Origin of the sequence: Archangium sp. (assembly GCF_036277355.1) — a bacterium.
Taxonomy (GTDB): domain Bacteria; phylum Myxococcota; class Myxococcia; order Myxococcales; family Myxococcaceae; genus Archangium.
Window position 1 is genome coordinate 1 of the sequence record NZ_DASUNC010000168.1, and the last position, 56677, is coordinate 56677.

The following is a 56677-nucleotide window of genomic DNA, read 5'->3' on the forward strand; positions in this document are numbered from 1 at the left end:
CAGGGTGAACTTCAGCGCCGACACGAGGGTGAGCGCCTCCATGGACTCCTTCAACAGCAGCGCCGCCTCGAGGACCTTCACCCCCTTGTTCATGGTCTCGAGGAGCTCGGCGAGCTCGCGCGTGAGGTGGCCCACCAGGGCGGGCATGTCCCGCGCCGCTGCCTCCACCTGCTCCGGCTCCAGGGACGCGAGCGCCGTCATGGCGGGCTCCAGCAACTTCTGCCAGCCGTCCATCCTCATGAAGAGCACCTCCACGCTATTGAGGCGCCGGGAGAGCGCCGCGTCGGTGAGGGTGAGGAAGTCGACCCATACGGCCAGCAGCATGGAGCCCATCATCGCGGCCTCCAGCCGTGGGCCCGCGAGGCGCAGCAGGGCGAGCTGCATGTCCGGCTCCTCCACCTGCGACGCCTCGGCGGCAAGCTCCGTGGCGGCGGCGAGCTCGGCATCAATCCACCGCAGCTGACGTTCCCCATATTCGACGTAGCGGACGAAGATGCCGTTGCCCACGCGGGCAATGCCCGAGTAGCTGGCCGCGAGTCTGGAGAGCTCGCTGGAGAGTCGGCGGGTGGAGCCGGACACATCGCCCACGCCCTTGCGGAAGGCCAGATGGGCAGCGAGGGCGCTGTGCCACAGTGTCTCGGGAGCAGGAGAGCGCGGCTGGGAGTCGAGTACACGCGGAGACTCCCCGCCCGCGCCGATGGCCCCTGTGGGCCCGGTAGCGCCGTACGGGGTGTAGCGCAGGCTCCGCCCCGAGCCAGGCGGTGGCATCAGCGACACACAGGCGTTGGACAGGAGAACCAGGACAAGCAGCGTGCATCGTCCAGGTCCTGGCCATGACAATGAAGGCGGGGAGCACGGCCACCAGCTCATCCGGAACCTCTTTCTCCTACACGAGCCGCCCAACGTCAGCCAGGAGCAGGCAGGCGTGCAAGGGTTACAGAAAGGGAAGTTCCTTTCCCAGTAGAAAGGCCAGTCCTGGGTAACTCCGGCGGTCACGTGGGGTAGCGGACTTCCCTCTCGTTCCAAGGGTTTGCACAAGGAGTTCCCGCCCCCTGGGGCAGGTGGGCCACGCTTTGCACAGGCAGCCGGGCGGAAGGAGTCCTCCGCGTGTCCGTCCGGTCCCGTTCCGCTGTGTTCCACGCCACCACCCGCGTGCGGGTGAGCACTCCCCGCGGCATGGCCCTCGTGATGGCGCTGCTCGTCGTGGTCCTCGTCACCCTGCTGGTGGCCGGCGCCATCTCCTTCACCGGCACCGAGCGCAATGCCTCCGTGCTCCAGACGCGCGACGACGCGCTCTCGGCCTGCACCCAGGCCGCGCGCAACCTCTTCCTCGCCCGCCTCCGGGTCCTCACCCCCGGCAGCACCGCCCAGGTGCACCTGGATGATGCGTACGGCCAGGGCATCATCCGCGCGGGCCACTTCACCGGCTCGACGCCCTCGCCCACGCTGACACACGTGGAGCGGCTGCCCGCCAACGCCGTGGGCGCCTCGCGCGACACGGCCCGCGACATCAGCAACACGCTCGGCGACGCCGCCGAGGGCGCCTATTGGTACTCCGTGACGGCGCTCTGCCAGGAGTACCCCGGCGGCCCCGAGCGCGAGGTCGAGTTCGTCATCCGTGTCGGCCTTCAGTAGCCCCTCCTCCGAGGAATCCATTCCATGAACGCCCGGAGCCACCTCCGCCGCCTGTCCGCCGCCGCGCTCCTGCTCGCCTCCACCCTGGCCGCCTCCGCCACGCCGGAGGACCCGGGAGCCAGGGCCGCCTGTTGCCAGCTCACCACCTCGCTCGCCGCCGAGGCCCTGCGCGGCCAGGACATCACCGGCGACGAGCGCTTCTTCATGAGCGAGGGCACGCCGCCCAACGTGCACTTCCTCATCGACACCTCGGCGTCCATGCGCGAGCTGCCCCAGGTGCAGGAGGGCAACCACGAGGCCTTATTCGCCGCCGGGGACGGCTGCTCCAACCCGGACCTGCTCGCGATGCAGGCGGCCAACGGGTGGAACCCGTCCACGGCCTACCCGGTGCCGGACGCGGACCACCCCGGCCTGTTCCGCGACGACAAGTTCTACGCGTACATGTTCTGGGAGGACCTCAACACGCCGGCCTCGCAGTGGAACACGAAGGAGGAGGTCTGCGCGTACCAGCACCCGGCGAGCGCGGACCCGACGCGAGCGCTCTACGACGCGTGCCTCGCCTGCATGGAGACGAAGGGCTTCTACAAGCGCCCCGGGGCCATGGGCTCGAGGCCGGGCACGGACCCGAGGCGCTACACGTATGCCTTCTCGGGCCGCTTCCTCAACTTCAACCCGCCCAAGTACGTGACGGCGAAGGCGGTGCTCAAGGCCATCCTCCGGGACATGCGCCAGGCGCGCGTGGGCATCAGCTACTTCGACGCGGACAACACGGTGCACGGCGCGCTCATGTCCATGCCGCAGGGCCCCACGTGCGAGCAGCTCAGCGCGGACCCGCGCGCCTTCGAGACGGTGCGCCCCAGCTACCTCGCGGCCGTGGACGCGCTGCGCTTCAAGGCCGCCACCCCGCTGGCCGAGTCGCTCCTCAACGTGGGGCAGTACTTCTCCTCCAGCAACGCCCTCTACACGGACGTCTTCGGCTTCGACTCGAGCTTCCTCAAGAGCGGCTTCCAGAACGCGCCCCTGTCCCGCCCGGAGCGCAGCTGGTGCTGGGGCTGCCAGGCCACGTCCATCGTCATCGTCACGGACGGCGAGCCGAGCGCCGACGAGCACGTCCCCGCCGGCACCCTCGAGGCCCTCAATGGCGGCGCGGTGGAGTGCCCCGCCTCGGAGCCGTGCCCCGAGGACGCGCTGCACAAGCTGGATGACGTGGCGAAGCTGCTCGCCACGAAGGACCTGCAGTCCGGCAGCCCCGCGGTGGTGGGGGACTTCGACACCGGCGGCCGGCAGAGCCTCACCCTCCACGCCATCGGCTTCGGCATCAACGCCAACATCCTCAAGAACGCGGCGCGCGTGGGCGGCGGCCTCTACTACCAGGCCAACGATGGCGCGGGGCTGAAGCAGGCCCTGGAGGACATCATCGCCAACGTGAACCGGCGCTCCACCTCCTTCTCCGCGGCGTCCACGTCCGGCGGACAGCTCGGCTCGGCGAGCGGCACGCTGGTGCCCCGCCTGCGTCCGGGCCGCGACCGGGACGAGCCGTGGCGCGGCTACCTCTACCGCTACAAGCTCGCCTCGGAGCTGCTGCTCGGCTGCAAGGCGGCGCTCGCCTCCTCGGGTGGAGATCCGTGGGACCTCAACCACGACAAGGACTGCGACGACGTCCACCTCATGGACATGGACGGGGACGCCGTGGTGGAGAACGAGGTGGGCGACTTCGTGAAGCTGAGGGACCGCCTGGTGCCCGCCAGGCCCTTCTGGGAGGCGGGCCAGAAGCTCAAGCCCTCGGCGGCGGCCTCGCAGCGGTGGAAGACGCGGGAGCTCTACACGCTCGTGGACAACGGCGGCGCCTCGGGTGGGCCGGACGGGCGGCTGGACTCGCACGACACGCCGGTGGCCTTCACCGAGGCCAATGCGCCGGTGCTGCGCGAGGCCCTCGGCATCGGCGCGAGCGGGTGCACCGTGGCGGGCGAGAAGCTGGGCCCGGACGACTGTGCCCGCGCCGTCATCCGCTACTACCGGGGCGCGGACGTGCTGAACCCGGACAAGACGCGGCGCGACTTCGACCGGCCCTTCCTGCTGCATGACATCTTCCACTCGGCGCCGCGGACGGTGGAGCCGCCCATGCCACGGGAGTTCTGTGGCTTCTCGACGCAGTGCCTGCAGACGCTCTACGCGGGCCGCACGGAGCAGAAGCACTACACGGAGGCGGGCTCGGGCCGCACGCGCGACGCCTATGACGAGTACGTGGCCCGCCACGAGCAGCGCGACCGGGTGGTCCTGGTGGGCTCCAACGGCGGCATGCTGCACGCCTTCCACAACGGCACCCGCACGGGGAAGGACGCGCTCACCGGCCTGCCGAAGCACGACGAGGGCACGGGCGAGGAGCTCTGGGCCTTCATCCCCCCGGACCTGTTGCCCAGGCTGTTGCCCAAGCTGGGCCAGCACGGCTGGTTCGTGGACGGCACGCCCATGGTGCGCGAGGTGTGGCTGGACGGGGTGGGCGCCTCCGGAGACGCGGAGGCGGACGGGAAGAAGCAGGCCAGCGAGTTCCGCACGGTGGCGGTGGTGGGCACGGGCACGGGCGGGGTGCACCGCTTCGCGCTGGACGTGACGGCGCTGATGAAGAGCCCGGGGGCAGCACAGCCGGGCCGCCCGCCCCACCAAAGGGGGGACTTCCTGTGGATGTGGCCGCAGCCGTGTGACGCGCTCGCGCTCCAGCTGGGCGAGAGCGATGGGCACTTCGCGCCGAGGCCTCCGCCGATCGGCCCGGTGGCGCTGGCGGATCCAGAGGGCCCGTGGCGCGTGGCGGGCAAGCCGGCCCGCGAGGACTGGGTCGTCTTCCTCAATGGCGGGTATGACCGCTCCCAGAACCGTGGCCGGGGCCTGGCCATGGTGGACATGAAGACGGGCGAGACGCTGTGGAGCTTCTTCCACGGCGACGGCAGCACGCGCTCCGAGCACCTGCGCCACCCCTTCGCGGCCAGCGTGGCGATGATGGACATTGGCGGCGAGCTCAGCTCCAAGCCGGACGGAGACCTGCTCTTCGACACGGCGACGGTGGCGGACTACGGGGGCCAGGTGTGGACGGTGCGCTTCTGGCAGCCCGGGGAGCGGCCGGCGGGGGGAGGCCAGGTGGCCAACTGGTTCGCCGCCCGGGCCTTCCAGGTGAAGCCCCCGGACACGGTGGAGAGCCCCGATGCCGACACGGTGCGGCCCGCCTTCAGCTACATGACCTCCAACACGGTGCAGCCGGACACGGGCTACCTGCGCACCTTCGTGGGGACGGGGGACCGCTACAACCTGGCGGAGAGCGGCGGGACGACGTGCCGGCTCTCCAACCCGCTGGGGTGCGCGCAGCTCGGCTGCCGCGCGAGCCAGAGCGTCACCGTGCAGCGCGGCGGCTCGACGCTCTGGAGCGCCAGCACCACCTACGAGGGCTACAAGTACACGCCGGAAACGCCCACCCCGGCGACGGAGGGGGGCACCTGCGGCTCGACGAAGGTATCGCTGGACTGGGACTACGACGCGGCCAACGGTTGCACGGCGAGCAGCGCGGGGCGGCTGGAGTACACCTGTGACGCCAGCGGCTGCCGGGTGACGAAGGACGACTGGGTGCCCGTGGCGGCGACGAAGCCGCTGCCGGCCACCAGCGTCAACCGCTTCTACGGCTTCTGGAGCTACGGGGTGAAGAAGGCGCGCACCTTCGACACGGCGGCGGCGGCCACGGCGTACGAGGCCGGCATGCTGACGGAGGACTCCCTGGTGGACGTGTCCCAGTTCGGGGCGGACGGCCGGGTGACGACGGGCGAGAAGGAGGCCGGCTCCCTGGAGGCGGGGTGGTACGTGCGGTACCGGGCCCCCCGGGAGCAGACGGGGAGTGGGACGTCCATCGTCAACGGATGCGTGCTGTGGAACAGCTTCGAGCCCGGGGCGTCGGGGGGGATGTGCGCGGCCTCGGGGGGCCACAGCGCCCGGGTGTACCAGGCCGGCTTCGTGGGGGGAGCGGCCCACTGCGCCGAGGGCTTCGCCACGGTGGCGGGCACGGCGGGGGGGCGCACCTGGAAGCGCTTCGAGGAGCGGAGCGTGATGGCGGCCCCGGCGGACCCGGTGCCCCAGAGGGGCCTGGAGACGGTGGACATCCTGCTCAACGAGCCGGGGACGGGCCCCCGCCGGCTGGGGGTCTCCCTGGAGAACGAGGCCCTCCAGTCCCTCTACCAGCTGGAGCTGGACCGTTCCGGCCATGACTGCCGGCACGAGGCCACCCGCTGCGAGTAGCCCGCAACCATTGATTCCGGGCGGGGGCTGGCGTAGGCAACGGCCCTCACTCATTTTCGAAGGATTTCAAGCAGATGGCCGAGAAGCTGGCACCGCGCGAGAAGGGCTTTTCCGAGTGGTATGTGGACCTGGTCCAGAAGGCGAAGCTCGCCGACTACTCGGACGTGAAGGGCTGCATGGTCATCCGGCCCAATGGCTATGCCATCTGGGAGAACATGCAGCGCGTCCTGGACAAGATGTTCAAGGACCTGGGCCACAAGAACGCCTACTTCCCGCTGCTCATCCCCGAGAGCTACCTGAAGAAGGAGGCCGAGCACGTCGAGGGCTTCAACCCGCAGCTGGCGGTGGTGACGCACGCCGGTGGGGCCAAGCTGGAGGAGCCCTACGTCATCCGGCCCACGTCGGAAACCATCATCAACCGCAGCTTCGCCAAGTGGATCCAGAGCTACCGGGACCTGCCGCTGCTCATCAACCAGTGGGCGAACGTGATGCGCTGGGAGATGCGCACGCGCCTGTTCCTGCGGACCACCGAGTTCCTCTGGCAGGAGGGCCACACCTGCCACGAGACGGAGGACGACGCGGAGAAGGAGACACTGCAGATGCTGGAGGTGTACCGGAAGTTCGCCGAGGACTACATGGCGATGCCGGTGATGACGGGGCGCAAGACGGAGTCGGAGAAGTTCGCCGGCGCGCTGCGCACGTACAGCATCGAGGCGATGATGCAGGACAAGAAGGCGCTGCAGGCGGGCACCAGCCACAACCTGGGGCAGAACTTCGCCAAGGCCTTCGACACGATGTTCCAGGGCCGGGACGGCAAGCAGCACCACGTGTGGCAGACGTCGTGGGGCGTGTCCACGCGCCTCATCGGCGGGCTCATCATGACGCACTCGGATGACACGGGTCTCATCGTGCCGCCGCGGCTGGCGCCGACGCACGTGGTGATCATCCCGATCGCGGGCAAGGCGACGGACGCGGAGAAGACGCAGGTGATGGAGAAGTCGCACGCGCTGGCGGCGGACCTGAAGAAGGCGGGCCTGAGCGTGGTGGTGGACGACGACGACACGAAGAGCCCGGGCTGGAAGTACAGCGAGCACGAGCTGATCGGCACGTGCCTGCGGGTGGAGCTGGGTCCGAAGGATCTGGCGAAGGGCTCGTGCGTGATGGTGCGCCGGGACGTGAAGCAGAAGGAGTTCATCCCGCTGGACCAGGCGGTGGGCAAGGCCCAGGAGATGCTCGAGCAGATGCAGACGTCGCTGTTCGAGAAGGCGAAGAGCTTCCGGGACGCGAACACCTTCGAGGTGAACAGCTACGAGGAGATGAAGGAGAAGGCGGACGCGGGGTTCCTGCTGGCGCACTGGAATGGGGACCCGAAGGTGGAGGCGCGCATCAAGGACGAGACGGGCCTGACGACGCGCAACCGGCCGTTCGCGCTGAAGCAGGAGGCGGGCAAGTGCGTGGTGACGGGAGAGCCGTCGCCGGGCCGCATCGTCTTCTCCAAGGCGTACTGAGGAAGACCATTTCCCCTCTCCCCTCGGGAGAGGGACGGGGTGAGGGTGCGGCGGGCCCCGGGCCGTCCCCTGCCCCCCACTCCGGACCGCATCCGCGTCACGCCTTGCGGCCGTCCGCGGGAACCCAGGCCCCACACCGCTCGCACTTCGTCTCGTAGCGGGGCATGTCGGCCTGACAGTGGGGGCACGGGCCGGCGAGCACGTGCTTCGCGTCCACGCCGGGGGCGGTGCTGCCGCAGCTCGGGCAGGCGCCGAGCTCGGCGGCGTAGAGGGCCTGACAGCTCGGACAGGACACACGCCCGAGCGCCCCGGCCTTCGCCTCCAGCCGCACCAGCTCCGGGTAGTGCGCCTCGAGCTCGGCCGAGCTCATCCGGTCCTCCTCGGCCGCCGGAGACCAGATGATCTCCAGCACGTCCACGGGCTCGCCCGAGGTCTGCGCCTGCAACAGCTCGAGCAACGCCTGGGCGGAGACCTCGGAGGGCAACGAGGAGGGAAGACCCTTGCGGCCCATCAGCAGGCTCACCACCACCAGGCCCTGGCCCTCACGGGAGCGGGCGCGCTCGCCGTCCCCCTCCTCGCGCCGCTCGCCGCGGACGAGCTCCTTCGAGTACCGGCCCCGCAGCTCCGACGCGAGCTCGAGGAAGCGCGCCTGCGCACGGCCGAGCCGCAGCGACTCTCCCGTCCAGCAGGCGTACCGCGCGTGAGGCAGGGAGCGCTCCAGCGCGTAGATGACCTGGTCCAACGAGTCCTGCAGCGAAGCGTACCGGAAGCTCTCGGCGATGTTCGCGAGCTCCTTCTGCACCACGGCGCGCGCGCCCCAGTCGAAGGCCACGCTCACCCGCACGATGTGGGCGACCCCGAAGAGCTCCGAGAAGGAGGGAAGGCGCAAGGACCAGGAGGCGCTGGAGGACTTCGCCGGCCCCGGGACGAGGAGCCGGGAAGGGAGGGCGACGAACCCGACGAAGACGAGCAACGCGAGCAGCCCATGGGGCCAGAAGAACCGCTGGAGCGGACCGGGAGGCTCGAACGCGGCCCGCTCGTCCGGCTCCAACACCACGACCCCCGCCTGCCTGTGGGAGGCGAGCCACTGCTGCTCTCGCGCCTCCCACTCGGCCCGCTCCTGCTCGCGCCGGGCGCGCTCCATCGAATCGAGGAGCCGCTCCTCGGCGGTGGGCTCGCGCTTGACCGCGGGAGACCGCTGCCGGGTGGACTTCTCCTTCTTCTCGCCGAACAGGGAACCCGAGCCGCGGCCATTTCCCGACGAGCCACCGGACGAGCCGGAGGACGAGCTCCCGGATGAGCCGCCCCCGAAGCTCCCCCCGCCGAAGCTTCCACCCGTGGACTGAGCCCGGGCCGAGCAGGCCACCAGCAACACCGTGACGAAGAACCACCGCATGCGCATAGACTAGCACCGGACGGAAACCCGGCGGAGCGCATACACATGGGCGAGCGGATGTTCACCGGCAGCTTGTTCGCGTTCATCACGTGCTTCACCTCCTTCATGTTCCTCAATGACGCGTGCGAGGTGGACCGCTACCCCCAGCGCCACGTCGAGCGCATCCACCAGCGGGAGGTCGCCGCCGCCGAGTCACTCGGATTCCAGCGCGCGGCGCCGGAGCAGGTGGAGGCCACGTCCACGGAGCAGCGGGTGATCCGGCTCGGGAAGGAGGAGTGCGTCGCGGTGGTGGCCAGCGCATCGGGGAGGGATACGGGCTGGAGCCTCTCGCTGCGGCCGAGCGACACCTCGGACCGGCACTCCGATTGGGCCCGGCACGAGAGCAGCAACGGCCCCGTCCACCACGTCCAGGCCTGCACGCACGAGCCCGTCGAGCTGCGCGCGCAGATGAATGTGTTCTCGAAGGGCGTGCGGACGGAATGGACCGTGCTCACCGCGCCCTCGGAGCGCGTGGGAGGCAACGCCGGGCTCAACCGTGGGTGGGTTCCGCTCGACGCTCCCCCGCGAGCGGAAGAGCCCGCCCCCACGGTCCAGACTCCGCCGCCCTGACCCGCGCGGAGATGCCCGTCTAGCGCTGTGCGGCCCGGGCGAGCCGCTCGGACAGGCGGCGCAGGTGCTCGTGCACCCGGCAGCGCTCCGCATCCAGCTCCTCGATGCGTCCCGCCACTCCGGACAACCGCTCGGACACCACCCGCGCGGGAGCCTGCACCGTCACCCGCGCGCGGAACCGGTACGCCTCCGTCGAGACCGCTTGTGACACATTGCCTCGATGGCGCCGGCCTGACCGGCGTCCAGGTCACCTCCCTCGACGGGCTCCACAATACCTGGGAGCAGCTCGCCGTGGCGCCGTACGTGAGTCCCTTCTCCGCCGCGCCGCGCGCCTGAGCGGGGGGCTCGCCCTCACCCCGTGGCGCGAAGCGCCTTGCTGGCCGGGACGAAGGTGGCCACGGGCTCCTTCTTGCCGGCCACCGGGAGCGGCTCCGCGGCCTCGAAGTGGAACTCGCCGCCGCAGCGCGACAGGGTCGCCTCGGACACGAGCATGGGCACGCCCACCTTCTTCGTCAGCCCCTCGATGCGGCTGGCCAGGTTCACCGCGTCCCCAATCACCGTGTACTCGCGCCGCTGCTCCGGGCCCACGTCCCCCACCACCACCCGGCCCGTGTGGATGCCGATGCCGATGCGCAACGGCTCCTCGCCCCGCTCGCGGCGCTCGGCGTTGAGCGTCTCCAGCGCCTCCAACATGGCCAGCCCACACGCCACCGCCGCCTGCGGATGGCCCTCCATCTCCAGCGGCGCGCCGAAGTACGCCAGAATCCCGTCACCGATGAACTTGTCGAGCGTGCCCCCGTGGCGGAACACCACCTCCACCATGCGCGCCAGGTACTCGTTGAGCAGGCGCACCACCTGGGGGCTCTCCATCTGCTCGGACATGGAGGTGAAGCCGCGGATGTCGGCGAAGAGCAGCGTCACCTCGCGGTGCTCGCCCACGGACTCGTTGGTGCCGCGCTCGGCGATGCGGCGGGCCACCTCGGGCGAGAAGTAGCGGCCCAGGCGGTTGCGGCGGATTTCCTCCCGGCTCACCTCGCGCACCAGCCCGCGCACCTGGCGGCTGGCCAGGGAGGAGATGGCCGCGACGATGAGCAGCACCAGCACCACGCCCGAGACCCTGCCCACCGTGATGAGCTCCAGGCGGGACATCAGCCCCAGTTGCAGGAGGCACGCGAGCACGGCGGCGGCGCCCACGCTCACGGACGAGTCGCTCAGGGTCGCCACGCCCATCACCATGCAGCCGGCGGCGCAGACCGTCAGTCCGGCCGTGAACGAGCTGTCCGGCGAGGCCTCCAGCCCCAGGAACTGGATGAAGAAGAAGAGGGGCATGTCCACCAGCAGCAGGCCCAGCTCGGGCCGCCGGAGCAGCACCGGGAGGAACCCGCTCCCCAGCCACAACCCCACCGCGAGCAGCAGGTGGAAGGCCACCGCCTTCAGGGGCACGCTCCAGTCGAACGTGAAGGCCACCAGCCACCAGGCCAGCACCACCTGGACGCGCAGGCGGTACGTCCAGCGCCCCACCCGGGCGCGCTGCGCATCGAACCGCTGCTGGAGGAGCTCGTCGAAACGGGAGGAATCCATGGCGTCACCCCGTGGCGCGAAGTGCCCCACGGGACGGGACGAAGGTGGCCACCGGCTCCTTCTTGCCGGCCACCGGCAGCGGCACCGCGGCCTCGAAGTGGAACTCGCCGCCACACCGCTCGCGCGTGGCCTCGGAGACGAGCAGGGACACGCCCACCTTCTTCGTCAGCCCCTCGATGCGGCTGGCCAGGTTCACCGCGTCTCCAATCACCGTGTACTCGCGCCGCTGCTCGGGCCCCACGTCTCCCACGACGACGCTGCCCGTGTGCAGCCCGATGCCGATGCTCAACGGCTCCTCGCCCCGGGCGCGGCGCTCGGCGTTGAGCACCTCCAGCGCGTCCAGCATGGCCAGCCCGCACGCCACCGCCGCCTGCGGGTGCCCCGTCAGCTCCAGCGGCGCGCCGAAGTACGCCAGAATCCCGTCGCCGATGAACTTGTCGAGCGTGCCCCCGTGGCGGAACACCACCTCCACCATGCGCGCCAGGTACTCGTTGAGCAGGCGCACCACCTGGGGGCTGTCCATGCGCTCGGACAGGGAGGTGAAGCCGCGGATGTCGGCGAAGAGCAGCGTCACCTCGCGGTGCTCGCCCTGGGCGCCGTCGGAGGTGGCGCCGGCCTGGAGGATGCGGCGGGCCACCTCGGGCGAGAAGTAGCGGCCCAGGCGCGTGCGGTGCGTCTGCTCCTGGGACACCTCGAGCACCAGCTTGTACATCTGCCGGCGCGTGTACCGCGCCGCCACGGCCGCCAGGACGAGCACCAGCGTCACACCCGGGAGGTTGTCCGTCACGCTCCGGCCCGTCTCCCGCACGAGCGCCGTCTCCAGGCCGATGCCGAGCAGGGTGGCCACGGCCAGCGACAGGCGCGAGCCGCCCAGCAGCGCCATCAGCATCACCAGGATGATGTAGACGCCCACCGTGAAGCCGGCGAGCACCTGGCCGTTGATGGCGAGGGCCGCCGCCGGGGCCTGGATGACGAAGACGGCGGGCATGTCGAGCAGCAGCACGACGAGCTCCGGCCTGTGGCGCAGCAGCGGCACGAAGCGGACGCCCGCCCACAAGGCCAGGGAGATGAGCACGTAGGCGCCCACGCTCGTGAGGTGCATGGTCCAGTCGAAGACGAACGCACAGGCGAGCCAGCCCAGGGCACCCAGGGCGCGGAAGCGGTACACCCAACGCCCCATGCGCACGCGCTGTGCGTCGAGCCGCTGGCGAAGGATGTCGTCGAGGACGGACTCGGTGACGGACTCGGTGGACACGGGCCGGGGAGGCTAGTCCAGCGCCCGCGCGTTCTCCAGAGAGGGGCGGTATGGGCTATCCTCGGCAGCCGGATGGCGAGCTTCGGTCATGTCGCGGTGGGAATGGCGCTCGGACGCCTGGGCGTGGGGCAGGCGGCCCCGAGGCGCGTGGGCCTGGCCATGCTGGGGATGTCCGCGCTGGCCATGCTGCCGGACGCGGACGTCATCGCCTTCGCGCTGAGGATTCCCTACGCGGCGACGTGGGGGCACCGGGGGGCCTCGCACTCGGTGCTGCTCGCGGCGGCGGTGGCGCTGGGGGTGGCGGCCGGAACGCGGCTGGCGCGGGGGCCGGCCCTGAAGGCGGGGCTGCTCACCCTCGCCGCGCTGGGCAGCCACGGCCTGCTGGACGCGATGACCACGGGGGGCCTGGGCGCGGCGCTCCTCTGGCCACTGGACGACACCCGCTACTTCTTCTCGCTGCGCCCCATTCCCGTGGCCCCCATCGGCGCGGGCATGCTCTCCCGGCGCGGCCTGTACGTCGTCCTCGTGGAGCTGCTCCTCTTCCTGCCCTTCTGGGCCTATGCCCTCTGGCCTCGCCGCCGCGCCTTCCGGCCAGGGGAAGGATGACGCCATGCGTCTCTTCGTCGCCGTCACCCTGGGGGAAGGCATCGAGTCCCAGGTCTCGGCCGCCCTCCCGCGCCTGAAGGCCCTGGCGCCGCACGCGCGCTGGGTGCCCCCGGCCAACCTGCACCTCACGCTGAGCTTCCTCGGCGAGGTGGAGGCCGAGCGGATGCCCGCCGTGAAGGACGTCCTCACCCGCGTGGGCCCGGCGCATGCCCCACTGGTGTTGCGCATCGAGGGCGGAGGCGCCTTCGGCTCGCCGGCCCACCCGCGCGTCCTGTGGGCGGGGGTGGGCGGGGACACCCAGGCGTTGGGGGCATTGCAGGCGGACGTGGCGGAGGGGTTGAAGCCGCTGGGCTTCGAGCCCGAGCACCGCGAGTACGCCGCGCACCTCACGCTGGCGCGGGCGAAGGTGCCCCGGGGAGACCGGCAGCTGGCCGGGTGCGTGCGCGCGCTCCAGGGCGAGAAATGGGGGGAGACGCGGGTGGACCGGCTCGTCCTCTTCGAGAGCCTGGGCGGCAAGTACCACCCGCGCGCCGAGGTCCCCCTGGGCGGCGGATGACCCCCCTCTGCCCCTGGGCCGGGGTGAGGGTCTCCCCTGGCCCCCTCCGTGCACCGGAAGACTCCCGAGGCGCGGTGCTCGCGCCCGAAAGGACCGGGTTTCCATGCGTTGGCTGAAGCTGTCGCTGCTGTCGCTGTCACTCCTGGCCCACACCGCGGCTGGCGCGCCACACCCGCTGGAGGGCGAGTTGAGGACGGGGGACCTCGTCTTCCACACCTCGCGCTCGCAGCAGAGCGCGGCCATCCGGGCGGCGACGGACAGCCCCCTGTCGCACGTGGGGCTGGTGGAGGTGACGGCCGGGGGCGTGTACGTGGTGGAGGCGGTGCAGCCGGTGAAGCGGGTGCCCTTCGCGAAGTGGAAGGCGCGCGGGGTGGGCGGCCGGCTCCTGGTGCTGCGGCCCGGGCAGCTCCCCGAGGCCCAGCGCGAGGCGGCCGTGAAGGAGGCGAAGCGGCACCTGGGCAAGCCCTACGACTGGCGCTTCGAGTGGGATGACCGGGCCATGTACTGCTCGGAGCTGGCGCGCAAGGCCTACTCGGCCGCCGCGGGCGTGGACTACGGGAAGATGGAGCGCCTGGGCTCCCTGAAGGTGAAGCGGCTGGGGCCGGCGCTCCAGCAACGCTATGGCGGAAAGGTGCCCCTGGACCTGGAGCTCATCACCCCGGCGAGCCTCGCCGCGGACGAGCGCCTCACGGTGGTGCATAACGACTTCCCCGAAGTCCGCTGAATGCCCAAAAGGAGGCATAATGGGGGGCCATGTCCCCCCGTCTCGTGCTCTTCGTTGGCCTCCTGGCCCTTCTCGGTACCGGCTGCCGCAACAACGACGGTGCGGTGAAGCTCACCGTCTCGTACACGGGCTTCAAACCCGGGTGCATCCGGGTGGGCGTGAAGGACGCACAAAGCGCGGGCGAGCCGCGCACCACGGAGCTGGCGGGCAAGGGCGAGCCCACGGGCGGCTCGGTGACGGTGGCCGCCTACCGTGAGTCCGGCTGGGGCACCACCCTCGCCGTGCTGGCCGAGGCCTTCGAGACGCAGTGCACGGGCACCCCGGTGGCCACCACCACCGAGACGGTGACCGTCAACCCGGGCAACGTGGCCGAGAAGGAGCTGACGCTGACGGCCACTGACGGGGACAAGGACGGGTACGTGTCCGTGGCCACCGGCGGCACCGACTGCGACGACGCCAACGCCGAGCGGAGCCCGGGCGCGCAGGAGCTGTGCAACGACCGGGACGACAACTGCGACGGCAAGAAGGACGAGAGCTTCGAGGTGGGCCAGCTGTGCGACGCGGCCGACAGCTGCAAGGGCGCCTGGACGTGCGCGACCCAGAGCACGCGCGCCTGTGTGTCCAAGCCGGGCCAGTGGCGCCAGGACGCGGACAACGACGGCCAGGGCTCCAAGGTGGGCACGGGCATCACCAGCTGCACCCAGCCGCTGGGCTACGTGGCCAACGACTTCGACTGCGACGACACCAACAACCAGCGCTACCGGGGCGCGCCCGAGCTGTGCAACGCGGCGGACGACGACTGCGACGGCAATGCGGACAACGGGCTGGCGCTGAACACCGACTGCACGGGCGAGGGCGGATGCGGGGGCAAGCGCGTCTGCGGCACGGATGGAGGTGTCCTCTGCAACAACCCCAAGCCCACCGTGCTGTACGCCGACAGCGACTCGGACACCTACGGCGCGGCGGACGCGGGCGTGACGAACTGCGGCCCCACCCGCGCCGGCTACGTCGCCAACTCCACGGACTGCGACGACACGCGGGCCAAGGTGAATCCCGGCGCGCCGGAGATCTGCGACTCGCTGGACAACAACTGCAACGGCACCCAGGACGAGGGCTACGCCGTGAGCATCGCGTGCAGTCCGGGCTACAACTGCCCGGGCACGACGGAGTGCGCCGCGGACGGCGGCACCCAGTGCACCTTCACCACCTCGCCTTCCACCTACTACCCGGACGAGGACCTCGACCTGCGCGGCAAGGCGGACGCGGGCGTGCTGACCTGCACACCGGACGCCGGCTACCTCCTCGCGGGCGGAGACTGCGACGACGGCAACCCCTTCATCTACACGGGCGCTCCCGAGCTGTGCGACCAGACGGACAACAACTGCGAGGGCACGGTGGACGAGGGCGGCGTGTGCCCGGCGGGCGGCCCGAGCTGGGTGGACCAGTCGACGGCCGGCGCGGACATCTGGCGCTCGGTGGCCCTGTTCGGGGATGGCGGTGTCTGGGTGGCTGGAAACGGCAATCGCCTGCGGCTGCGCGCCCCCGGGCAGACCAGCTTCCAGAACCTCGACGGGCAGTGCGCGGGCGACTGGTACGCGGCCTGGGCCCACCCGGTCACGGGAGAGGTCACCCTCGGCGGAGTCAACCGCCTCATTGGCCGCCGTACCGTTGCCGGCCCGGGCTGTGACGTCGGAACCGATGCCACGGACACCGACGTGCGAGGAATCGTCGGCGTTCCCCTGTCCGGTGGCGGCTTCGAGCTGCACGCCGGTGGCCAGTCCCGCACCGCCGTCAGCGATGGGAAGCTGATGTGGTGGAATGGCAGCACCGTCCTCTTCGATCCGCCCCCCCTGGTGGCCCCCATCTGGGACGTGCATGGCGTCTCGCGCGACGTGCTCTTCGCGGTGGGCGGCTACGACACCACCTCCGGCTCCTCCATCGGCGCTCGCGTCTACCGCTTCAAGAACGGCAACGATTGGGAGACCGAGAACGTCCAGGCCGTCACGGACGTGGATGACAAGCTGCGGGGCATCTGGGTGGTGAACCCGACGCTCGCCTACGCCGTGGGTGAGAAGAGCTCCGTGCTCATGTGGTCGAACGGAACCTGGAGCAAGCACTCGGCGCCGTCGGGCGAGGATCTGCTCTCCGTGGTCGCCTTCGGGAAGAACTCCATCTACGTCACCACGGATAGCGGGAAGGTCTACCGGTACAACGGGAGCACCTGGAGCTCGGTCTTGAGCACGGGCAATGCCCTGTACGACATCGCGGGCACCGGCCCCGACAACCTCTGGGTGGTGGGCGACAACGGGGAGATGCGCCGCTGGCCGCGGTGAGCGCGGGGCCTCAGGAGGGGCGCACGGCCACGACGAAGCGGCGGTGGAACAGGAAGGGCGTGCCGTGCGGGGCCGCCGGGTAGTCCTGGCGCAGCAGGGGCCGGAGGGTGTCGAGGAAGGCCTGGTCCTCGCCGGGGCCGAGCGCCGCGAGCACGGGCCGCAGCGTCGTGCCGAGCAGCCACTGCAGCACGGCGTCCTCGCCGGGGAGCACGTGGAGGTACGCCGTCTCCCAGGCATCCACGGAGAGGCCGAGCCCGGCGAGGTGGGACTCGTAGAAGGCGAGTGACTCCACGTGCCCGCGGCGCACGGAGGCGAGCGCGGGGGCGAAGCGGGGGAGCGCGCGCACCTCGTCGATGCGCCGGTGCGAGGGCTCCTCGAAGTTGGCGGGCACCTGGAAGGCGAGCACGCCCCCCGGAGCGAGCAGCCCCACCAGCCGCGAGAGCAGGGCGCCATGGTCGGGCAGCCAGTGCAGGGCGGCGTTGGAGACGAGCACCTCGAGCGGCGCATCGGGCTGCCAGCGCGCGAGGTCGGCGAGCTCGAAGCGGACGTGCGGGGGAACGGGGCGGCGGAGGGCCTCGGAGATCATCGACTCGGACGAGTCGACGCCGGAGACGCGGGCGCCGGGCCAGCGCTCGGCGAGGGTGAGGGTGAGGTCCCCCGTGCCACAGCCGAGATCGGCGACGAAGCGGGGAGCGGAGACGGGCACGCGAGCGAGCAGCTCGAAGAAGGGGCGTTTGCGCGCGTCGCGGAAGTGCTCGTACTGCTGGGGATCCCACATGGCGAGCCTCCGAGGAGCCGGAGCGCGCGAGCCGCCTCCACGCGTTGCCGGGGGACGACGAGGGGTATCGGTGGAGCGGGTGGCCCGGCGGAGGAAGGACTCACGCCGGGCAGCCAGGACACGCGGGCAGCGAGGCCTCGCGTGTCCCGGAGGGAGGGACTACCGGCGCGGCGTGGCGGTGCCGGCGTCGGTGGAGCCCGTGCCAGCGTCGGTGGAGCCCGTGCCGGCATCGGTGGTGCCCATGCCGCCGTCGGTGGTGCCCATGCCGCCGTCCGTGGAGGTGGCGGAGGTGGCCGGGGTGATGGCGGGGGGCGGGTTCACCAGCTCGAGCGAGGTGAGGAAGGCATCGGCCTGGGGAGCGCCGATGCTCGGGTTGAAGAGGACGAGCAGGGTGTAGAGGCGGGGCCCGACGAGGAAGTTGCGGGCGCGCACCTCACCGTTGTCCGAGGAGACGGTGAAGGACTTGCCGGGGTAGCCCTGGAGGGTGATGTCCTCCTCGGACTTGATGGTGCCCTTGAGCTGGTTGACGAGGCCGGTCTTGCCCTCGTTGAGGAAGGCGGAGGAGGGGTTGGCGGCGACGATCTTCTCGGGGTAGTCGGCGGTGCTGATGGAGTAGAGGACGCCGCTGGGGTCGGAGATGGTCCAGGCGGCGGTCTTCACCTTGCCACCGGGGATGGCGACCTCGCCGCGCTGGGGCTGGGGCTCACCGGGGAACATGACGTTGAAGCCCTCGGGAGCGGAGAGCTTCTGGAGCTGGGTGGCGGGCCGGGCCTCCTCGGCGGGAGGGGTGGTGCCGCCCTCGTTGACCTCCTCGACGGTGGAGGAACCACCGGCGGTGGTGGCGGCGCCCTGGTTGGCGCAAGCGGCACCGAGCAGGGAAATGGTGACGAAGGCGGCGAACAGTCGGGACAGCGATGACATATGTGCGAGTCCTGAAGGTTGGAGTGGAAGACGGATGGCGGCGGACCCTACGACGAGTCCCCCGCCGGTGCTACGGCGGAGTATGCGGAGTGACGGCTTTCACGAGGAACAATCCGTCACCGCTCAAGGGCACGACGTGATGGGCGTGGCGGGGTTACCGGTGTTGCGCGAGTCGTGCTGGTACTTGGGCCACGGAGCCGAGGTGTCCAGGCCCCGGCTGTCGACGACGAATGCGTACAGCTTGCCGCCCGCGGGGACGTAGAGAACGCCAGGACCGCTTTTAGGAGTTCCTCCACTGTCACGTGCGCAATCAAGTGTCAGCGAAGCACTCGTGGCACCGAGTGCCGAGAGGCCCCATTTGCTAGAAAGATTGGGAGTCGACCACGCCCCCACCTCTCCAGCCGTTGAGAGCGTATACAAAAGATTCCCAATTCCCAACACAGGTGCCGACTGGAATACTCCTGTATTAGGAACAAAGGTACCGACGCGCGTGCTTGTCAGATCATACTGCACCAGCCGGCCCTGGCTGCTCGCGGTCTCCTGGCCGAAATAAATTTTCCCATCGACGCCTGCAACAAACTGGTTGATACGACCAGTTGCTGTCTCCGGCAACGCACTTACCGTCCCGGGCGTTGAGCTAGGCTCACGCGGTACAGCGAAAAGCCCTCCCTGATCGAAATCTATACCACCACTGCCGATGACCCGATCACCAACAAGAGCCAATCCAAAAAGCCGCTGCGCAGAAGGATCAGCAGACCAACGCAAAGTGGCACCGCTCTCAACTACATACTTCACCATCCGCTTTGTTTCCGTCGGATAGTAAAATGCACCTGTGTTTTCGACCACCAAGCTTCCATTGGTCGTTAGGCTGGGCATAGTACGAGAGTTGTCGAGCCGCACGCACTCCAGGGTTTGAGAACCAACCGCATCCGGGCGGATACCAAAAGTACTTCCGTAATTATTCAGCACAAAAAGCCCGGTTTCGACGGGGCTTGAAGCTATCGTTGTATCCAACACAGCTGTCGCACCGACTACGGAAGCAGAAGCAGTCGAGAATGTGCATTGATGAACAATATCCCCGACTGCGCTATCAAGGGCATAAAGAGTGGCAGAAGAAGTCGAGCTACCCGCGACGTATACCAACTCCGAACTGCTATTCCATACGCCAATAGCAGGGCTGCCCAATACGGGTCCTACCGCTTTCTCCCACTTCTTTGAACCATCCTGGCCAAGTGCGAGCACTCTCCCTGCAGAGCCAGATTCTGTACCGAAATAGATGGTGCCCAATTGACCAACGGCCGGAGTGGATTTGATGCCACCCTGCGCGTCGAACGTCCACTTCCAGCGCGTCACATTGAAGGTTGCGGAGCCGCTACCTGAATTCCCGACCGTATCCTTGCCCTGGGCAGCGACGGTCATCGTGCTGCGGAAGGCATCAAAGGGAGGCTCCGACAGATTCAACTGAGCCACGCCGCAGAAGCCCGCGTCACAAGGCCCGCTTGACGCAGTCACAGCAACAGCAGGCGCGGTTCCTCCATCCGTACCCGTCAATGCAACTGTCACGGAGCTAGGATCCAGGCGCGGCTCGTTCGTCCGAACCTCCACCGGCACCACCTGGTCACGACGCCACGCCGTAGCGAAACCCGGCTCTGGATCCCCGTAGGTCGTCCCACCATCCGCCACGCCCGCATCCGCAGGGGGCACGAACACCACGAAAGCCGGCCCCGTCGTGTCCGCCGTCAAACTCACCGTGGTACTCGGGCCTCCAGTCGCCGGGTACGCCGCCGTCAGCCGGAACGCCCCCTCCCCCGCTGGCACCCACTCCGTGGAGTAGACACCGTCACTCCGCGTCACCGCTGTGAACGTGCCTCCCGTCCCACCGTCGCTCGCCACCACACTGAAGCTCAGCGTCTCGGGGAAGTTGCCCGCGAACCCCGTCCCCACCCGCAGCTCCGCCGTCACCGGCACCGGACCCGCGCCCACCACCCCGCCGTCTCCCGGCGTCACCACCAGCGCCGTGTACCGGGGGACGCAAACGTTCGCCAGCGTGCACGCCTGGTACGGCGCGCACGCCGGCTCGCACGCCCCCCCCTCCGCGCTCGCCGAGTAACACAGCTTCCGCTCCGGATCGCACGTTCCTCCGTTCGGACAATCCGCATCCGTCTCGCACACCCGAAGAGGTGCGGTGCATCCCGCGAGTGCCCCCAACAGCAGCACCGTTCCGAGGACCTTGCGAAGCATCACGCTCATCTCCCCAAACCCATTTGACGGCCCACCTCTGGTGGATAGCATGGTGCTCCTACTCGCGGAAGTTGCGCTCCCCTGGCCATCTCCACTCGATGACCATTCCGCGACCGACCTGTCCCTTCTCGGGGGTCTTCCGTGAAACCTCACCCCGCCCCGCGGCCCCTCCTCCTCGCGCTCGGCCTCCTGCTCGCTCCCGCCGCCTCGGCCCAGTCCGACTTCGTCGCCCTGCACCCGTGCGCCATCGTCGGCGAGAAGGACAAGAACAAGGTCCAGGACCACCAGGCCATCTGCGCCACCGAGATCGCCCGCGGCGACGTCCAGCTCGTCCCCTCCGACCAGGTCCGCGCCTTCCTCGACAAGGAGCCCAAGAAGTCCTGCGCTCCCTCCAAGAAGCCCGCCGAGTGTCTCGGCAGGCTCGCCACCGCCACCCAGGCCAGCCGCGCCGTCCTCATCACGCTCGACCCCGGCCAGCTCACCCGCGTCTCCGGTCTCGTGGTGAACCCCCGCGGCGAGGTGGTCGATCAAAAGAGCATCCAGATCCGCAGCCGCGGCCAGCCCCAGGCCGAGCTCATCCGCACCGCCATCACCCGCCTGCGCGAGCAGCTCAACCTCGTCCCCATCAAGGTCACGCCCCTCGTCGAGCAGCCGCCTCCTCCGCCGCTCGTGGCCACCACGCCCCCGCCCGCCCAGGAGCCCACCCCCCTGGTCCCGGCGCCACTGGCCGAGGCGCCCACCCCGTCCGCCCCGCCTCCGGCCATCGTCGTGAGCCAGCGCGCCACGAGCGACGGGCGTACCTGGAAGACCCCCGCGGCCTATACGTCCGCGGGCGCGGGTGTCGTGGCGCTCGGCCTCGCGGGGTACTTCGCCGTCAGCGGCAACAACGCGATGATCGAGTCCAACAAGCCCTACGCCAACGACCGCTACCCGCCCCAGTCCGAGCTGGCCAACATCAGCCAGTTGCGTCAGCAGGCCACCACCCAGCGCATCCTCGCGGGCGTGAGTGCCGGCGTGGGTGCCGCGCTCGTCGGTACGGGTGTGTATCTCTGGCTCAATGACCGGAAGGCGCCTCCCGCTCCGGGTGTCGCCGCCCTCTCGGTGGGCCCTGGCGGGGTGAGCGTCCTCGGCGTCCTGCCCTGAGGCGAAGACCCTCACCCCAACCCTCTCCCAGAGGGAGAGGGAGTGAGGGTTACTCGCCCAGGTAGGCCTTGCGGATCTCCGGGCTCTCCAGCAGCGCCTTGCCCGGTCCTTCCATCACCACCTCGCCCGTCTCCAGCACGTAGCCGTAGTGGGCGAAGTTCAACGCCAGGTGCGCGTTCTGCTCCACCAGCAGGATGCTCACGCCCGCGGCGTTCACGTCCCGGAGGTTGCGGAAGATCGTCTCCGTCACCTGCGGCGCCAGCCCCAGCGAGGGCTCGTCCAGCAGCAGCAGCTTGGGCCGGCTCAGCAGCGCGCGGGCAATCGCCAGCATCTGCTGCTCGCCTCCCGACAGCGTCCCCGCCAGCTGCTTGCGCCGCTCCTTCAGCTTCGGGAAGAGCGCGTAGCTCTTCTCCAGGTCCGCCGCGATGCCGTCCGCGTCGCTGCGCAGGTACGCGCCCAGCTCCAGGTTCTCCAGCACCGTCAGGTTCGGGAAGATGCCCCGGCCCTCGGGCGCGTGCGCCATGCCGCGCGGCACCAGCGTATGCGCCTTCGCGCCCGTGGTGTCCTCGCCCCCGAAGGAGATGCGCCCACCCACCGGCTTGAGCATCCCGCTCACCGCCCGCAGCGTGCTCGTCTTCCCCGCCCCGTTGGCGCCGATGAGCGCCACCACCTCGCCCTTGCCCACCTTCAGCGTCACGCCCTTGAGCGCCTGGATGGCCCCGTAGGACACCTTCACCCCGTCCACCGTCAGCAACGGCGCGAACTCCTGGCGCGCGCCCAGCACCTTCACCTGTGCCTCGCTCACGCCGCGCCTCCGTGCGACTCCAGGTAGCTGTCTCCCAGGTACGCCTCGATGACCTTCCGGTCGCTGCGCACCTCGGCCGGCGCGCCCCGGGCAATCGTCTCGCCGTGGTCCAGCACCGTGATCTTCTCGCAGATGCCCATCACGAGCTTCATGTCGTGCTCGATGACGAGAATCCCCAGGTCGAACTCGTCCCGGAGCTTGCGGATGAGCACCATCAAATCCGCCTTCTCGCGCGTGTTCATGCCCGCCGCCGGCTCGTCCAGCAGCAGCACCTTGGGCCGCGTGCCCAGCGCGCGCGCAATCTCCAACCGCCGCTGCTCACCGTAGGGCAGGTTGCGCGCCTCCTCGTCGCGGCGGTGCGCCAGGCCCATCACCTCCAGCAGGTGCTCGGCCTGCCGCGTGAGCTCGCGCTCCTCGGCCTGGAAGCCCGGCGTCAGCAGCAGTGCCCGCCACCAGTCGCGGTAGTTGCTCAGCGCCCCGCGGAACTTCGCGCCCAGGCCCACGCCCTCCGGGTGCAGCGCCGCCTGGCCCCGGCACGCCACCTTCACGTTGTCCAACGCCGTCAGCGCCCGGAACAGGCGGATGTTCTGGAAGGTGCGCGCCAGTCCCAGGTGGTTGATTTGGTGCGGCAGCCGCCCGTTCACCCGCTGCCCGGACACGCGCACCTCGCCCTGGGTGGGCTGGTACACGCCCGTCAGCACGTTGAACGCGGTCGTCTTGCCCGCGCCGTTGGGGCCGATGAGCCCCTGCAGGTCTCCCTTGTGGATGGCGAGGTTGAAGTCCGAGAGCGCCTTGAGGCCTCCGAACTGGATGCTCACCCCCACGGCTTCGAGCAGCGGGCCGCTCATCACATCCCCTTCCGGCGGCGAGGAATCCATCGCGGAACCACTTCCCACAGCTCCTTCGTGCCGAACAACCCCTGCGGGCGCGACAGCATCAGCACCACCAGCAGCAGGCCGTACACGGGCATGCGGATCTGATCCACCTGCTGCGCCAGGGTGCTCTCGGAGCCGAACGCGCTGAAGGCCGAGCGCAGGCCCTCGGGCAGCAGCGTGAGGAACACCGCCGCCACGATGGCGCCCGTGGTCGAGCCCAGCCCGCCCAGCACCACCATCACGACGATCTCCATCGACTTCACGAAGGTGAAGGAGCCCGGGTTGATGATGGGCACGAAGTGGGCGAACAGCCCGCCGGCCACGCCCGCGAAGAAGGACGAAACGACGAAGGCGCGCACCTTGTAGCCCGTGGTGTTCACGCCCATGGCCTCGGCGGCCACCTCGTCCTCGCGGATGGCCCAGAGGCTGCGGCCGTGGCTGGAGCCGGCAATCCGGCGCGCCACCAGCACCACCAGGAACACCCAGAAGCCCACCATGGCCACCGAGGACGTCTGGGGGATGCCACTCAGGCCCAGCGCCCGTCCGAAGGCCTCGGTGTTCGTCACCGCCACGCGGATGATCTCCCCGAAGCCCAGCGTCACGATGGCCAGGTAGTCGCCCCGGAGACGCAGGCTGGGCAGACCCACCAGGAAGCCGGCCAGCGCCGCGGAGATGCCGCCCACCAGCAGCGCCACCACGAGGAACACCTGATCACTCACCGCCACCGGCAGGAAGGAGAGGGCCACGTCCTTGAGCGCCAGCGACGTGACACCGGCCAGGTAGGCCCCCACCGCCATGAAGCCCGCGTGGCCGATGGAGAACTGGCCCGTCATCCCGTTCACGATGTTGAGGCTCACCGCGAGGATGATGTTCACCGCCATGATGGACAGCAGGTAGTTGGCGAACGGCGAGTTGCTCAGCAGCCAATCCAGCACGAGCAGCACCGGCACGGCCACCAGCACGGGGAGGATGCCCCGGAGGGAGGCGGGGACCCCCGAGGGAGTCCCGGAACCAGAGACAGCGGAAGCGGTTTGCATGGGCGGCGTCAGACCTTCTCCGCCGCGACCCGGCCGAAGAGACCGCCGGGCCGGACGAGCAGCACGAGGATGAGGAAGCCGAAGGCCACCGCGTCACGCCAGGTGCTCGCCGCGTAGCCCACCACGAACTCTTCCACCAGGCCCAGCAGCAGCCCGCCCACCATGGCGCCCGGCACGTTGCCAATACCCCCGATGACCGCCGCCACGAAGGCCTTCAGGCCCACGTACAGCCCCATCAGCGGGCTCACCGACGTGTCCTTGATGGCGTACAGCAGGCCGGCGCCCGCCGCCAGCGCGCTGCCGATCATGAACGTCACCGAGATGACCCGGTCCGTGGGGATGCCCATCAGCGCCGCCACGCGATGATCGAACGAGACCGCCCGCATGGCCCGCCCGAAGCGCGTGCCGTACACGAGGTACTGCAGGCCCGCCATCAACCCCACCGCCAACACCAGGGAGATGACCTGCCAGTTCCACACCACCACGTCCGGGAACTCGGGGTCGCCCAGGGTGAACCACTGCGCGGGCTGGATGATTTGAGGGAAGGCGCGCGGCGCCGAGCCCGGCAGGAAGCCGATGTCGAGCTGGAAGCCGTACGAGAGCGTGAACGAGATGCCGATGGCGGTGATGAGCGCGGTGAGCCGCGGCTTCTCGCGCAGCGGCCGGTAGGCGAAGCGCTCGATGAGGAAGCCCATGAGGGCGCAGCCGCCCATGGCCACCAGGAAGATGAGCAGCACGCCCCAGGTGGAGCTCTGCGCCTGACGCCCCAGCGCGAACGCCGTGGCGTAGCCCATGTACACGCCCACCATCATCACGTCGCCGTGGGCGAAGTTGATGAGCTTGAGAACGCCATACACCATCGTGTACCCGAGCGCGACGAGCGCGTAGATGGTACCCGCGGAGATGCCGTTGATGAGATGCTGGAGGAGCTCGGACATTAAGGATGGATGGTGGTGACGAACTCGGTCTTGCCGTTGGCGATCTTCAGGATCGCCGCCGACTTCACCGCATTCCGGTTCTGGTCCAGCGTGATGGTGCCCGCCACGCCCGGGAAGTCCTTCGTCTGGGCGATGGCCTCGCGCACGGCCGGGCCGCTCAGGTCCTTGGCCCGCTCGAGCGCGGCGATGGCCACCTTGGCCGCGTCATAGCCGAGCGCCGCGAGCGCGTCCGGCACGGCGCCATACGCCGCCTTGTAGTCCGAGATGAACTTCTGCACCTTCGGATTCGGATCGGACGGCGAGTAGTGGTTGGAGAAGTAGCTGCCATCCAGTGCGTTCCCGGCCAGCTCGTAGAGCTTGTCGGAGTCCCAGCCATCACCGCCCATCAGCGGCACCGTCACGCCCATCTCGCGCGCCTGGCGGGCGATGATGCCCACGTCGTTGTAGTAGCCCGGCACGTAGACGGCCTGCGGCTTCTCCTTCTTGATGGCGGTGAGCTGCGCGCGGAAGTTCGTGTCGCCCTGCGAGTAGCTCTGCGTGGTGACGACCTTGCCGCCCATCTCCGTGAACTTCTGCGTGAACACGTCCGTGAGGCCGATGGAGTAGGCGCTCTTGTTGTCCTGGAGGATGGCCACCCGGTCCGCCTTCAGGTGCTCGCGGGCGAACTTCGCCATCACGAAGCCCTGGAAGGGGTCGATGAAGCACACGCGGAAGATGTACTCGCCCTTCTCCGTGACCTTGGGGTTGGTGGAGGACGGGGTAATCATCGGCACCCCGGCCGCCTGGGCCTTCTCGGCCATGGCCAGCGAGTTGGACGAGGCCACCTCGCCGAGGATGAGCACCACCTTGTCCTGGGTGATGAGACGGGTGACGGCCTGGGCGGCCTCCTCGGGCTTGCCCTGGTCGTCATAGACGCGCACCTCGAGCTTCTTGCCCTTCACCCCACCGGCCGCGTTGGCCTCCTTGAGGGCCAGCTCGATGCCGTTGCGGGTGGACACCCCGAAGGTGGCCTGGGCGCCGGTGAGGCTGCCCACCTCGCCCAGCACGATGGTGTTCGAAGCCGCGGGAGCGCCTCCACCGGCCGCCGGCTGGGCAACCTGCCCGCCCTGCTTTCCCTCTCCGGAGGGCGCGGGCTGGGTCTTCTTCTCGCAGGCGCCCGCGAACAGCGCGAACGCGGCGAGGATCATCGGGGCGAAACGGCGCATGAGGGGCATCTCCTGGGTCGGGCCACGGAAAAGCCCCGGTTTTCTATGGGGATGCGAAAGAGGGGTCAAGCTCGCAACACCTCGCCCGCCCGCTCCCCCCTGGGTATTTTCCACCCGGAGTCGCAGCCCTCCCCCTTGGAGGACCCCCGAGCCGCCGAGGCTCTCGCCCCTCTCCCCCCTGGAGGATGCCCTCCCCCGCCCGGGTCCCCACTTTTGACGCAGACGAACATTCCCAGGAGGCGGACATGTACCAGCGCGGAGACATCAAGGAAGGCATGACGGTCCGCAGCATCGACGGCCACAAGCTCGGCAAGGTGTACGCCGTCGGTGACTCGGAATTCCACATCGAGAAGGGGCTCTTCTTCCCGAAGGACTACTCCGTCCGGTATGCGGAGATCAGCGAACTGCGCAACGGGGAGGTCATCCTCGCCCACGGCAGGGACAGCCTCCGGGCGTTCTCCGACGAGGTGCCCTATGGCTCGGACACCATCGCCCAGCGCGAGGGGATTGGAAACGTCCGGGTGCAGGGCACGGACAGCGCGTGGGTGAACCAGGGCGAGCGCACGGGCCTGCCCTTCAACGCGCGCCCCGAGGAACTGCGCACGCAGGACCTGGGAGCCCAGGAGATCGGCCCGTACAACACGGAAGGCGCCCGGGCCAGCCCCATCCTCACCGAGGAGGACCGCGACCGGGGCATCGGCATCCCCATCCACCGGGAGGTGGTGGAGCGGCCCGTGATGCGCGCCTCCGACGAGACGGGGGTGACGTCCACGCCGCTGCGCGCCGAGGAGGAGTCGGCCCGCGAGCGCGCCCTCACGGACGACGAGCTGCTGCACGCCCATGACGAGCTCTACGGGGACGGCCACATGCGGACGGGGGTGCGCCGGGACGACACCGAGGGCACGCGCAAGCTGGACCTCAGCGGCGAGACCGACCCGCTGAACAAGCGCGGCATCTAACCGCCCGAGCGGCCCGTCGTGCCGGGGCGCAACCGCGTCTCCCCCACCGCGGGCGTGTTCGACGAGAGGTGGACGCGCTCCAGCCGCTCGAAGCCTCGCAGGCGCTCGGGGAAGTGCGTGGCCATGAGCCGGCCCACGTCCGCCTCGCGCGCCGGGGGACACGCCTCCGCCAGCGCCTCCGCCATCTGGAGCGCGCTGGCGTAGCGGTTGTCCGCCTGCTTGGCGAGCGCCACCTCCAGCACCTCCCACAACGGCAGCGACAGGCCCGCCGGCCGGCTCAGCGTGTCGTCGCAGATGGCGTGCATGGACTCCAGCTCGTCCCCGCGATCGAAGGCGCGCTTGCCCGTGAAGGCCTCGTAGAGGATGAGGCCCATGGCGAAGAGATCGCTGCGCGCATCCAGCCGCTCGCCCCGCGCCTGCTCCGGCGACATGTAGAGGGGCTTGCCCTTCACGATGCCCGGCAGCGTCACGGTGCGCTGGGCGCGCGCCTTGGCCACGCCGAAGTCCAGCACCTTCACCCGCCCGTCGAAGCCCACCATCAGGTTGTGCGGCGACAGGTCGCGGTGCACCAGCCGCAACGGCACGCCGTCCTCGCCCCGGGCCTGGTGCGCCGCGTGCAGCCCGTGCAGCGCCTGCAGCACGATGGCCACCGTCACGTCCGGCGCGGGCCGCGTCGTCTTCAGCAGCCGGTCGAAGTCCACCCCGCGCACCAGCTCCATCACCAGGTAGTAGGCGCCCTGCGACTCGCCGAAGTCGTGGAAGGTGACGAGGTTGGGGTGGCTCAGCCGCAGGCCGATGCGGGCCTCGTCCAGGAACTGCTTCACGATGTCCGGGTCCGAGGCCAGGTGCGGCAGAATCCGCTTGAGCGCCACCAGCCGGCCGAGCCCCTCGGGGCCCCGCGTGCGCGCCACCAGCACCTGCGCCATGCCTCCGGTGCCCAGCGGCGTCACCAGCTCGTAGCGGCCGATGCGCCCGCGCGGCCCCGTCAGCGGATCCTCCTCGGGGGCCAGCTCGTCCAGCCGCTCCAACACGCCGCGGCCATCGGTGAGCGACAGGAAGGCCAGCACCGCGTTGTCCAGCTGGTCGCCAATGGCCTCCACCAGCTTCATCACCAGCCAGCCCCCGTCGTCGAAGCGCCCCTCCACCACCAGCCCCAGGGTGCCCAGCTCCAACCGCCCGAGCGCCAGCGGCGCGCAGAACAACATCCGCTTGCCGGACAGGGGGTGGGCGCCCTTCCAGGTGGCGGCCTCGAAGACGTCCACGCCGGGCTGGCCGAGCACCCGGGTGAGCACGGGGCCCGCCGTGCCCCGCAGGCTGACGAAGCCCGCCGAGGCATGCACCAGCCGCGCGCACTGGGTGAGGAACACATCCACCGCCGCGTCGAGGCTCAGGCCCCGCTCCAGGCAGTCCTCGAGGATGTCGTCCGCCATCCGCACCACGGCGTTGAGGCCGCGCAGGAAGGCGACCTCGGCTTCGAGCGAAGGGAATTCCACGAGGCTCAGGAGCCGGACTTCGACTGGTCCGCGTAGAGCGCGTCCGCGATGCGGTAGGCGCTGGTCTCCAGGCGCTGGTAGGCCTCCTTGATGGCGGCCGCGTCCGTGCCCTTGAACAGCTCCTTGAGGTGCTCCACGTCCGCCTTGATCTCCTCGCGGTCCTTCTCCTGGAGGACGTTGCCGTACTCCTCCAGGCTCTTCTCCGTGGTGTAGATGAGCGAGTCGGCGTTGTTGCGCAGCTCGGCCAGCTCCTTCTTGAGCTTGTCCGTGGACTGGTTGGCCTGGGCGTCGGAGATCATCGCTTGAATCTCCGCCTCGGACAGGCCCGAGTTGCCCACCACGCGCACCTGCTGCACCTTGCCGGTGCCCAGGTCCTTGGCGCTCACGTGCACGATGCCGTTGGCGTCGATGTCGAAGGAGACTTCGATCTGCGGCACGCCACGGGGCGCCGGGGGAATGCCCACCAGCTCGAAGCGCGCCAGCGTCTTGTTGTCCACCGCCATCTCGCGCTCGCCCTGGAGCACGTGCACGGACACCAGCGGCTGGTTGTCCACCGCGGTGGAGAACACCTGGCCCTTCTTGCAGGGGATGGTGGTGTTCTTGTCGATGATCTTGGTGAAGACCCCGCCGGCCGTCTCCACGCCGAGCGACAGCGGCGTCACGTCCAGCAGGAGGACGTCCTTCACCTCGCCCTTGAGCACGCCACCCTGGATGGCCGCGCCCACGGCGACGACCTCGTCCGGGTTGATGCCCTTGTGCGGCTCCTTGCCGAAGAACTCCTTCACCTTCTGCTGCACCGCGGGCATGCGCGTCATGCCGCCCACCAGCAGCACCTGGTGCACCTGCGGCGCGGTGATGCCCGCGTCCTTGAGCGCGATGCGGCACGGCTCGATGGAGCGCTCGACCAGGTCCGCCACCAGCGCCTCGAAGGTGCTGCGCTCCACCGTCTCGGTGAGGTGCTTGGGGCCCGTGGCGTCCGCGGTGATGAAGGGCAGGTTCACCTCCGTCTCCGTCGCGCTGGACAGCTCGTGCTTGGCGCGCTCGGCCGCCTCCTTCAGGCGCTGCAGCGCCATGCGGTCCTTGCGCAGATCCAGGCCGTTGTTCTGCTCGGCGAAGCGCTTGGCGAGGAAGTCGATGAGGCGCTGATCGAAGTCCTCACCGCCGAGGAAGGTGTCGCCGTTGGTGCTCTTGACCTCGAAGACGCCCGAGCTGAGCTCCAGGATGGAGATATCGAACGTGCCACCGCCCAGGTCGTAGACGGCGATGCGCTCGGAGCCCATGTCGCGCACCTTGTCCAGGCCGTAGGCGAGCGCGGCGGCGGTGGGCTCGTTGATGATGCGCAGCACGTTGAGGCCGGCGATGCGGCCCGCGTCCTTGGTGGCCTGGCGCTGGCTGTCGTTGAAGTAGGCCGGGACGGTGATGACGGCCTCGGTGACGGGCTCGCCCAGGTAGTCCTCGGCCGTCTGCTTCATCTTCATCAGCACGATGGCGCTGATTTCCGGCGGGCTGTAGCCCTTGCCGCGGATCTCCACCCAGGCGTCCCCGTTGGGGCTGGGCGCCACGCGGAAGGGACTCACGCTGATGGCCTTCTTGGCCTCGGGCGAGTCGAACTTGCGGCCGATGAGCCGCTTGACGGCGAACACCGTGTTCTCCGGGTTGGTGATGCCCTGCCGCTTGGCAATCTGGCCCACCAGACGCTCACCGGACTCGGTGAAGCCCACCATGGACGGCGTGGTGCGGCTGCCCTCGCTGTTGGGGATGACCACCGGCTCGCCGCCCTCCATGACGGCGACGCACGAGTTGGTCGTCCCCAGATCGATTCCAATCACCTTGCCCATGGCGTCCTACTGGCTCCCCGAGGGAGTGGTTCCGGTCTGCTCGGTGGTGTTCCCCCCCGTGGGTCCACCCTCCGGCGTCGTGTCTGAAGAAGAGGTCGGCTCGGCCGCGGGCGGCGGAGCGGCGGGCGCACGCGCCACCACGACCAGCGCGGGCCGCATGAGCCGCTCGTTGAGCATGTAGCCGCGCACGGCCTCGTACAGCACGTGGCCCGCGGGCACCGCGGCGCTCTCCACCTGCTGCATGGCCTCGTGCAGGCGCGGATCAAAGGGCTGGCCGGCGGCGGAGAAGACCTTCACCCCGTGCTTGCCGAAGGCGCTGTCGAACAGCTTGCGCGTCATCTCCACGCCGGTGCGCAGGCTCTCGAAGTCCGCGGACTTCTGGGCCGCCTCCAGCGCGCGATCCAGGTTGTCCACCACCGGGAGGAAGTCCTTGAGCAGACGCTCGGAGCCGAACTTCTGGATCTCCTCCTTCTCCTTCTGGGCGCGCTTGCGGTAGTTCTCCAGGTCCGCCGTGGCACGCAGGGCGCGCTCGTGGGTGTCCTTGAGACGGTCCATCGTCTCGCGGCTGCGGGACTGGCTGAACTCGAGCTGCTGGCGGGCCTCCTCCAGCTCGCGGCGGGCCTGCGCCAGCAGCTCACGCGCCTCGTCGCGCGCGCGGCGCATCTCCTTCAACTCGCGATGGGCATCGTGCAGCGCGGCCCTAAGCCCGCCCTCGCCGCCACTGGCGGGAGCCTCGGGCTCGGTGACGCAGCCCTCGGGGATGGCCACCTCCATGGTGACCCCCTCGGGGATGTCCATCTCCATGGGGACCCCACCCTCGGGGATCTCCATTTCCATGGTGGTGACATTCTCGGGGTACTCGTCCTCCTGCGCCTGGGCGGGAGGCTGGACGTGACGCTCGACGCTCTCGAGCGCCGCGTCGATGACGTCCTGCGAGATGTCTGTCTGGAAGCTGCCCTTCTCGTCTCGGTTGGAGCCGGCCACGAGCGCACTATGTCACGGGGCGCAGGTTGATCCAACGCCCGGAGCGGTCAGACGCAGGCCGCCCATGTGGCCCCTCTAGAGGATTCCAGAGCGGATGGATGCCTCTCAGGAGGCCGGACGGGCGGGCTTCTTGCGGCCGATGGACTTCTTGGTGCCCGTCTTGGCGGCGGCCTTCTTGGCGGCGGCCTTCTTGGCGGGAGCCTTGGTGGCCGTCTTCTTGCGGCCGATGGACTTGGTGCCCGTCTTGGCCGCGGCCTTCTTCCCGGCGGGGGGCGCGGCGGCCGGGGGCTCGGCCTTGGGCTGGGGGGCCGGGGTGGAGGCGCCCTTGTGGCCCTCGATGGCGCCCTCGAGGGTCTCCTCCACCTGACGCACGGCGGACTCGATGCGCTCGGCGACCTGCTTGCCCGCGGAGACCGCGAAGGTGCGCAGGTTCTCGATGCCCTCCTTCACCTTGGCCTGCTTGGCGGGGTCCTTCACCTCCACCATCAGCCGCTGCGCCTCGGTCTTGAGCTCCTCGCTGGAGCGCTTGAGCTCCTCACCGGTGCGCTTGAGGAAGCCCATCAGCTGCTTGTCCCATTTCTCGGCCATCGGTCTCTTCTCCCTCACGGACAGTGCGAGCCGCCCGGCATCCGGCCGGGCAGGCTATAGTGCGCGCCCATCCGGCGAGCGCAGGTCGGCGCATCAGACTGCACCCCCGCCCGGAGCGCAAAGCAATCTTCACCCCTGGAGAGACGGATGAGAGCAGTCCTGATTGCCGCGGCCCTGCTGGCGGCCCCGGCCCTGGCGCAGAACAACAAGATCAAGCCCGAGCCCCAGCCCGCCGCCCAGGCCGAGTCCCTGCGGCCGCCCCCCGGCACCCCGGCCCCGGCCCCCAACCCGAGCGGCCCGTTCATCCCGGGCCCCATGGTGGCCACCCCGGTGGTGGTGGACCGCGACTCGCTGATGCAGCAGCTGGCCCGCATCAACGAGAAGCTCGCCCAGGCCACCGGCCAGGCCAGGCGGGACAAGCAGCTGCAGAAGCTGCTCGAGGACGCGCGCGCGAGCCTCAAGGACGTGGGCCGGCACGTGGCGAACGCGCCCCCCGCGCGCACGGAGCCGCCGCGCCCCGCTCCTCCGCCCCCGCAGCCCTCGGTGCAGCCCATCTCCGAGTCCATGCTGCAGTCGCTGCTGAGCGCCATCCGCCACGAGCCCTTCTCGGATGATCAGCTGAACGTGCTGGAGCAGGCCGCGTCCACCCAGTACTTCCTGGTGGCCCAGGCGCAGCAGCTCCTGCGCTCCTTCGCCTTCTCCAACGACCGCATCAAGGCCATGCGCCTGCTGCGCCCGCGCCTGCTGGACCTGGAGAACGGCTTCAAGCTGTACGAGTCCTTCGAGCACTCCAGCGACAAGGACGAGCTCAAGCGCATCCTGGCCACGTCCACCCCGTAAAGCCCCGAGTCTGGAGCCCGATCCACCATGCCGCTCGCCCGCCTGCTGGGGACGCTCGCCGTCCTCACCCTCCTCGGTGCCTGCCAGAAGCCCGCGCCCACCGAGCCCGAGCCCCTCCAGCTGCCCGAATTGGCGCAGTTGGAGACCACCGCGGGCGCGTCCTTCCAGGTGAGCCTCGGCGCCACCGGAGGCACCCCGCCGCTGCGGTACACGCTGGAGAAGCTGCCGCCCGGCCTCTTCTTCTCCACGGGCGATGGCCTGCTGAGGGGCGCCACCACGGTGCCGGGCCCGTACACCTTCACGGTGCAGGTGAAGGACGCGGCGGGCGCCACGCAGACGGGCACCTACCAGCTGCTCGTCTACCCCACCCCGTCCGTCACCACCGTCTCGCTGCCCGCCGCCACCACCGGGGCGACGTACGCCGTGCGGCTCGCCGCCACCGGAGGCAAGGGGCCCTTCCGTTGGACGTTGATGGGCGGAGCGCTGCCCTCGGGCCTGTCGCTGGGCGAGGACGGCCTGCTCACGGGCGTGCCGCTGGAGACGGGCTCCTTCTTCCCCACCGTGCGCGCGCAGGACGTCCACGGCGCCCAGGGCTCGAAGGTGTTCAACCTGGTGGTCATCGCGGGCACGACCGGAGGCGGTGACGGCGGCACGGGTGGGACGGACGGCGGTGGCGGCGGCACGGATGGCGGCGGCACCGACGGCGGTGGCGGCACGGATGGCGGTGGTGGAGGAACGGACGCGGGCCTCCCGCCGCTGGCCTTCAACGTGGCCAACTGGAACGTCGAGTGGTTCGGCGAGCCGACCCAGGGCCCCGTGGACGACGCCTTGCAGGTCCAGAACGTGAAGACGGTCATCACCCGGACGGGCGCGGACTTCTGGGGCCTGCAGGAGCTGGTGGACGCCACGGAGTTCAACGAGCTGAAACAACTGACGGGCTACGAAGGCTTCATGGCCAACGACCCGCTCGTCCTGTCCGGCGCGACCTACTACTCCACCAGCGAGCAGAAGGTCGGCATCCTCTACGACCCGGGCGTGGTCAGCGTGCTGGACGCGCGCATCATCCTCACCGCCTACGACTACGAATTCGGCACGCGGCCCCCCTTGCAGGTGAAGCTGCGCATCACGCGCGACGGGACGAGCGTGGACGTGGTGGCCATCGTGCTGCACATGAAGGCGTTCAACGACACGGACTCCTACAACCGCCGCAAGAACGCGGGGGGGGCGCTCAAGAGCTACCTGGATGCCCTCCCGGCGGACACGAACTTCATCGTGCTCGGCGACTGGAACGACGACGTGGACGTCTCCATCACCCGGGCCTACTCGGGCGGCCCGTACCTGGCCACGCCGTACCAGAACTTCCTGGATGACCCGGACCACTACACCTTCCTCACCCTGAACCTGTCCCTCACCAACGTGCGCAGCACGGTGAGCAACTCCGAGTTCATCGACCACCAGCTCGTCAGCAACGAGCTGCGGGCCGGCTACGTCAGCAACTCCGCCCAGGCCCTGCGGCCGGACACCTATATCTCCCAGTACAAGGACACCACCTCGGACCACTACCCGGTGTTCAGCCGCTTCGCGTTCAACGTGACGCCCCCGCCGCCCCCGCCCGTGCGCATCACCTCGCCCAACGGCGGCGAGCAGCTCGCGTCGGGGAGCGTGCAGACCCTCGCGTGGACCTCGGACGGCGTCAGCTCGGTGAAGCTCGAGTTCTCGCCGGACAACGGCGCGTCGTGGCAGGTGCTGGCCCCGAGTGTCCCGGCGGCGAGCGGGCAGTACACGTGGACGGTGCCCCCCGTTGCCGCGACGACGGCCCAGGCCCGCGTGCGGGTGAGCGATGCCTCGGCCCCGGCGGCGTCCGACCAGAGCGACACGGCGTTCACCGTGACCTGGCCTCCGCCGGTGTTCATCAACGAGTACCTGCCCCACGAGCCGCCCATGTCCGATGGCACCACCCGCGACTACGCGCAACAGTTCGTGGAGGTGGTGAATGGCTCCACGACGAGCACGGTGGACCTCGGCGGCTGGCTGGTGAACGACGCCAGTGCCTACAGCGGCACGGCGCCCCGGCACACCTTCGCCACGGGCACGCTGCTCGCTCCGGGCAGGTCCTTCGTCGTCTACTCGGGTGCCACCGCCATCCCCTCGGGAACGACGAACGCGGTGGCGGCCTCGAGCGGCGGGCTCTTCTTCAACAAGGGCACCAACAACGGCGGCAGTGGCGACGGCGTCTACCTGCAGAACGGCGTGAAGCAGATCGTGGACAGCCACACCTATACCTCCTCCACCGAGGCCATCTCGTACAACCGCAGCCCGGATGCGACCCGCACCGGGAGCTTCGTGTTGCACACCGGGGTGAACCCGGGGCTCGGCTCCTCGCCCGGCAAGCGGGCCGATGGGAGCAACTTCTAGCCCCTGGTCCGAGGAGCGGGCGGGCGGCCAGGCGCTCCCCGAGATGCGCCGCCTCGTGTGCCTACCTTCCGAAGGGATGCACCGCACCGCCGGACAGTGGCTCCGGCGCTCTGGTGAGGGAGGGAGGAACGATGGTGAACGGACTCGGCCGGAAGGCCTCGGAGCTGAAGCACCAGGGAGATCGTCTCGGGGCGAAGGCCCTGCACCACCCGTGGATGGTGCCGCTGGCCCGCCTGGGCTACCTGGCCAAGGGCGTGGTGTACGCGGTGATTGGCGTGCTCGCGCTGCAGGTGGCTTTCGGCTCGGGCGGGAAGACGACGGATACGAAGGGCGCGCTGGCCACGCTGGCCCAGGGCGGCTGGAGCAAGGCGCTGCTCGCGGTGGTGGCGGTGGGCCTGGTGGGCTACGTCCTCTGGCGAGTGGTGCAGGCCTGGATGGATCCGGACGGCAAGGGCACCGGCGCGAAGGGGCTCCTCCTCCGGGGCTTCTACCTGGTGAGCGCCGCCCTCCACACGTTCCTCGCCCTGGCCGCCTTCCGCCTCGTGCTGGGCGAGGGCGGCGCCGGTACCAGTGGGGACCAGAGCGCCCAGTCCTGGACGGCCCGGTTGATGTCGCAACCCTTCGGCCAGGCGCTGGTCGCCGTCGTGGGACTCGTCATCGCCGGCATGGGCGTGTGGCAGGCGTACAAGGCCTGGAAGGAGAAGTTCCGCAAGAAGCTCCGGCTGGACACGCTGCGTCCCCAGCAGGCCAAGTGGGCCGTGCGCATCTCCAAGCTGGGCATCCTCGCGCGCGGGCTCGTCTTCGTGATGATCGGCGGGTTCCTCGTCCAGGCGGCGCTCACCGCCAATCCCCGGCGCGCCCGGGGGCTGGATGGGGCGCTGGAGACGCTCGCGGCCCAGCCGCATGGAGCGGTGCTGCTCGCGGTGGCCGCCGCGGGGCTCGTGGCCTACGCCGTCTACATGGCCGTCGAGGCCCGGTACCGGCGCTTCCTCGGTGCCTAGGCGCCCCGTCCGCGGGCGTCCGCGCGGGTGGCTTTCCCCAGGTGACCGGCATATGAGTCACCCGCGCGTCCCATGCTCCGCTCCCGCCTCTACCTGCTCGCCGCCGCCGTGCTCTGGTCCACCGCCGGCGCGGCCGTGAAGCTGTGCTCCCTGTCGGCCTGGCAGATCGCCTCCGGCCGCTCGCTCATCGCGGCCCTGGTGCTCGCGCTCGCCTTCCCCGCCGGCCGCAAGCTTCCCTCCCGGCGAGGGCTCGTGGCGGCCCTGGCCTACGCGGCCACGGTGGTGTCGTTCATCATCGCCAACAAGCTCACCACCGCCGCCAACGCCATCTTCCTGCAGGACACCGCGCCGCTCTACGTGCTGCTCCTGTCCCCGCTCGTGCTGCGCGAGCGCCCCTCGCGCGGGGAGCTCGCCGCCGTGCCCGTGTTCCTGCTCGGCCTGAGCCTCTTCTTCCTGGATCAGCTCGCGCCCGGGCAGTTCTGGGGCAATGTGATTGCCCTGGGCTCGGGGGTCGCGTTCGCGATGTGCATTCTGGGGCTGCGCGCGGTGGGCGAGGAGGGCTCGTCCGTGCTCGTGTGGGGCAACCTCATGGCGGGCTTCAGCGTCCTGGTGCCCTCGCTCGGGGGCCCCTCGCCCACGGCCCTGGATGTCGGACTGCTCGTGTTCCTCGGTGTGTTCCAGCTCGGCCTCGCGTACACGCTGTTTCATCGCGGCCTGCGCGAGATACCCGCGGTCGAGGCCTCGCTGCTCATCCTGCTCGAGCCGGTGCTCAACCCCGTGTGGACCTTCCTCTTCGCCGGGGAGCGGCCCGGACCGTGGGCCATGGTGGGCGGCGCCATCATCCTCCTGGCCACCGGGTGGCGCACCCTGCTGGGCTCGGGGGGCTCGGCGCGGAGTCCGGCTCGCGAGGCCCAGGGCTGAGCAGGCGCAGGGCCGGGTCCATTCCACTCGTCACCGGTGACCAGTGAAATGCACCGGGTCCATTTCACTCGTCACCGGTGACCAGTGAAACCCGTTGCCCTCATCCCACTCGTCACCGGTGACCAGTGAAACGCGCCGCCCTCATTCCACTCGTCACCGGTGACCAGTGAAACCCGCTCATCCCTTTCAGGAATGTGACCGATATCCCCTCTCCCGGAGGGCGAGGGTCAGGGTGAGGGTATCTGTCCCCGTTCTTCAACCCGTGGCCCACCTTGTGGACAGAGGGTTCAACCCGGGACCCGTGGCACCCTCACCCCGTCCCTCTCCCGGAGGGCGAGGGGAAATGGCCGCGGTGTCAGCGCCAAGGGGCGCAGGTCCATTCCGCTTGTCACCGGTGACAAGTGAAACCCGTTGCCCTCATTCCACTCGTCACCGGTGACCAGTGAAACGCGCCGGGTCCATTCCACTTGTCACCGGTGACAAGTGAAACGCACTGAATCAGCAGCGACACCGGAGTTTTGCGCTGCTGACGTCAAGAGGACCCTCACCCCGACCCTCTCCCAGAGGGAGAGGGAGTGCAGGCTCAACTCGCGACGCGCTTCTCACTGCCCGCTCCGGGCGCTCCCATTCGCCGGGCGAGCTCCGCTTCCAACCGCTTCGGCTCGATGGGCCGCTCGCGATGCCCCACGTACCCGTCCGGCCGCACCAGGTAGAAGCACTCCGCCCCCGCCCCGAAGCGGCGATGCAGCGCGCCCTCCCCATCGGCCAACACGAACGGCCCCGGCGTGCCCTCCCCCGCCACCACCACGCGCGCCTTCAACAGCGGCCCGTACGCCTCCTCCAGCCGCCTCGCGAGCGCCACCCACTCCCCCCGCGCCTTCGCCTCGGGCCTCAGTCCCGTGAACAGCAGCAGCGTGTGCTGGGGTCCACGCAGCACCTCGTGCAGGCGCTCCACGCCCTCCCCCTTCACCGGCAGTTCCGGCACGCGCTCCCCGGGCGCGGGGCCCTCCTCCAGCCGCACGCCGCCCACTTCCTCGCCCCAGATGCGCTCGGTGGACAGCGGGCTGCGCCGATAATGGATGGCGAGCTGCGTGACGAACCGCGCCATGCGCCGCTGTGTGAAATTGCCCCCGAGCAGCCCCTTCGCCACCCGAGGCGCCACGTACGTCCGCAGCATCCGGGAGAAGGTCCCTCCCTGGGTCATCAGACCGAAGAGCCGATCCGTCCCCTCCAGCAGCATCTGCCCCACCGGGTGCCGCTCCACATCGTAGGTGTCGAGCAGCGACTCCGGCGCGCGGCCCCGGGTCACGAGCGCCAGCTTCCAGGCGAGGTTGTACGCATCCTGGATGCCCGTGTTCATCCCCTGCCCGCCCGCCGGACTGTGGATGTGCGCCGCATCCCCCGCGAGGAACACGCGGCCCTGGCGGTAGCGCGGCACGCCCCGGCGGTGCAGCCGGTAGCGCGTCAGCCAACGCGGCTCGCTCACGCGCACCGGCACGTTCGACATGCGCTCCAGGATGCCCTGCATCTCCTCCAGCGTGAGGGGCGTCGTCTCGTCCCCCTCCGGGAGCATGTCCCTCGGCATGATGCAGAACAGCCGGTAGCGCTTCTCCCCTGGCATGGGGAAGGCCCCCACCACGCCGTGCATGGACGGCATGATGACCAGCTCCCCCTGCCCCAGCGGCCACTCCACGCGCACGTCCGCCAGCACGCACGCGTCGTCATACGTCTCGCCCTCGAAGGGGATGCCCGCTCCCTTGCGCACCCGGCTGCGCGCGCCGTCACACCCCAGCAGCCACCGCGCCTTCACCCGCTCCACCCCGCCCTCCGCCCGCTTCAGCGTGACCTCCACCCCGTCCGCGTCCTGCCGGAAGTCCTCCAGCGCCAGTCCCCGCTCCACCTTCACCCCGAACGTGCCCAGGTGCTCGGTGAGCAGCGCCTCGGTGGCGTCCTGCGGCAGCATGAAGATGAAGGGGAAGCGCGTCTCCAACCAGGAGAACGCCTGCATGGGCACCCGCGTGTGCACGCCTCCCGCGCCCACCACGTTGAAGGCCTCGGCCTTGCGCCCCCGCTCGAGCGCCTTCTCGGCGATGCCGAAGTCGTCGAAAACTTCGAGCGTGCGCGCCTGCACCGCCAACGCGCGCGACAGCACCGAGGGCGCCTCGAGCTGCTCCACCAGCCGGCACCGCAGGCCATGCCGCGCCAGCTCCGAGGCCATCGTCAGGCCCGTGGGCCCGGCTCCCACCACGAGTGCGTCCAACATGCCGTCTCCCCCTGCCCGGCTCCCACCGCCGGTGCGAGCCACCATGGCACACGAGGGCGGACGGCGCCCAGCGCGCTCAGCCCAGGTCCACGCCGTGGCCCGCCTGCACGTGGCCGATGTCCACCCGCCCGTCCCGCATGCGCAGGCCGCCGCGGAAGGAGTGCTCGCGGATGAACAGGTGCGTGTCCAGGTCCGCGTAGTCGAAGCCGCCCAACCCGGCGGCGAAGTGCGCCGCGCTGCTCATGGCCAGGGTGCTCTCCACCATGCCCCCCATCATCAGCTCCATGCCGGAAGCACGCGCCAGGTTCCACATGGCCAGCGACTCCACCACGCCGCTCTTCATCAGCTTGAGGTTGACGCCGTGCGCCCCGCCCTCGCGCGCCAGGCGCAGCACGTCCTTCGCCGTGCGCGCCGACTCGTCCGCGCAGATGGGCACCCGCGACGAGCGCGTCAGCTCCGCCATGCCCTCCCAGTCCTCGCGCGGCACCGGCTGCTCGAAGAGCGCCAGCGGCACGCCCTCGGCCTCCAGCCCCGCGAGGAAGGCCCTCGACTGCGCCACCGTGTAGCCCCCGTTGGCGTCCGCGAACAGCCGCGCGCCGGGCGCCTCGCGGCGGATGATGACCATGCGCCGCACGTCCTCCTCCGCCGACAGCGCCCCCACCTTCACCTTGATGGTGCGGATGCCCCTCGCGATGATCGCCCGGGCCGAGGACGCCGCGTGCGCCTCGTCACCGGCCGTCACCGTCATGTCGATGTCCAGCCCCGTGCCCGCCCCGCCGAAGAAGGCGAACAGCGGCATCCGGTAGTGCCGGCCCAGCGCGTCCAGCAGCGCCAGCTCCAGGCCACAGCGCGCCGAGGGAGCCCCCGGCAGGGCCTCGCCCAGCCGCGCCGCGAGGGGACGCCAACCCCGCGCGTCCTTGCCGAGCACCGCCTGGCGCACCGAGTGGAGCGCCTCGAGCGTGCTCGCCTGCGTCTCACCCGACACCGCCGTGAGGGGCGCGGACTCGCCCAGGCCCACCGTCCCGTCCGCCAGCGTCAGCCGGATGAGCACGTTGTTCGCCATGGTGGGCGCCCCCGTGGCGATGGCGAAGGGCTCGGTGAGGGCGAGATCCAACGGCTCGAAGTTCAGATCGGTGATGAGGGTCGGGAGCATGGGCTTCCAGCAGGGGGGATTCAGCGCAGCAGACGCTCGAAGGTGACCACCTTCATGGCCACGAAGGTGGCGGCCCCGGACCCTACCGCGAACAACGCAGCGAGCAGTAGCGAGGACAGGAAGGGGCCCGGCACCGCCAGCGTGACGAAGAAGCAGACGAGGATGGTGGGGCCGATCAGCAACCCGTTGATGTTGTTGGCGGTGCGGAAGTCGCGCGCCAGCAGGCTGACGAGCAACGCACTGGTGGTGGAGAAGGTGAGCGACGTGAGCAGCACCGCCAGCAGGGCCAGCACGAAGCCGGGCGAGCCGATGCCCAACCCGAGGATGAGCACCGCGTCCACGGAGAAGAGCACCAGCGTGACGAGCGAGGCCAGCGCGAGCAGGGCCAGCAGCTTGGCGAGCAATATCTGCCCCACGCGCACGGGCAGGGCCACCAGCAGCTCGAGCGTGCGGGACTCGCGCTCGGTGATGAGGATGTAGCTGGCCGTCACCGAGGGCACGATGAGCCCGCCGAGCGCGATGAAGGGCACCATCATGGCCCGCATCATCGCCAAAGGGTCGCCCACGAGCTCCCGCAGCCCCCGGGGCAGCACCACGCCGGGCGGGAGGTTCACCGGATTAGCGGCCCCCGTCTTCATCCCGAGCATCTGCAGCCCCGGGATGACGACCAGCAGGAGGATGGGCAGCAGCAGCGCCGTCAGCATCGCGCCGCGGCTGCGCACCAACTGGCGCCACTCCTTGCGGAAGAGGATGCGCACCTCACGCGCGAGCATCGTTCGCCCCCACGACATCCAGGAACAGGTCCTCGAGGCTCGGCGTCATGACGCGGCACTCGTAGACGTCCAGCCCCGCGCCCAGCAGGTGGCGCAACAGTCCGGGCGCCTGCGCCACCGCGTCCGCCACGTGCACGTGTACCGCGTCCGCCTCGCGCGTGGGCGTGAGGCCTTGTCCCGCGAGCGCATTGGCCAACCGCTCGGGGCCCTGGGTGGCGCGCAGCACGAGCACGGGCTGGATGCGCTGGCGCAGCGTGGCGATTCGCTCGTGCAGCAGCACCTTGCCCTGCCGGAGGATGACGGCGCTCTCGCAGAGCGCCTCGGCCTCGGCCAGGTTGTGCGTGCACAGCAGCACCGTGCGGCCCGGCATCACCTTGCGCAGGAAGGTGTGTACCTCGCGCGTGGCCACCGGATCCAACCCCACCGTGGGCTCGTCGAGCAGCAGCACCTCCGGCGAGGAGACGAGCGCGGCGGCCATGGACAGCCGGCGCTGCATGCCGCCGGACAGCTCGGCCATCCGCCGCGAGCGGAAGGGCGCCAGGCCGAAGGCCTCCACCACCTCGGGGATGTTCCCGCGGCCGTACAGGTCGCGCACCAGCAGGAGGAAGTCATCCACCGTGAAGTCCCGGTACATGCCCGGGGACTGGGGGACGATGCCCACGCGCCGCTTGGCCAGGAGGAAGCCCGGGTCCTCGACGCCGAGCCCGAAGAGGCTCACCCGCCCCGACGAGGGCCGCAGCGCGCCGGTGAGCAGGCGGATGAGGGTCGTCTTCCCCGCGCCATTGGGGCCGAGCAGGCAGGCCCGCTCCCCCGGCGAAATGCGGAAGCTCACCTGGTCGAGCGCCTGGACGCCGCCGGGGTACACCTTGGTGACGCTGGAGACCTCCAGCGGTACGTGCTCGTTGGGCGCCAGGCGGCCGTCCTCCCCGTCGCGGCGGACATACCACGCGAGCCCGGCCTTGCATCCCTCCGCGAGCATGGGCAAGAGCAGTCGAGGAGACTCGCCGCGTCATGAATCCGTCCCCCCGGTGGCTCAAGGACAGCCCCGCCGCTCCCGCCAGGGCCACGCCCGCCCGCCAGGCCGAGGACGCGACGGAGTCCCGAGACCCGGAGAAGCCGCTGTGCTGCGCGCGCTGCGGTCACTTCATCACCCGCGAGCGGGACCGCACCACCGTCAACGGCCGCGCCACGCACACCCGCGTCAATCCGTCCGGGTTCGTCTTCCACTTCGGCTGCTTCGCCCGGGCCGAGGGCGCTCTCATCGTCGGCCCGCCCACCGCCGAGGCGAGCTGGTTCCCCGGCTTCGTCTGGCGGTACGCCATGTGCGCCGAATGCAAGACGCACCTGGGCTGGTCCTTCCACGGTGAGAGCGACTTCCTCGGCCTGGTGCTGGACCGGCTCACCACGCCGAGTTGAGCGCCGCCCCATGGATGGCTTCGAATACCCCTCGCCAGACGAGGGAGAGGAGAGGGAAGCCGCAGGAGGGGACTCTTCAGATTCGCGAGTCAGACCTGCCCTGCGAGCAACTCCTTGAGCTCCCGGTTGACGAAGCACCCTTTGAGCTTCTGCGTCTCGAGTGCCGAACGGATCCCCTCCATCGTGGAGAGGGACTCCAGGAACGGAATGGCTGATTCCCGCATGAACTCGCCGATGCAGGCCTCGCGCTCCTGCAGACCCATCGACCCATCTTCGAGATCCAGTGCTCGCTCCAGATTTTCAGCTCTCTTGTCTGGCAAGCTCGTGGCGCGCTGGCGGATGTGGCATTGATACTCTTTGGGTGCCGAGGCATCCCCCAGTTGCCTCACCCAGACCGCGAGGTTGATATAGAATTGAGGACCCCACTGGGACTTCTGAAGATTGACGACCAGGAGGGTGTCTTCACACTGCTTGTGCCAGGTGTTGCTTCGAACCTTGAAGCCCGCTTCTCGAAGTGCGGGGACCATGGCCGCCCTGATGAGGTTGGATGAAGAATTCAATTCTTCTCTCCAGCATCCGGCTTATAGGTCTCAACCTTGCCCGTCCATGAGCCGCCCTCGGTCTCTTCCAATTCGCGACGATACTCCTCGACTTGCCGCTCACCTCGTTTGATGGCACGCGGGGTATCGGGCTTGAGTTCCTTGACCTCTTGTTTGTCGGGGTTGACCGCGTCGGCTCGCTTGCCGCTCGGCAATTTCACTTCCTTCCGGAAGCCTTCTCCTGGCTCCCAATCCTTGTGCGCTTGCCGGCCACGCTTCGTTGCCTCCGTCTCTCCGCTCGACTGGGAGCGTGGGAGCGAAGCAGAACTCGTCTTGCCAGCCTTTTTATTGGCGGCATGGAGCGGCTCGGCCCCCAGGGTAGCATCGGGAGGCGCCGCCAAGAGGGGCAGCGATTCCTCCACCCCTGCTCCAAGCCCAACCGCGGCCGTCGCGAACGCGGTGAGAAACGCCACGAGCAGCACGCCAAGCCCGGCCCGCACGTGTCTCCTGTACTCCTCATTTTTTGGATTCATGAAGTCGCTCTCTGGATATCGCGACGCTCGCACCCCGAGAGTTCCTCACCGCCCCGAGCTGAGCGCCACCAGCGCCGCCGCCATCACCTGCTTGAGCGGCACGTTGGCGGCCTCGGCCACCTTGCGGCAGTCCTCGAACTCGGGGTGGGCGTTGAGCACCACGCCGTTGCGCAGGCCGCGCTTCACCCGCACCCTGCCCCACGGCGTCTCCACCTCCACCCAGTCGCGCTCCAGCGCCGTGCGCTCCACCGCATAGGAGCGCACCCCGAGCGTCGTGGACTCGCGCATCAGCGTGTCCACCACCGTCTCCTTCCCGCCCCCTTCCACCAGCACGCTCAGCACGTGCCCCGGCCGCGCCTTCTTCATCGTCGCCGGCACCACCCAGGCGTCCAGCGCGCCCTTGCCGAGCACGTGCTCCAGCAGGTACCCGAGCAGTTGCGGCGTGCTGTCGTCCAGGTTGGCCTCCACCACCCAGAGGCCCTCGGCCCGCGCCTCGGCCCGGCCCATGGCCGCGCGCAGCACGTTGGGCCTGTCCCGGAAGTCCTTCGTCCCCACCCCGTAGCCAATCCGCTCCACGATGAAGTCCGGCGGCGGCTGGCCGATGCGCGCCAGCACCTTCAGCAGCGCCGCGCCCGTCGGCGTCGTCAGCTCGCCCACGCCCTCGAAGCGCACCGGCACGTCCCTCAGCAACTCCAGCGTCGCCGGCACCGGAATGGGCATGTTCCCGTGCGCCACGCGGATGGTGCCGCTGCCCAGCGGTGGCGGCGCCGAGTACACCTCCGGGTCTCCGAGCAGGTCCAACACCACCGCCGCCCCGCAGATGTCCACGATGGAGTCCACCGCCCCCACCTCGTGGAAGTGGATGGCGTCGATGGACACCCCGTGCACCTTCGCCTCGGCCTCGCCGATGGCCCGGAACACCGCCAGCGCCCGCTCCTTCGCCCGCGGAGACAGTGTGTCCGCCGCCTCGATGAGCTGGCGGATGTCCGCGTACGCCCGGTGCGGATGCGCCTCGCGCTCGTCCAGCACCACGTCCAGGTGCGTGCCGCTGATGGCATGCCGCACCGCCCGGCTCACCGCCAGCTTCCAGCCCGGCACCTTCAGCCCGCTCAACGCCTGGGCAATGGCCTCCGGCGTCACGCCGAGGTCCACGCCCGCCGCCAGGAACATGTCCCCGGCGATGCCGCCCACCGGCTCCAGGTAGAGAATCCTACGCACGGTTGTTCTCCCACGGGGCCGGATACCCTCACCCCGTCCCTCTCCCGGGGGGAGAGGGGATATTCGCTCAGGGTTGTTGATTCAGCGCTGGCCCTTGGTGCGAGAGATCAGCGCCGCGTAGAAGCCGCCCCCGAAGCCGTTGTCGATGTTCATCGTCGCCACGTTGGAGGCGCACGAGTTCACCATCGTCAGCAGCGCGGATATGCCCCCGAAGTTGGCCCCGTAGCCCACCGACGTGGGCACCGCCACCACCGGAATGCCCACCAGCCCGCCCACCACGCTCGCCAGCGCCCCCTCCATGCCCGCCACCACCACCACCGCGTGCGCGTCTTGAATCTCCTCGCGCCGCTTCAGCAGCCGGTGGAGGCCCGCCACGCCCACGTCGTACACGCGCTTCACCGTGGCCCCCATGGCCTCCGCGGTGATGGCCGCCTCCTCCGCCACGGGCAGGTCGCCCGTCCCCGCCGTCATCACCGCCACCCTCCCCGCCTTCTGCTTGCCCTGCTTCAGGTGGAAGATGCGCGCCAACGGGTGGTACTCGCCCTTGGGGAAGGCGGCCACGAGCGCCTCGGCCTTGTCCGGCTGCAGCCGCGTCACCAGCACCGGCTGCTTGCGCTCCACCAGCTTGCCGACAATCCCCAGCACCTGCTCGGCCGTCTTCGGCTCGCCGAGCACCACCTCGGGAAAGCCGAAGCGCAGGCTGCGGTGGGTGTCCACGGTGGCATAACCGAGCTCGGCGAACGGCAAGTCCTTGAGCTGGCCCACGGCGTCATCCACCGAGACCTTGCCGCCCTTCACCTGCTCGAGCAATCGGGTAAGCGTCTTCTCGTCCATGCCCGCCCCTCTACCGCACTGTGCGGGGCGGTGGAATCACGAGCGTACGCCACCCGGGCACGAGGGCCCGGCTCGAGCGAGCCAGGCCCCCGTATCCGACAACTCCCCCGCGTTACGCCCGGGTCCGGCGGCGCCGGGACATCAGCACCCCGCCGAGCAGCATCGCCAGGGCGGCGAAGGCCCCCCCGCTGGAGCCCGAGCAGCCGCAGCCCGTGTCCCCCTTGCTCGGGGCGTTCACGAACACCGCCGTGGTCCGGGCCGGCACGGTGAACACGCCCTGGGCGGACTCGAAGCGGGCCTCCTGGAGGCGCGCGTCACGCGAGCCCTGCTGCACCGGGTGCAGCTGCATCGCCTTGTCCTTGGACGAGGCCAGGGTGAACGTCTGCTTCTCGTCGCTGGCGTTGAAGAGCACCACCACGTGGGTGCGGCCCTCCTCGCCCTCCTCGTCGTTGAGCTCCATCACGATGAGGCCGGGAATCTGGCCCGGGCCCTCGTTGTGGAAGCGCAGCTTGGACTGGATGTCCGCGGCGGTGCGCTGGCGGAAGGCCGTGGTGCTCTTGCGGATGCGCAGCATCTCGTTGAAGTGGTCCACCGCCGAGACGATGTGCTCCTTGGACGGCTTGAGCGCCGGGTTGGCGAGCAGCGGGCCCATGATGGACCAGTTGCCCGAGTTGTCACCGGCCGGCGGCAGGCCCACGCCCCAGTTGTTGGAGGCGTAGGTGAAGTCGAGCTTGTTGAACCAGTCGCCCGAGTTGTAGCTGTTGCGGTCCAGCGACTTGGAGCGGAGCATCTCGTCACCGGCGTGGATGAAGGGGATGCCCTGGGCCAGCAGCACCAGGTCCAGCGCGAGGTTGTGCATGCGCACGCGCTCCTCGATGCTCGCCGTGGGGGCCGCCTTCAGCTGGATGGCGTCGAACAGCGTCTCGTTGTCGTGCGCCGAGACGTAGGTGATGACCTCCTGCGGATCCACCGTATAGCCGGCGGGCTGCCCGTTGTAGTCCACCTGCGAGCCCTTCACCGTCGTGCCCGCCTTGTTGACGAGCGGGTAGTCGCGCAGGTTGCCGGCCAGGCCCACGCGAATCTGGTCCGCGTAGTGCAGCAGCTTCTGGCGCTGGTCATCCGTGGAGCCCTGGTCCGTGGTGTTGGGGTCGTGGAGGAGGCCGCTGGCGAAGCCCTGCTCGCGCAGGCCGCTGAAGGGGCCACCGCCGCGCACGGCGTCACGCAGCCGGTCGCTGAACGTGCCGATGCCCGTGCCCGCCATGTTCAGCTGCGTCGCGTTCACGCCGCGCTGGCCGTCCGCCACCTCGCCGAAGTTCCACCCCTCGCCGTACAGGTAGATCTTCGAGCCATCCACCCCGTCCTTCTCCAGGGTGAGCGCGTCGAGCGCCTCGCGGACCTTCACCATGTTGGCCTTCATGTGGTGGCCCATCAGGTCGAAGCGGAAGCCATCCACCTTGTAGTACTTCGCCCAGGTGACGAGCGAGTCCACCATGAGCTTCTCGAACATGGCGTGCTCGGAGGCCGTGTTCTGGCAGCAGGTGCTCGTCTCGACGTTGCCGGAGTCCCGGCCGAGGCGGTGGTAGTAGCCGGGGACGATGCGGTCGAGCACCGAGCGGGAGTCCTGGCCCGAGGAGTTGGTGTGGTTGTAGACCACGTCCATCACCACGCGCAGGCCCGTCTCGGACAGGCCCTTCACCATCTGGCGGAACTCGAGGATGCGGGCGCTGCCGTCGGGGTTCACCGCGTAGCTGCCCTCGGGCACCGTGTAGTGGTACGGGTCATAGCCCCAGTTGAAGCCATCCTGGTCGCGCACCGCGTTCACCGCGGCCTGCTGATCCTGGGAGTCGGCCGGCAGGGAGACCAGGTCCCCGGCGGGCACGAGCTGATCGGCGCGGTTCTCGTTGATGGTGGCGATGTCGAACACGGGCAGCAGGTGCACGTGCGTCATGCCGGAGCCGGCCAGCCGCGCCAGGTGCTTCATGCCGTTGGAGGCCTTCTCGGCGAAGGCGGCGAAGGTGCCGCGCTTCTCGGCGGGCACGGTGGTGTCGTTGATGCTGAAGTCGCGCACGTGCAGCTCGTAGAGGACGATGTCCTCGGGAGCGTCCAGGCGGGGCTTCTTCAGCGCGTTCCACCCCGCGGGCGCGAGCGCCGGGTCATCCAGGTCCACCAGCTGGCTGCGCGTGCTGTTGATCGCCAGGCTCAGCGAGTACGGGTCCGTCACGAGGTTCTTCACCACCTTCTTCTCGGAGCGGACGTAGACCTCGACCTCGTAGAGGTAGAACTTGTTCTTCCAGTCCGCCTCGCCGGTGATGCTCCAGACGCCGGTGGTGGCGTCATGGGACAGGTCCGCCACGTGGCTGGCGGTGGCCGCGTCCGAGGAGTCGAACACGTGCAGCCGCACCGAGCGCGCGGTGGGGGCCCACAGGCGCAGGGTGGGCACGCCGTTGCTCCACGAGCCGCCCAGCGGCCCGTCGTAGGTGTACAGCGCGTCCAGCACGCCCGGCATCTGCACCGAGGTGGCGTCCACCAGCTTGCCGTCCTTGTTCTTCAGCGAGAGGGCCAGCTGGCCCTGGAGCAGCTCGGGCACCCGGGCCAGCTCGGCCGCGGGAATCTTCAGCGCCTTGAACGTGGCGAGGTGCGGGAACTTCGCCTTGAGCTCGGCGCTCGGGCCGGTGGGGTCCACCTCGAGGGGGATGGACTCCCCGCCCTCGATGCCCGTGGAGCCCAGCACCATGGTGCCCGCGGCGTCGTAGTGCAGCTTGAGCTGCGGGGCCTCGGGGAGCTCCAACGGCGACCACAGCAGCGTGTCCCTGGACACCCAGTGCGCGCGGGCCAGGTTGATGTCACCGGCCGGGGCGCTGAGCACCTTGAAGGTCGGGACGCGGGTGTCCGCGTTGAACTGGAAGGTCACCTCGGAGCCGCCCGCCGGCACGCTGAAGGCGACGTCGCTGCCAGGGTAGGCGGTGGCCCACCCCTCATCCATGGCCACCTTGAAGGCGTACGCGCCCTCGGGAATCGTGGCGGTGTAGACGTAGACGCCATCCCCATCCGGGTCCTGCATCATCGAGCGCAGGCACGACGGCGACCAGTCACCGGGGCACCCCACCTCGCTCTGGAAGCTGCCCGCCACGGTGGCGATGACGGCCTTGGGCGTGCTGGACGGACGGCTCGTCGCCCAGCGGCTCTTCGCGTCGAAGTAGAACTTCACGCTGCCCGGCTCGGCGAGCGTCAGGGAGATCTCCGGCCCGTCGAGCGCGGCGCCCGCGCCGTAGGTGCCGCCCGCGCCGCCGTCGATGGCCACCCGGTAGGTGTGGGTGCCCGCGGGCAGGCTGAAGGACTTCTGGAACACGTCGTCCTCGGACTCGTACGTCAGGTCCGTGGCGGTGCACGCCGCATCACCATCGGTGGTGCAGCCGAGCTCGGATTGGAAGCTGCCCACGAGCGTGACGCGCGGGGGCTCGGCGGCCGAGGCCACCGTGCTCGACGACAGCAGGCCGAGCAGGCCGAGGGACAGGGTCCGGCTCCATGCCGGGAGCCGGGAAATGACAGCGAATCGCATCGACACACCTTCCTGGAAGCACGGACCGGCCCCTTCCGGGGGCGAGCCAGTCCGAACCATCGGGTCTTGAGGAAGCGCCACACGCTCGTGACGAAGTCACCGCTCGTGGGAGCGGGGAGAGACTACCAGAGCCCCGGCCCCTTCACCTCCGGCGGCTGGCCGGGATCTCCGGGGCGCTGCTAAACCAGGAAGCCATGCCGCCCCCGCGCTCCCTCCGCTTCCTCCCCGCCTTGACACTGCTGGCCTGTGCCCCGCAGGCGCCCTCCACCGTCACCCCGGCGGAGCGGCCTCCCGTGGAGCTCGCCGCGCCCGCCGGTGACGAGTGGTACCGGCACGCCGTCTTCTACGAAGTCTTCGTGCGCAGCTTCCAGGACTCCAACGGGGACGGGAAAGGCGATCTGCCCGGCCTCATCGCGCGCCTGGACTACCTCAACGACGGGGACCCGAGCACCCCCACGGACCTGGGCGTGGACGCGCTGTGGTTGATGCCGGTGTTCGACTCGCCCAGCTACCACGGCTACGACGTGGTGGACTACGAGCGCATCCACCCGGACTACGGCACCGTGGAGGACTTCGAGCGGCTGTGCGCCGAGGCCCACCGCCGCGGCATGCGCGTCATCCTGGACCTGGTGCTCAACCACAGCAGCTCGCAGCACCCGTGGTTCGTGGAGTCCGCGTCCTCGCGCACCTCGGCGAAGCGGGACTGGTACCTGTGGAGCGACACGGACCCGGGTTGGCGGCCGCCCTGGGACATCTTCTCCAAGGGCTCCACCTGGTACGAGCGCAACGGCGCGTACTACTACGGCGTCTTCTGGAGCGGCATGCCGGACCTCAACCTGAAGACGCCCGCGGTGCGCGAGGAGGTCAAGCGCATCGCCACCTTCTGGCTGGGCAAGGGCGCGGATGGCTTCCGGCTGGACGCGGCGCGCTACCTCATCGAGACGGGAGGAGGGCTGCCGGGGCAGGCCGACACCCCGGAGACGCATGCCTTCTGGAAGGAGCTGGCCGCGCACGTGCGGAGCGTGAAGCCGGACGCGGTGCTGGTGGGGGAGAACTGGACCACCACGCCCGTCATCGCCACCTACTACGGCTCCACGGCCCGGGTGCCCGGCGGGGACGAGCTGCCGCTCAACTTCAACTTCCCCCTGGCCGAGGAGCTGCTCAAGGCCGCCCGGACGGGGGATGCGGCGGACGTCACCGTGAAGCTGGCGGAGATGCGCAGCCACTACCCCGCGGGCGTGGCGGACGCGCCCTTCCTCACCAACCATGACCAGGTGCGCGTGGCCACGCAGCTGGGCGGCAAGGCCGGGGACCTGGCCACCGCCGCCTCGCTGCTGCTCACCCTGCCCGGCTCGCCCTTCCTCTACTACGGCGAGGAGCTGGGCATGGCCAACGGCACCACCCTCAACGACGAGGCCAAGCGCACGCCCATGGCCTGGGACGCGAGCGCGGGCGCCGGCTTCACCCGCGGCACGCCGTGGTTCCCCCTGTCCCCGGGCACCGAGCGCACCCACGTGGCCGCGCAGGTGAATACCCCGGGCTCGCTCCTCTCGCGCTACCGCGAGCTCATCCGCGTCCGTCACGCGTCGCGGGCCCTGGAGCGCGGCGGCCTCAAGCTGCTCACGCCCACCCAGGGCCGCGCCCCCACGCTCGCCTTCCTGCGCACGGTGGGAGACGAGCGGGTGCTCGTGGTGCACAACCTCACGGATGCCGCGCTGACGGCGGGCCCCTTCGCGCTGGAGGGCGACACCTCCGAGGTGCTCTTCGCGGACCCGTCCGTGAGCTCACTGCTGCGGGACGGGGGCGGCTGGAGCGTCACCCTGCCCGGCCACGCCACCGGCATCTGGCGCCTGCGGTAGGACGGGCCCGGCCGGCACCACCGCCGGCCAGGGGCGCGCCTGGAGCCCGAGCACCTCCTGCTGGCTCACGCCCTCGGGCACCAGCAGGTCCACCACCGGCGACTGGTTCGTGCCACCCAGGCGCCCACCGCCAAAGCGCTCGTGCGAGGTCCCCGGCCCGATGCCCAGCACCATCAGCCCCTGCTGCGGCGGAGCCGTCACCCCTCCCAGGAAGGTGGGCAGCTCCACCCGGCGATCCAACGTGGCGCCGGTGACCGCCACCGCGTACCCCCACGTGGGCCGCGCCTGGCCCCCGAGGAAGGACTCCGGGACGAAGAAGGACACCGTGGGCCCCGACACGTGCACCCGGGTGGGGAAGAAGACGCTCCGCGCGATGCGCTGCTCCAGCCGCGCGTCCAGCGCCCTCGCGGTGGACTCGCTCACCGCGCCCTGCTGCCGCTGCAGCTCCGCCAGGGCCTCCTGCCGCCACAGCGTGCGCAGCATGTCACGCGCCTCGTAGGGGCGGGGGGTGAGGAGGATGACCTTCTCCCAGGCGCTGCCCGGAGCGAGCGTGAGGTAGCGGCCGGGGAGCGTGTCCACCCGGCCCGAGCCCTCCTTCCCATCCTCGTCCACGTACACGTCCAGGTTGAAGGTGTAGAAGCCGAAGCGCGCCATGTCCGCCAGCGTGGTCCCCGCCGCGTCCATCGTCCGCCGCATGGGCACGGGAATGGGCCGGGCGAAGGTCGCCTCGAAACGGGTGCCTCCGCTCTCCGCGTACGCGCGGAAGGACAGCAGATCCAGGGAGCCCGGCCCCATGTCCTGACGCAACGGGTAGCGCAGCTCGCCATCCCCATGGTCATCCCCCCGCGGGTCCTCCAGCGAGAAGAGCCGCGTGTCGCCACGCGTGCCACGGCAGGCGCTGGCACACGTGGCCAGCAACAGGAGCAGGGAGAGACGGCGGAGCAGCACCATGCGCGGAGTCCTCGGAGCGGGAAAAAGCGAGGGGCCCGGCGGGCGTCACCGCGCGCCGGGCCCCCCTCAGACTGCCTTGAAAACGGTTAGAACTGCGCCTTCATGAACGCCTTGAGACGCATGTGCTCGAAGGAGCGCGTCCCCAGCGGGTTCCAGCCGCCGTAGCGGTTGGTGAAGCCCAGGGAGCCCACCTCCACGCCATGGTCCTTGGAGATCTTCTCGTCGGCCGCCTGGGCCACGAAGCCCGTGCCGTAGTCCGGCGTGAAGGTACCGAAGAGGTACTGGCCCTCGAGACCGAACTCCACACCGGCCAGGATGTACTTGGCCTTCAGGGACACCAGGTTCTTGTCGTGCTGGCCCGACACCATCTGGTGCAGGTTGTAGGACTGGAAGGCCGTGTTGCCGTCCTGCAGGTCCGCCATGAACCGGGTGTAGCTCAGCGAGGCGTACAGGTCGTCCGTCAGCTGGTAGCCGGCGCCGAGGTTGAAGCTGGTGTAGTTCAGCACGCGGTCGTCGTCGGAGATGTCATCGAACGGCTTGAACTGGTAGCCGGAGCCGTCGGCCACGAGGCTCGGGTTGCCGTAGAGGTCCGCGGTGGACAGCTGCTTGCCGCTGGCGTCCGTGCCGTAGTAGCGCTTGTTGCCGGCGCAGGCCACGCCGCCGCCCGGGCAGTCCCCGTCCTGGTAGGGCAGGTACTTCTTGTCGTTCAGGCGCTTGTCGGTGTCGTGGATGTACTTGACCTTGCCGAACACGTCCACGCCGCGGCCCAGGTCGAGCACGTAGCGGGCCTTGGCCACCAGGATGTGCGTCTGCTTCTCCTGGAAGGGCTGGTAGGCGCTGCGGAAGTTGTGCAGCACGCCCGAGTCCAGCTCGGTGCCCGGGTAGCGGGTGTTGTCCAGGGCGCGGGTGTCATCACCCCAGGCCTGCCAGTTCTGGTTGTAGGTGATGAAGGAGTACTCACCGGCGATGTCCAGCGCGCCGTTGCTGTACACCGGGTTGAACGTCAGGCCCTTCCAGCCGATGGCCGTCTCGGCCATGGGCTCGTCGAAGTCCGTGAACTCGTTGTCCACGTTGATGGTGGCCAGCTGCTGCGTCTCGTTCGTCCAGCCGCCGTAGCCGATGACGGAGGGGTTGCCCGCGAAGACGCCGTACTTGGCGTTGTTGGGGCCGGGGAAGGCGAAGGTGGCGTCGTGACCCTCGGTGAGCAGCACGTCCGACTCACGGCGGGCGGCCATGATGGACATGTAGTCCGCGCCGATGCTGAACGCCTGCGCGTTGAGCGACAGGCCGATCTCCAGCGGATCATTCAGCGTGACGTCCACCTTCCAGGTGTTGTCCTCGTGCTTGCCCGCCATCGTCGGCGAGTAGCCGTTGAGGCCGAAGCTCTTGTGCACGAAGGCGGGGTTGTTGTCCGGCTTGTCCCCGAAGCGGTTCGTCTCCTCCGCGTGCATGTACGAGCGGTAGAAGGAGCCGCGCACGTCCAGCACGGAGCCCATGTGGAAGCCGGCCTTCAGGCCGCCCACGCCGTTGCGGAAGCGCGGGTAGAGGTCCCGGCCGTTGTCCAGGTTGTTGTCCCCGGCGTTCAGCTCGTTGTCGATGGCGTACTGGAAGATGCCACCCACGTCGAACATGTCGTTGAAGGTGTACTTGCCCTGGAAGACGTAGGAGGCGTCCGTGGTGTGGAAGGCGCCCGTGCTGTAGTTGGGGCCGGCCCAGAGGCGGGGCAGCGAGATGCCGGCCACGTCGTACGTCAGCTTGCGCTCGAGCGCCGAGCCCTGCACGAGCACGCCGTAGGCGTTGTCGCGGTCGATGTAGCGGATGCGGCCCACGACGAAGGGATCGAACTGGCCGAAGTCGTTGGCGCCGATGGTGGCAGAGTCGACGAGGTAGCCCGGCGTCAGGGTGACGGCGAGGCCGCGCAGCTTGATGTACTGGTTGGAGCGCACGTCGAACTCACCGCAGTCGCCGTTGACGCAGGGGCCTTTGGGGTTGCCGCCAAAGCCACCGAAGTTCGACCAGAAGTTCTGGCTGAAGCGGCTGTGGATGCGGCCCCGCACCTCGACGGCGCTGGAGAGGCGCGCGTTGAGCAGCAGCTCGAGCTCGGTGCCGATACCGTTCTCGCCCGAGCCCTCACCCGGGATGGTGGTGAAGTTGAACATCGCGCCCTGCTGGCGCGAGTTGCCGTACAGCCACTTGGTGTAGGTGGTACCGCCAATCTGGAGCTTGGGGGCCTCCTGGGCGAGCGAGGCGGAAGCGGGCAGCAGGGTGGCAGCGGCGGTGAGGGCGACTGCGCCCTTCCGCAGGGACTTCATCTTCATGGGTGATACCCCTCTCTTTTGCAGCCGAACCGGGACGCGGGGGCATCCCGGCTGCCGGCGCGGACGGCTCTTCACCGTCCGCGCGACCCTCCGGCAGGAATGCGTGAATCTGGGAAGGACTACTTCTGCTCCTGGGCCGCCGCCTCCGGCTTCGCCGCGCCGCCCACCATCGTCAGCGTGGCCGGCTTCTTCGAGCTGCCATCCTCGGCGCACTCGTAGCTGAGCATGTCGTGCTGGGCCTTCACCTCGGACGCATCGCCCTTGCCCTGACCGGCGAGCACGTCGATGGCGTGCGGATCACAATCGTTGTCGTTGCCGCCGCCGAAGCGGTGCTGGCCCTCGAACTCGTTCACCTTGCGGGTGAGCAGATCATTGCCCGCGGGGAAGCCCTCGTTGGACTGCACCACCACCTGGAAGCCCCACTGCGAGGGGTCTCCCTCGAGGCCCGCCAGGTCCACGGTGGCGTTGATCTTCCGGCCCGAGCCCTTGGTGCGGGTGGGGACGATGATGTTGTCCTTGAGGGCGCCGGCCTTGTTGCCCGCCTCGGCCTTCACGCGGGCGGAGTTCTGCGGGGAGATGATGATGACCTTCTCCCAGCCGTTGTTGGGGGCGAACTTCACGTTGAGGCCGGGAGGAGACTCGGTGGAGCCGCTGCCCTCCTTGCCGTCCGTGTCGATGAAGATGAAGGCCATCTGCACGGAGAAGCCCGAGCCCATCTTCCAGGGGTCCTCGAGCGTGGTGTTGAAGCCCAGGGTGACGTCGGCCTTGGAGCCCTTCTTCTCGAAGGTGAAGTCCGTCAGGTCGAACGAGCCGCGCTTGTACACGGTGTCGGTGGGGTACTTGTAGGTGCCCGGACCGTTGTCGTCGCCGGTCGGATCCTTGAAGGACACCTTGTCCGCGGCGAGCGCGGGGGCGCCCAGGAGCGCGGCGGCCAGGGAGAGAACAGCGAAACGCGAGGTCTTCATTGCGACTTCTCCTTGAGAAAGGGACTGCGGACTAACCCTTGACGCTGCCGGCGGTGAGGCCGGAGACGAGGTACTTCTGGAGGAAGAGGAAGAGGACGACCACCGGGATGGACACGATGATGGAGCCGGCGGCGAAGTAGCCCCACTGCTGGGAGAAGCCGCCCACGAAGAAGCGCAGGCCCACGGGCGCCGTGTACATGGTCTCCTGGTCCATGAAGGTGGCGGCGAGGATGAACTCGTTCCACGCCGTCATGAAGGAGAAGAGCGCCGTGACGGCCACCGCGGGCTTGGCCAGCGGCAGCACGATGGTCCAGAAGATCTTCCCCGCCGAGGCGCCCTCCATGACGGCGGCCTCCTCGAGCTCCTTGGGAATGGTGTCGAAGTAGCCCTTGAGCATCCACACGCTGAAGGGGATGGAGGTGGTGGCGTAGACGACGATGAGGCCGATGCGCGAGCTGCCCAGGCCCAGCCACTGCACGAGGATGATGTAGAGGGGGATGAGCATCAGCGTGCCCGGGAACATCTGGGACACGAGGAAGGCCATCATGCCGGCGCGCTGGCCGGTGAACTTGAAGCGGCTGAAGGCGTAGGCGGCGGTGCACGCCAGGAAGACGCCCACCACGGTGGTGCCCAGCGCGATGATGGCGCTGTTGAGCATCCACTGGGCGAAGGGCTGATCCGTCATCACCGAGGTGAAGTTGGAGAAGGACAGCGTCTCCGGCCACGGCGTGACGGCGCGGACGCGGTCCATCATCGACGGCGCCTCGGGGAGCGTGGTGATGGCCAGGCTCTGCTTGCCCGAGAGGGCAATCGTGATGACCCAGAGGATGGGGTAG

At 69.6% G+C, this 56677-nt stretch carries 46 protein-coding genes and 1 pseudogene (1 of these 47 cut by a window edge); 17 read left to right on the plus strand and 30 right to left on the minus strand.

Annotated features, from left to right (window positions below; translation table 11 throughout):
- Window positions 1-768 (minus strand): annotated as a pseudogene (locus tag VFZ09_RS41425) (DUF2380 domain-containing protein); the annotation flags it as partial.
- A 339-nt stretch (window positions 769-1107) separates the two neighbouring features.
- On the opposite strand from VFZ09_RS41425, the gene VFZ09_RS41430 reads away from it, so the two are divergent.
- The 3 genes from VFZ09_RS41430 to proS all read left to right on the plus strand — a co-directional run bounded on the left by VFZ09_RS41430 (window position 1108) and on the right by proS (window position 7418).
- Window positions 1108-1635 (plus strand): hypothetical protein, encoded by a 528-nt coding sequence (locus VFZ09_RS41430; RefSeq protein WP_329733321.1) that lies wholly within the window; start codon window positions 1108-1110, stop codon window positions 1633-1635.
- Window positions 1636-1659: 24 nt separating this feature from the next.
- Complete coding sequence (locus VFZ09_RS41435) at window positions 1660-5910, plus strand: pilus assembly protein PilY (RefSeq protein WP_329733322.1); 4251 nt, start codon at window positions 1660-1662, stop codon at window positions 5908-5910.
- Window positions 5911-5984: 74 nt separating this feature from the next.
- Complete coding sequence (gene proS, locus VFZ09_RS41440; RefSeq protein WP_329733323.1) at window positions 5985-7418, plus strand: proline--tRNA ligase; 1434 nt, start codon at window positions 5985-5987, stop codon at window positions 7416-7418.
- Between the two features lie 97 nt (window positions 7419-7515).
- Here proS and VFZ09_RS41445 read toward each other — a convergent pair whose 3' ends face one another.
- On the minus strand, window positions 7516-8820 hold the full coding sequence (locus tag VFZ09_RS41445; protein WP_329733324.1) for a DUF1517 domain-containing protein: 1305 nt from the start codon (window positions 8818-8820) through the stop codon (window positions 7516-7518).
- Window positions 8821-8859: 39 nt separating this feature from the next.
- Here VFZ09_RS41445 and VFZ09_RS41450 point away from each other — a divergent pair, with 39 nt between their 5' ends.
- The gene (locus VFZ09_RS41450) at window positions 8860-9423 is read left to right on the plus strand and encodes a hypothetical protein (protein ID WP_329733325.1); all 564 of its coding nucleotides are present in this window, start codon (window positions 8860-8862) and stop codon (window positions 9421-9423) included.
- Window positions 9424-9442: 19 nt separating this feature from the next.
- On the opposite strand, the gene VFZ09_RS41455 is transcribed toward VFZ09_RS41450, so the two are convergent.
- The 3 genes from VFZ09_RS41455 to VFZ09_RS41465 all read right to left on the minus strand — a co-directional run bounded on the left by VFZ09_RS41455 (window position 9443) and on the right by VFZ09_RS41465 (window position 12259).
- Window positions 9443-9634, minus strand: a complete 192-nt coding sequence (locus tag VFZ09_RS41455) for a hypothetical protein (RefSeq protein ID WP_329733326.1) — start codon at window positions 9632-9634, stop codon at window positions 9443-9445.
- 140 nt (window positions 9635-9774) lie between these two features.
- A complete protein-coding gene (locus VFZ09_RS41460; RefSeq protein ID WP_329733327.1) occupies window positions 9775-11004 on the minus strand; it encodes an adenylate/guanylate cyclase domain-containing protein in 1230 nt (409 codons plus the stop codon).
- Between the two features lie 4 nt (window positions 11005-11008).
- The gene (locus VFZ09_RS41465; RefSeq protein WP_329733328.1) at window positions 11009-12259 is read right to left on the minus strand and encodes an adenylate/guanylate cyclase domain-containing protein; all 1251 of its coding nucleotides are present in this window, start codon (window positions 12257-12259) and stop codon (window positions 11009-11011) included.
- A 72-nt stretch (window positions 12260-12331) separates the two neighbouring features.
- On the opposite strand from VFZ09_RS41465, the gene VFZ09_RS41470 reads away from it, so the two are divergent.
- The 4 genes from VFZ09_RS41470 to VFZ09_RS41485 all read left to right on the plus strand — a co-directional run bounded on the left by VFZ09_RS41470 (window position 12332) and on the right by VFZ09_RS41485 (window position 16478).
- Window positions 12332-12865 (plus strand): metal-dependent hydrolase, encoded by a 534-nt coding sequence (locus VFZ09_RS41470; protein ID WP_329733329.1) that lies wholly within the window; start codon window positions 12332-12334, stop codon window positions 12863-12865.
- Between the two features lie 4 nt (window positions 12866-12869).
- Window positions 12870-13421, plus strand: a complete 552-nt coding sequence (gene thpR, locus VFZ09_RS41475; RefSeq protein ID WP_329733330.1) for an RNA 2',3'-cyclic phosphodiesterase — start codon at window positions 12870-12872, stop codon at window positions 13419-13421.
- Between the two features lie 103 nt (window positions 13422-13524).
- Window positions 13525-14145 carry a YiiX/YebB-like N1pC/P60 family cysteine hydrolase gene (locus VFZ09_RS41480; protein WP_329733331.1) on the plus strand — a complete coding sequence of 207 codons (621 nt, stop codon included), beginning with the start codon at window positions 13525-13527 and terminating at the stop codon, window positions 14143-14145.
- A 29-nt stretch (window positions 14146-14174) separates the two neighbouring features.
- On the plus strand, window positions 14175-16478 hold the full coding sequence (locus VFZ09_RS41485; protein WP_329733332.1) for a MopE-related protein: 2304 nt from the start codon (window positions 14175-14177) through the stop codon (window positions 16476-16478).
- Window positions 16479-16488: 10 nt separating this feature from the next.
- Here VFZ09_RS41485 and VFZ09_RS41490 read toward each other — a convergent pair whose 3' ends face one another.
- From VFZ09_RS41490 to VFZ09_RS41500, 3 genes are all read right to left on the minus strand, one after another.
- Window positions 16489-17256, minus strand: coding sequence for a methyltransferase domain-containing protein (locus VFZ09_RS41490; RefSeq protein WP_329733333.1), 768 nt, complete (start codon window positions 17254-17256; stop codon window positions 16489-16491).
- 159 nt (window positions 17257-17415) lie between these two features.
- Entirely contained in the window at window positions 17416-18177 is a 762-nt protein-coding gene (locus tag VFZ09_RS41495; RefSeq protein ID WP_329733334.1) for a hypothetical protein, read from the minus strand.
- Between the two features lie 123 nt (window positions 18178-18300).
- On the minus strand, window positions 18301-19647 hold the full coding sequence (locus tag VFZ09_RS41500) for a hypothetical protein (protein ID WP_329733335.1): 1347 nt from the start codon (window positions 19645-19647) through the stop codon (window positions 18301-18303).
- Between the two features lie 394 nt (window positions 19648-20041).
- Between VFZ09_RS41500 and VFZ09_RS41505 the strand changes: the two genes are divergently transcribed.
- Complete coding sequence (locus VFZ09_RS41505; RefSeq protein ID WP_329733336.1) at window positions 20042-20287, plus strand: hypothetical protein; 246 nt, start codon at window positions 20042-20044, stop codon at window positions 20285-20287.
- A 272-nt stretch (window positions 20288-20559) separates the two neighbouring features.
- Complete coding sequence (locus VFZ09_RS41510) at window positions 20560-21561, plus strand: hypothetical protein (protein ID WP_329733337.1); 1002 nt, start codon at window positions 20560-20562, stop codon at window positions 21559-21561.
- Window positions 21562-21610: 49 nt separating this feature from the next.
- On the opposite strand, the gene VFZ09_RS41515 is transcribed toward VFZ09_RS41510, so the two are convergent.
- Genes VFZ09_RS41515 through VFZ09_RS41535 form a run of 5 tightly spaced genes read right to left on the minus strand, consistent with a single transcriptional unit; the run spans window position 21611 to window position 26421 of the window.
- Complete coding sequence (locus VFZ09_RS41515) at window positions 21611-22366, minus strand: ABC transporter ATP-binding protein (RefSeq protein WP_349257914.1); 756 nt, start codon at window positions 22364-22366, stop codon at window positions 21611-21613.
- Entirely contained in the window at window positions 22363-23214 is an 852-nt protein-coding gene (locus VFZ09_RS41520; protein WP_329733338.1) for an ABC transporter ATP-binding protein, read from the minus strand. Before VFZ09_RS41520 ends, VFZ09_RS41515 begins: the two co-directional genes overlap by 4 nt.
- Window positions 23214-24278, minus strand: a complete 1065-nt coding sequence (locus tag VFZ09_RS41525) for a branched-chain amino acid ABC transporter permease (protein ID WP_329733339.1) — start codon at window positions 24276-24278, stop codon at window positions 23214-23216. The genes VFZ09_RS41520 and VFZ09_RS41525 overlap by 1 nt, the downstream gene beginning before the upstream one ends.
- 8 nt (window positions 24279-24286) lie before the next feature.
- The gene (locus tag VFZ09_RS41530; protein ID WP_329733340.1) at window positions 24287-25216 is read right to left on the minus strand and encodes a branched-chain amino acid ABC transporter permease; all 930 of its coding nucleotides are present in this window, start codon (window positions 25214-25216) and stop codon (window positions 24287-24289) included.
- Window positions 25216-26421 carry an ABC transporter substrate-binding protein gene (locus tag VFZ09_RS41535; RefSeq protein WP_329733341.1) on the minus strand — a complete coding sequence of 402 codons (1206 nt, stop codon included), beginning with the start codon at window positions 26419-26421 and terminating at the stop codon, window positions 25216-25218. Before VFZ09_RS41535 ends, VFZ09_RS41530 begins: the two co-directional genes overlap by 1 nt.
- Before the next feature lie 245 nt (window positions 26422-26666).
- Between VFZ09_RS41535 and VFZ09_RS41540 the strand changes: the two genes are divergently transcribed.
- Complete coding sequence (locus tag VFZ09_RS41540) at window positions 26667-27380, plus strand: hypothetical protein (protein ID WP_329733342.1); 714 nt, start codon at window positions 26667-26669, stop codon at window positions 27378-27380.
- Here VFZ09_RS41540 and VFZ09_RS41545 read toward each other — a convergent pair.
- The 4 genes from VFZ09_RS41545 to VFZ09_RS41560 all read right to left on the minus strand — a co-directional run bounded on the left by VFZ09_RS41545 (window position 27377) and on the right by VFZ09_RS41560 (window position 32283).
- Window positions 27377-28873: a serine/threonine-protein kinase gene (locus VFZ09_RS41545; RefSeq protein WP_329733343.1), complete on the minus strand. Its 1497-nt coding sequence runs from the start codon at window positions 28871-28873 to the stop codon at window positions 27377-27379. The genes VFZ09_RS41540 and VFZ09_RS41545 overlap by 4 nt on opposite strands.
- Window positions 28874-28878: 5 nt before the next feature.
- Complete coding sequence (gene dnaK, locus VFZ09_RS41550; protein WP_329733344.1) at window positions 28879-30711, minus strand: molecular chaperone DnaK; 1833 nt, start codon at window positions 30709-30711, stop codon at window positions 28879-28881.
- Window positions 30712-30717: 6 nt separating this feature from the next.
- Entirely contained in the window at window positions 30718-31695 is a 978-nt protein-coding gene (gene grpE, locus VFZ09_RS41555) for a nucleotide exchange factor GrpE (RefSeq protein ID WP_329733345.1), read from the minus strand.
- A 105-nt stretch (window positions 31696-31800) separates the two neighbouring features.
- Window positions 31801-32283 carry a transcriptional regulator gene (locus VFZ09_RS41560; protein ID WP_329733346.1) on the minus strand — a complete coding sequence of 161 codons (483 nt, stop codon included), beginning with the start codon at window positions 32281-32283 and terminating at the stop codon, window positions 31801-31803.
- Between the two features lie 147 nt (window positions 32284-32430).
- Between VFZ09_RS41560 and VFZ09_RS41565 the strand changes: the two genes are divergently transcribed.
- From VFZ09_RS41565 to VFZ09_RS41580, 4 genes are all read left to right on the plus strand, one after another.
- Entirely contained in the window at window positions 32431-33123 is a 693-nt protein-coding gene (locus tag VFZ09_RS41565) for a DUF4476 domain-containing protein (RefSeq protein WP_329733347.1), read from the plus strand.
- 27 nt (window positions 33124-33150) lie between these two features.
- Window positions 33151-35538, plus strand: coding sequence for a putative Ig domain-containing protein (locus VFZ09_RS41570; protein WP_329733348.1), 2388 nt, complete (start codon window positions 33151-33153; stop codon window positions 35536-35538).
- 131 nt (window positions 35539-35669) lie between these two features.
- On the plus strand, window positions 35670-36539 hold the full coding sequence (locus VFZ09_RS41575; protein ID WP_329733349.1) for a DUF1206 domain-containing protein: 870 nt from the start codon (window positions 35670-35672) through the stop codon (window positions 36537-36539).
- A 72-nt stretch (window positions 36540-36611) separates the two neighbouring features.
- Window positions 36612-37460 carry a DMT family transporter gene (locus tag VFZ09_RS41580; RefSeq protein ID WP_329733350.1) on the plus strand — a complete coding sequence of 283 codons (849 nt, stop codon included), beginning with the start codon at window positions 36612-36614 and terminating at the stop codon, window positions 37458-37460.
- 583 nt (window positions 37461-38043) lie between these two features.
- On the opposite strand, the gene VFZ09_RS41585 is transcribed toward VFZ09_RS41580, so the two are convergent.
- The 4 genes from VFZ09_RS41585 to VFZ09_RS41600 all read right to left on the minus strand — a co-directional run bounded on the left by VFZ09_RS41585 (window position 38044) and on the right by VFZ09_RS41600 (window position 42628).
- On the minus strand, window positions 38044-39723 hold the full coding sequence (locus VFZ09_RS41585; protein ID WP_329733351.1) for an FAD-dependent monooxygenase: 1680 nt from the start codon (window positions 39721-39723) through the stop codon (window positions 38044-38046).
- Between the two features lie 76 nt (window positions 39724-39799).
- A complete protein-coding gene (locus tag VFZ09_RS41590; RefSeq protein ID WP_329733352.1) occupies window positions 39800-40876 on the minus strand; it encodes a dipeptide epimerase in 1077 nt (358 codons plus the stop codon).
- A gap of 20 nt (window positions 40877-40896) precedes the next feature.
- Window positions 40897-41649: an ABC transporter permease gene (locus VFZ09_RS41595; RefSeq protein WP_329733353.1), complete on the minus strand. Its 753-nt coding sequence runs from the start codon at window positions 41647-41649 to the stop codon at window positions 40897-40899.
- A complete protein-coding gene (locus VFZ09_RS41600; RefSeq protein WP_329733354.1) occupies window positions 41636-42628 on the minus strand; it encodes an ABC transporter ATP-binding protein in 993 nt (330 codons plus the stop codon). The genes VFZ09_RS41595 and VFZ09_RS41600 overlap by 14 nt, the downstream gene beginning before the upstream one ends.
- A 32-nt stretch (window positions 42629-42660) precedes the next feature.
- Between VFZ09_RS41600 and VFZ09_RS41605 the strand changes: the two genes are divergently transcribed.
- Window positions 42661-43065, plus strand: coding sequence for a cereblon family protein (locus VFZ09_RS41605; RefSeq protein WP_329733355.1), 405 nt, complete (start codon window positions 42661-42663; stop codon window positions 43063-43065).
- Between the two features lie 89 nt (window positions 43066-43154).
- Here VFZ09_RS41605 and VFZ09_RS41610 read toward each other — a convergent pair whose 3' ends face one another.
- From VFZ09_RS41610 to pulA, 5 genes are all read right to left on the minus strand, one after another.
- Window positions 43155-43625 (minus strand): DUF4304 domain-containing protein, encoded by a 471-nt coding sequence (locus tag VFZ09_RS41610; protein ID WP_329733356.1) that lies wholly within the window; start codon window positions 43623-43625, stop codon window positions 43155-43157.
- The gene (locus tag VFZ09_RS41615) at window positions 43622-44137 is read right to left on the minus strand and encodes a hypothetical protein (RefSeq protein ID WP_329733357.1); all 516 of its coding nucleotides are present in this window, start codon (window positions 44135-44137) and stop codon (window positions 43622-43624) included. The genes VFZ09_RS41610 and VFZ09_RS41615 overlap by 4 nt, the downstream gene beginning before the upstream one ends.
- 45 nt (window positions 44138-44182) lie before the next feature.
- Window positions 44183-45355, minus strand: coding sequence for a nickel pincer cofactor biosynthesis protein LarC (larC, locus tag VFZ09_RS41620; protein ID WP_329733358.1), 1173 nt, complete (start codon window positions 45353-45355; stop codon window positions 44183-44185).
- A gap of 81 nt (window positions 45356-45436) precedes the next feature.
- Window positions 45437-46189, minus strand: coding sequence for a nickel pincer cofactor biosynthesis protein LarB (larB, locus tag VFZ09_RS41625; protein ID WP_329733359.1), 753 nt, complete (start codon window positions 46187-46189; stop codon window positions 45437-45439).
- 112 nt (window positions 46190-46301) lie between these two features.
- Window positions 46302-49748 carry a pullulanase-type alpha-1,6-glucosidase gene (gene pulA / locus VFZ09_RS41630; protein ID WP_329733360.1) on the minus strand — a complete coding sequence of 1149 codons (3447 nt, stop codon included), beginning with the start codon at window positions 49746-49748 and terminating at the stop codon, window positions 46302-46304.
- A gap of 194 nt (window positions 49749-49942) precedes the next feature.
- Between pulA and VFZ09_RS41635 the strand changes: the two genes are divergently transcribed.
- Complete coding sequence (locus VFZ09_RS41635; protein ID WP_329733361.1) at window positions 49943-51607, plus strand: alpha-amylase family glycosyl hydrolase; 1665 nt, start codon at window positions 49943-49945, stop codon at window positions 51605-51607.
- On the opposite strand, the gene VFZ09_RS41640 is transcribed toward VFZ09_RS41635, so the two are convergent.
- The 4 genes from VFZ09_RS41640 to VFZ09_RS41655 form a co-directional block, all read right to left on the minus strand.
- The gene (locus tag VFZ09_RS41640) at window positions 51533-52558 is read right to left on the minus strand and encodes a glucodextranase DOMON-like domain-containing protein (protein ID WP_329733362.1); all 1026 of its coding nucleotides are present in this window, start codon (window positions 52556-52558) and stop codon (window positions 51533-51535) included. The genes VFZ09_RS41635 and VFZ09_RS41640 overlap by 75 nt on opposite strands.
- Window positions 52559-52644: 86 nt before the next feature.
- Window positions 52645-54876 (minus strand): hypothetical protein, encoded by a 2232-nt coding sequence (locus VFZ09_RS41645; protein ID WP_329733363.1) that lies wholly within the window; start codon window positions 54874-54876, stop codon window positions 52645-52647.
- Between the two features lie 119 nt (window positions 54877-54995).
- A complete protein-coding gene (locus VFZ09_RS41650; protein WP_329733364.1) occupies window positions 54996-55841 on the minus strand; it encodes a glucodextranase DOMON-like domain-containing protein in 846 nt (281 codons plus the stop codon).
- A gap of 31 nt (window positions 55842-55872) precedes the next feature.
- Window positions 55873-56677, minus strand: partial view of a sugar ABC transporter permease gene (locus VFZ09_RS41655; protein WP_329733365.1) — the 3' portion only. Its footprint extends 74 nt past the window's final position; the window shows 805 of its 879 coding nt (coding positions 75-879); the start codon falls outside the window, past its right edge; its stop codon occupies window positions 55873-55875.

What these genes read in the sequence shown, in the direction of transcription:
- VFZ09_RS41435 (WP_329733322.1), top strand. Translation starts at nt 1,660, where the DNA reads ATGAACGCCCGGAGCCACCTCCGCCGCCTGTCCGCCGCCGCGCTCCTG.
- proS (WP_329733323.1), top strand. Translation starts at nt 5,985, where the DNA reads ATGGCCGAGAAGCTGGCACCGCGCGAGAAGGGCTTTTCCGAGTGGTAT.
- VFZ09_RS41445 (WP_329733324.1), bottom strand. Translation starts at nt 8,820, where the DNA reads ATGCGCATGCGGTGGTTCTTCGTCACGGTGTTGCTGGTGGCCTGCTCG.
- VFZ09_RS41450 (WP_329733325.1), top strand. Translation starts at nt 8,860, where the DNA reads ATGGGCGAGCGGATGTTCACCGGCAGCTTGTTCGCGTTCATCACGTGC.
- VFZ09_RS41460 (WP_329733327.1), bottom strand. Translation starts at nt 11,004, where the DNA reads ATGGATTCCTCCCGTTTCGACGAGCTCCTCCAGCAGCGGTTCGATGCG.
- VFZ09_RS41470 (WP_329733329.1), top strand. Translation starts at nt 12,332, where the DNA reads ATGGCGAGCTTCGGTCATGTCGCGGTGGGAATGGCGCTCGGACGCCTG.
- thpR (WP_329733330.1), top strand. Translation starts at nt 12,870, where the DNA reads ATGCGTCTCTTCGTCGCCGTCACCCTGGGGGAAGGCATCGAGTCCCAG.
- VFZ09_RS41480 (WP_329733331.1), top strand. Translation starts at nt 13,525, where the DNA reads ATGCGTTGGCTGAAGCTGTCGCTGCTGTCGCTGTCACTCCTGGCCCAC.
- VFZ09_RS41485 (WP_329733332.1), top strand. Translation starts at nt 14,175, where the DNA reads ATGTCCCCCCGTCTCGTGCTCTTCGTTGGCCTCCTGGCCCTTCTCGGT.
- VFZ09_RS41490 (WP_329733333.1), bottom strand. Translation starts at nt 17,256, where the DNA reads ATGTGGGATCCCCAGCAGTACGAGCACTTCCGCGACGCGCGCAAACGC.
- VFZ09_RS41495 (WP_329733334.1), bottom strand. Translation starts at nt 18,177, where the DNA reads ATGTCATCGCTGTCCCGACTGTTCGCCGCCTTCGTCACCATTTCCCTG.
- VFZ09_RS41520 (WP_329733338.1), bottom strand. Translation starts at nt 23,214, where the DNA reads ATGAGCGGCCCGCTGCTCGAAGCCGTGGGGGTGAGCATCCAGTTCGGA.
- VFZ09_RS41525 (WP_329733339.1), bottom strand. Translation starts at nt 24,278, where the DNA reads ATGCAAACCGCTTCCGCTGTCTCTGGTTCCGGGACTCCCTCGGGGGTC.
- VFZ09_RS41530 (WP_329733340.1), bottom strand. Translation starts at nt 25,216, where the DNA reads ATGTCCGAGCTCCTCCAGCATCTCATCAACGGCATCTCCGCGGGTACC.
- VFZ09_RS41535 (WP_329733341.1), bottom strand. Translation starts at nt 26,421, where the DNA reads ATGCGCCGTTTCGCCCCGATGATCCTCGCCGCGTTCGCGCTGTTCGCG.
- VFZ09_RS41540 (WP_329733342.1), top strand. Translation starts at nt 26,667, where the DNA reads ATGTACCAGCGCGGAGACATCAAGGAAGGCATGACGGTCCGCAGCATC.
- dnaK (WP_329733344.1), bottom strand. Translation starts at nt 30,711, where the DNA reads ATGGGCAAGGTGATTGGAATCGATCTGGGGACGACCAACTCGTGCGTC.
- VFZ09_RS41560 (WP_329733346.1), bottom strand. Translation starts at nt 32,283, where the DNA reads ATGGCCGAGAAATGGGACAAGCAGCTGATGGGCTTCCTCAAGCGCACC.
- VFZ09_RS41565 (WP_329733347.1), top strand. Translation starts at nt 32,431, where the DNA reads ATGAGAGCAGTCCTGATTGCCGCGGCCCTGCTGGCGGCCCCGGCCCTG.
- VFZ09_RS41570 (WP_329733348.1), top strand. Translation starts at nt 33,151, where the DNA reads ATGCCGCTCGCCCGCCTGCTGGGGACGCTCGCCGTCCTCACCCTCCTC.
- VFZ09_RS41575 (WP_329733349.1), top strand. Translation starts at nt 35,670, where the DNA reads ATGGTGAACGGACTCGGCCGGAAGGCCTCGGAGCTGAAGCACCAGGGA.
- VFZ09_RS41580 (WP_329733350.1), top strand. Translation starts at nt 36,612, where the DNA reads ATGCTCCGCTCCCGCCTCTACCTGCTCGCCGCCGCCGTGCTCTGGTCC.
- VFZ09_RS41585 (WP_329733351.1), bottom strand. Translation starts at nt 39,723, where the DNA reads ATGTTGGACGCACTCGTGGTGGGAGCCGGGCCCACGGGCCTGACGATG.
- VFZ09_RS41590 (WP_329733352.1), bottom strand. Translation starts at nt 40,876, where the DNA reads ATGCTCCCGACCCTCATCACCGATCTGAACTTCGAGCCGTTGGATCTC.
- VFZ09_RS41595 (WP_329733353.1), bottom strand. Translation starts at nt 41,649, where the DNA reads ATGCTCGCGCGTGAGGTGCGCATCCTCTTCCGCAAGGAGTGGCGCCAG.
- VFZ09_RS41600 (WP_329733354.1), bottom strand. Translation starts at nt 42,628, where the DNA reads ATGCTCGCGGAGGGATGCAAGGCCGGGCTCGCGTGGTATGTCCGCCGC.
- VFZ09_RS41605 (WP_329733355.1), top strand. Translation starts at nt 42,661, where the DNA reads ATGAATCCGTCCCCCCGGTGGCTCAAGGACAGCCCCGCCGCTCCCGCC.
- VFZ09_RS41615 (WP_329733357.1), bottom strand. Translation starts at nt 44,137, where the DNA reads ATGAATCCAAAAAATGAGGAGTACAGGAGACACGTGCGGGCCGGGCTT.
- larB (WP_329733359.1), bottom strand. Translation starts at nt 46,189, where the DNA reads ATGGACGAGAAGACGCTTACCCGATTGCTCGAGCAGGTGAAGGGCGGC.
- pulA (WP_329733360.1), bottom strand. Translation starts at nt 49,748, where the DNA reads ATGCGATTCGCTGTCATTTCCCGGCTCCCGGCATGGAGCCGGACCCTG.
- VFZ09_RS41635 (WP_329733361.1), top strand. Translation starts at nt 49,943, where the DNA reads ATGCCGCCCCCGCGCTCCCTCCGCTTCCTCCCCGCCTTGACACTGCTG.
- VFZ09_RS41640 (WP_329733362.1), bottom strand. Translation starts at nt 52,558, where the DNA reads ATGGTGCTGCTCCGCCGTCTCTCCCTGCTCCTGTTGCTGGCCACGTGT.
- VFZ09_RS41645 (WP_329733363.1), bottom strand. Translation starts at nt 54,876, where the DNA reads ATGAAGATGAAGTCCCTGCGGAAGGGCGCAGTCGCCCTCACCGCCGCT.
- VFZ09_RS41650 (WP_329733364.1), bottom strand. Translation starts at nt 55,841, where the DNA reads ATGAAGACCTCGCGTTTCGCTGTTCTCTCCCTGGCCGCCGCGCTCCTG.